The sequence below is a fragment of the Streptomyces triticisoli genome (assembly GCF_003270085.1).
In the GTDB taxonomy this organism is placed as follows: domain Bacteria; phylum Actinomycetota; class Actinomycetes; order Streptomycetales; family Streptomycetaceae; genus Streptomyces; species Streptomyces triticisoli.
The window spans coordinates 1-47,041 of sequence record NZ_QFDQ01000037.1; the positions used below are offsets into that span (position 1 = coordinate 1).

The 47,041-nt window shown below is 72.1% G+C and carries 37 protein-coding genes and 1 pseudogene; 26 read left to right on the top strand and 12 right to left on the bottom strand.

The window, feature by feature from the left end; all coding sequences use genetic code 11:
- Positions 1 to 47: 47 nt before the first annotated feature.
- The 4 genes from DEP02_RS07395 to DEP02_RS07410 all read right to left on the bottom strand — a co-directional run bounded on the left by DEP02_RS07395 (position 48) and on the right by DEP02_RS07410 (position 4,702).
- Positions 48 to 662, bottom strand: coding sequence for a DUF4126 domain-containing protein (locus tag DEP02_RS07395; RefSeq protein ID WP_112466540.1), 615 nt, complete (start codon positions 660 to 662; stop codon positions 48 to 50).
- A gap of 315 nt (positions 663 to 977) precedes the next feature.
- Positions 978 to 1,607 (bottom strand): TetR/AcrR family transcriptional regulator, encoded by a 630-nt coding sequence (locus DEP02_RS07400; RefSeq protein WP_112466541.1) that lies wholly within the window; start codon positions 1,605 to 1,607, stop codon positions 978 to 980.
- Positions 1,608 to 1,680: 73 nt separating this feature from the next.
- Complete coding sequence (locus tag DEP02_RS07405) at positions 1,681 to 3,765, bottom strand: YhgE/Pip domain-containing protein (protein ID WP_112466542.1); 2,085 nt, start codon at positions 3,763 to 3,765, stop codon at positions 1,681 to 1,683.
- Entirely contained in the window at positions 3,737 to 4,702 is a 966-nt protein-coding gene (locus DEP02_RS07410; protein ID WP_112466543.1) for an ATP-binding cassette domain-containing protein, read from the bottom strand. The genes DEP02_RS07405 and DEP02_RS07410 overlap by 29 nt, the downstream gene beginning before the upstream one ends.
- A 162-nt stretch (positions 4,703 to 4,864) precedes the next feature.
- On the opposite strand from DEP02_RS07410, the pseudogene DEP02_RS07415 reads away from it, so the two are divergent.
- The 3 genes and pseudogenes from DEP02_RS07415 to DEP02_RS07425 all read left to right on the top strand — a co-directional run bounded on the left by DEP02_RS07415 (position 4,865) and on the right by DEP02_RS07425 (position 7,256).
- A pseudogene (locus tag DEP02_RS07415) lies at positions 4,865 to 5,415 on the top strand (SAV_6107 family HEPN domain-containing protein).
- 341 nt (positions 5,416 to 5,756) lie between these two features.
- A complete protein-coding gene (locus DEP02_RS07420; protein WP_112466544.1) occupies positions 5,757 to 6,584 on the top strand; it encodes a class I SAM-dependent methyltransferase in 828 nt (275 codons plus the stop codon).
- Positions 6,585 to 6,863: 279 nt separating this feature from the next.
- Positions 6,864 to 7,256, top strand: coding sequence for an SCO2097 family morphological protein (locus DEP02_RS07425; protein ID WP_112466545.1), 393 nt, complete (start codon positions 6,864 to 6,866; stop codon positions 7,254 to 7,256).
- Between the two features lie 284 nt (positions 7,257 to 7,540).
- Here the strand turns inward: DEP02_RS07425 and DEP02_RS07430 are convergent, their stop codons facing one another.
- The 4 genes from DEP02_RS07430 to DEP02_RS07445 all read right to left on the bottom strand — a co-directional run bounded on the left by DEP02_RS07430 (position 7,541) and on the right by DEP02_RS07445 (position 13,458).
- Positions 7,541 to 9,922 carry a transglutaminase TgpA family protein gene (locus DEP02_RS07430; RefSeq protein ID WP_112466546.1) on the bottom strand — a complete coding sequence of 794 codons (2,382 nt, stop codon included), beginning with the start codon at positions 9,920 to 9,922 and terminating at the stop codon, positions 7,541 to 7,543.
- Between the two features lie 298 nt (positions 9,923 to 10,220).
- Positions 10,221 to 11,594, bottom strand: a complete 1,374-nt coding sequence (locus DEP02_RS07435; protein ID WP_112466547.1) for a DUF58 domain-containing protein — start codon at positions 11,592 to 11,594, stop codon at positions 10,221 to 10,223.
- The gene (locus DEP02_RS07440; RefSeq protein WP_112466548.1) at positions 11,594 to 12,631 is read right to left on the bottom strand and encodes an AAA family ATPase; all 1,038 of its coding nucleotides are present in this window, start codon (positions 12,629 to 12,631) and stop codon (positions 11,594 to 11,596) included. The genes DEP02_RS07435 and DEP02_RS07440 overlap by 1 nt, the downstream gene beginning before the upstream one ends.
- A 281-nt stretch (positions 12,632 to 12,912) precedes the next feature.
- Complete coding sequence (locus tag DEP02_RS07445; RefSeq protein ID WP_112466549.1) at positions 12,913 to 13,458, bottom strand: beta-class carbonic anhydrase; 546 nt, start codon at positions 13,456 to 13,458, stop codon at positions 12,913 to 12,915.
- Positions 13,459 to 13,882: 424 nt separating this feature from the next.
- Between DEP02_RS07445 and rsmH the strand changes: the two genes are divergently transcribed.
- From rsmH to DEP02_RS07525, 16 genes are all read left to right on the top strand, one after another.
- Complete coding sequence (gene rsmH / locus DEP02_RS07450; protein WP_112466550.1) at positions 13,883 to 14,887, top strand: 16S rRNA (cytosine(1402)-N(4))-methyltransferase RsmH; 1,005 nt, start codon at positions 13,883 to 13,885, stop codon at positions 14,885 to 14,887.
- A gap of 13 nt (positions 14,888 to 14,900) precedes the next feature.
- On the top strand, positions 14,901 to 15,419 hold the full coding sequence (gene ftsL, locus DEP02_RS07455; protein WP_112466551.1) for a cell division protein FtsL: 519 nt from the start codon (positions 14,901 to 14,903) through the stop codon (positions 15,417 to 15,419).
- A gap of 280 nt (positions 15,420 to 15,699) precedes the next feature.
- Positions 15,700 to 17,637, top strand: a complete 1,938-nt coding sequence (locus tag DEP02_RS07460; protein ID WP_269809351.1) for a peptidoglycan D,D-transpeptidase FtsI family protein — start codon at positions 15,700 to 15,702, stop codon at positions 17,635 to 17,637.
- A 95-nt stretch (positions 17,638 to 17,732) separates the two neighbouring features.
- Positions 17,733 to 19,388 carry a UDP-N-acetylmuramoyl-L-alanyl-D-glutamate--2,6-diaminopimelate ligase gene (locus DEP02_RS07465; RefSeq protein WP_198668333.1) on the top strand — a complete coding sequence of 552 codons (1,656 nt, stop codon included), beginning with the start codon at positions 17,733 to 17,735 and terminating at the stop codon, positions 19,386 to 19,388.
- Positions 19,389 to 19,415: 27 nt separating this feature from the next.
- Positions 19,416 to 20,831, top strand: a complete 1,416-nt coding sequence (locus DEP02_RS07470) for a UDP-N-acetylmuramoyl-tripeptide--D-alanyl-D-alanine ligase (RefSeq protein WP_112466553.1) — start codon at positions 19,416 to 19,418, stop codon at positions 20,829 to 20,831.
- The gene (gene mraY / locus DEP02_RS07475) at positions 20,831 to 21,901 is read left to right on the top strand and encodes a phospho-N-acetylmuramoyl-pentapeptide-transferase (RefSeq protein WP_112466573.1); all 1,071 of its coding nucleotides are present in this window, start codon (positions 20,831 to 20,833) and stop codon (positions 21,899 to 21,901) included. The genes DEP02_RS07470 and mraY overlap by 1 nt, the downstream gene beginning before the upstream one ends.
- Positions 21,883 to 23,361: a UDP-N-acetylmuramoyl-L-alanine--D-glutamate ligase gene (gene murD / locus DEP02_RS07480; protein ID WP_112466554.1), complete on the top strand. Its 1,479-nt coding sequence runs from the start codon at positions 21,883 to 21,885 to the stop codon at positions 23,359 to 23,361. Before mraY ends, murD begins: the two co-directional genes overlap by 19 nt.
- Positions 23,362 to 23,457: 96 nt before the next feature.
- Positions 23,458 to 24,840 carry a putative lipid II flippase FtsW gene (ftsW, locus tag DEP02_RS07485; RefSeq protein ID WP_112466555.1) on the top strand — a complete coding sequence of 461 codons (1,383 nt, stop codon included), beginning with the start codon at positions 23,458 to 23,460 and terminating at the stop codon, positions 24,838 to 24,840.
- A gap of 6 nt (positions 24,841 to 24,846) precedes the next feature.
- Entirely contained in the window at positions 24,847 to 25,935 is a 1,089-nt protein-coding gene (gene murG / locus DEP02_RS07490) for an undecaprenyldiphospho-muramoylpentapeptide beta-N-acetylglucosaminyltransferase (RefSeq protein WP_112466556.1), read from the top strand.
- Positions 25,936 to 25,963: 28 nt separating this feature from the next.
- Positions 25,964 to 26,758 carry a cell division protein FtsQ/DivIB gene (locus DEP02_RS07495; RefSeq protein WP_112466557.1) on the top strand — a complete coding sequence of 265 codons (795 nt, stop codon included), beginning with the start codon at positions 25,964 to 25,966 and terminating at the stop codon, positions 26,756 to 26,758.
- Between the two features lie 278 nt (positions 26,759 to 27,036).
- Complete coding sequence (gene ftsZ / locus DEP02_RS07500; RefSeq protein WP_112466558.1) at positions 27,037 to 28,257, top strand: cell division protein FtsZ; 1,221 nt, start codon at positions 27,037 to 27,039, stop codon at positions 28,255 to 28,257.
- Entirely contained in the window at positions 28,254 to 28,985 is a 732-nt protein-coding gene (pgeF, locus tag DEP02_RS07505; RefSeq protein ID WP_112466559.1) for a peptidoglycan editing factor PgeF, read from the top strand. Before ftsZ ends, pgeF begins: the two co-directional genes overlap by 4 nt.
- A gap of 17 nt (positions 28,986 to 29,002) precedes the next feature.
- On the top strand, positions 29,003 to 29,734 hold the full coding sequence (locus tag DEP02_RS07510) for a YggS family pyridoxal phosphate-dependent enzyme (protein ID WP_112466575.1): 732 nt from the start codon (positions 29,003 to 29,005) through the stop codon (positions 29,732 to 29,734).
- A gap of 128 nt (positions 29,735 to 29,862) precedes the next feature.
- Positions 29,863 to 30,504: a cell division protein SepF gene (locus DEP02_RS07515; RefSeq protein WP_112466574.1), complete on the top strand. Its 642-nt coding sequence runs from the start codon at positions 29,863 to 29,865 to the stop codon at positions 30,502 to 30,504.
- Between the two features lie 62 nt (positions 30,505 to 30,566).
- Positions 30,567 to 30,857, top strand: coding sequence for a YggT family protein (locus tag DEP02_RS07520; RefSeq protein ID WP_112466560.1), 291 nt, complete (start codon positions 30,567 to 30,569; stop codon positions 30,855 to 30,857).
- A gap of 52 nt (positions 30,858 to 30,909) precedes the next feature.
- Positions 30,910 to 32,088, top strand: a complete 1,179-nt coding sequence (locus DEP02_RS07525; protein WP_112466561.1) for a DivIVA domain-containing protein — start codon at positions 30,910 to 30,912, stop codon at positions 32,086 to 32,088.
- A 227-nt stretch (positions 32,089 to 32,315) separates the two neighbouring features.
- Here the strand turns inward: DEP02_RS07525 and ileS are convergent, their stop codons facing one another.
- On the bottom strand, positions 32,316 to 35,465 hold the full coding sequence (ileS, locus tag DEP02_RS07530; RefSeq protein ID WP_112466562.1) for an isoleucine--tRNA ligase: 3,150 nt from the start codon (positions 35,463 to 35,465) through the stop codon (positions 32,316 to 32,318).
- 575 nt (positions 35,466 to 36,040) lie between these two features.
- Here ileS and DEP02_RS07535 point away from each other — a divergent pair.
- The 6 genes from DEP02_RS07535 to DEP02_RS07565 all read left to right on the top strand — a co-directional run bounded on the left by DEP02_RS07535 (position 36,041) and on the right by DEP02_RS07565 (position 42,138).
- Positions 36,041 to 37,426 (top strand): TraR/DksA family transcriptional regulator, encoded by a 1,386-nt coding sequence (locus DEP02_RS07535; RefSeq protein WP_112466563.1) that lies wholly within the window; start codon positions 36,041 to 36,043, stop codon positions 37,424 to 37,426.
- A 61-nt stretch (positions 37,427 to 37,487) separates the two neighbouring features.
- Entirely contained in the window at positions 37,488 to 38,222 is a 735-nt protein-coding gene (gene lspA / locus DEP02_RS07545; RefSeq protein WP_198668334.1) for a signal peptidase II, read from the top strand.
- Positions 38,223 to 38,275: 53 nt separating this feature from the next.
- Positions 38,276 to 39,220: an RluA family pseudouridine synthase gene (locus DEP02_RS07550; RefSeq protein ID WP_112466564.1), complete on the top strand. Its 945-nt coding sequence runs from the start codon at positions 38,276 to 38,278 to the stop codon at positions 39,218 to 39,220.
- Complete coding sequence (locus tag DEP02_RS07555) at positions 39,217 to 39,693, top strand: GNAT family N-acetyltransferase (RefSeq protein ID WP_112466565.1); 477 nt, start codon at positions 39,217 to 39,219, stop codon at positions 39,691 to 39,693. Before DEP02_RS07550 ends, DEP02_RS07555 begins: the two co-directional genes overlap by 4 nt.
- 88 nt (positions 39,694 to 39,781) lie before the next feature.
- Positions 39,782 to 41,368, top strand: coding sequence for a Na+/H+ antiporter (locus tag DEP02_RS07560; protein WP_112466566.1), 1,587 nt, complete (start codon positions 39,782 to 39,784; stop codon positions 41,366 to 41,368).
- Between the two features lie 29 nt (positions 41,369 to 41,397).
- Positions 41,398 to 42,138: an SDR family NAD(P)-dependent oxidoreductase gene (locus tag DEP02_RS07565; RefSeq protein ID WP_112466567.1), complete on the top strand. Its 741-nt coding sequence runs from the start codon at positions 41,398 to 41,400 to the stop codon at positions 42,136 to 42,138.
- A gap of 129 nt (positions 42,139 to 42,267) precedes the next feature.
- On the opposite strand, the gene DEP02_RS07570 is transcribed toward DEP02_RS07565, so the two are convergent.
- The gene (locus tag DEP02_RS07570; protein ID WP_112466568.1) at positions 42,268 to 43,389 is read right to left on the bottom strand and encodes a mechanosensitive ion channel family protein; all 1,122 of its coding nucleotides are present in this window, start codon (positions 43,387 to 43,389) and stop codon (positions 42,268 to 42,270) included.
- Between the two features lie 119 nt (positions 43,390 to 43,508).
- On the opposite strand from DEP02_RS07570, the gene DEP02_RS07575 reads away from it, so the two are divergent.
- Positions 43,509 to 44,078: a dienelactone hydrolase family protein gene (locus DEP02_RS07575; RefSeq protein WP_112466569.1), complete on the top strand. Its 570-nt coding sequence runs from the start codon at positions 43,509 to 43,511 to the stop codon at positions 44,076 to 44,078.
- Between the two features lie 48 nt (positions 44,079 to 44,126).
- Here the strand turns inward: DEP02_RS07575 and DEP02_RS07580 are convergent, their stop codons facing one another.
- Entirely contained in the window at positions 44,127 to 45,788 is a 1,662-nt protein-coding gene (locus tag DEP02_RS07580; protein WP_112466570.1) for an alkaline phosphatase D family protein, read from the bottom strand.
- A 105-nt stretch (positions 45,789 to 45,893) separates the two neighbouring features.
- Positions 45,894 to 46,718, bottom strand: coding sequence for a thioredoxin domain-containing protein (locus DEP02_RS07585; protein WP_112466571.1), 825 nt, complete (start codon positions 46,716 to 46,718; stop codon positions 45,894 to 45,896).
- Positions 46,719 to 47,041 lie beyond the last annotated feature (323 nt).

Genomic DNA, 47,041 nt, shown 5'->3' on the forward strand with positions numbered 1-47,041 from the left:
GGAGGGGCCTCGCCCGACGGCCGCCCCGGCCCGGGGCGTGGCCGGGGTCAGCCCGGTGGGGCCTCCGCCCGGGCGGCCAGGCGGCGTTCCTCACGGCGGCGGGCCCGGCGGCGCAGGTAGCGGCGGATGCGGGAGACCAGGAAGGCGACGATGACGACGCCCGCGAGGAGGAGAACGGCGGCGATGACCGCCGCGGCCAGGGGGTGGAAGATCGCGAAGGTGACGAGGCCGGCCACTGAGAGGTCCTCGGCCAGGCTCACGAGCATGTTGCTCAGGGGCTCGGGGGAGGTGTTGACCGCCATCCGTGTCCCGGCCTTCACCAGGTGGCTGGCCAGTGCCGTGCCGCCGCCGACCAGGCCGGCCGTGATGTCCGACAGCGAGCCGCTCTGCCCGGCGAGCAGCGCGCCGATCCAGGCCCCGGCGACCGGGCGGATCACGGTGTGCGCGGTGTCCCACACCGAGTCCACGTACGGGATCTTGTCGGCGACCGCCTCGCACACGAACAGCACGCCCGCCGCGATCAGCACCTCCGGGCGTTGCAGGGCGGAGGGGACCTCGTCGCCCAGTCCCGTCGTGCCGAACACACCGAGCAGCAGCACCACCGCGTACGCGTTGATGCCGCTGGCCCAACCGCTTGTGAACACCAGGGGAAGTACGGACACGGAGGCGATCGTAGCCAGCGCACGCCCCGGCGTCGTGGGGGTGAGCGCGCAGAACTGAGTATCCGTACCTAGCCGGTGAGATGAGTACGCGCGCGGATGAGGCGGGAACCGCGTGAACGAGAGAGTGGAGGCACGGAAAGGGGCCCGGCGCCGGCACCGCCGACACGGGGCGGCGGAACGGCGCGGCCCTCGACCGCTCCTTCCGTCGGTCCGGACCGGCGGGAGCGAGGCACGGGGGACAGGGGGAGCACGAGAAAGCGCCGGTGCGGCGTGGCCCGCGGGGGACGTGGCCACGGCGCACCGGCGCTTCCGTCCTCAGGGGCGTCCGCTCACCCGTCCCTGCAGCAGTCTGGACAGCGCCGCGTGCACATCGTCCAGGGAGCGCTCCGGCTGGAAGGACTTCCAGTCCAGCGCGGCCACCAGCACCATGCCGACCAGCGCCGCCGCGGTGAGCGGCACGTCGAGCTCCTCGCTGAACTCACCGTTCGCCACACCCTCGCGCAGCACGCCCTCGACGACGGCGACCGCCTCCTGCCGCACCACCATGAGCGTGGACTGCCAGGCCCGGTTGGTGCGCCACAGCTCGGCCACGTACAGCTGGGTGAAGGACGGGTAGCGGTCGATGAAGAGCAGCCCGGCGCGCACCATCGCGTCCAGGGCGTCGACCCGGCTGCCGCCCTCCCGCGCGGTCCGCTCGGCCGCCTCCCTCAGGGAGGCCGTCAGCAGTCCCACCCCGTGCCGCAGCAACTCCTCGAAGAGGACGGACTTGCTGGCGAAGTTGTAGTAGACCGTGCCCTTGGCGACCCCCGCCCGCTCGGCGATCTCGTCCACGGTGGTGGCGGAGAACCCCTGCTCGGCGATGAGCGTGACGGCCGCCTCGTAGAGCTTCTGCCGGGTGGCCTCGCGGCGGGTACGGCCGCCCGGCGTGGCGCTGCTGCGTTTCATGGCCCCGATTGTCACAGGTACGAACTCCTCACAGCGGACGGAAGGGAGGCGGAAGGGGAGGTCGACGGCGGGGTCACAGACTCAGCTCCGGATGCAGCCGCTTCAGCGTCCACACCTGCCGGCGCCGGGCCGACAGCGCGGTCAGCGCGAGCGCGGCCGCCGTGAAGCCCGTCAGCACCGCACAGGCCAGCCACACCGGGCCGAGACCGCCGCCCGTGATCAGCCTGCGCAGGGCGTCGACGACGTAGCTCATCGGCAGGAAGGGGTGGATCGCGTTGAAGAAGTCCGGACTGGTCTGCACGGGGTACGTGCCGCCCGCGGACGTCAGCTGGAGCATCAGCAGGGCGAGGACCAGGATCCGGCCCGCCGGCCCGAAGCGGGCGTTCAGCCACTGCACGATCGCCCCGAAGCACACCGCCACCAGGAACAGGAAGGCGACCGTGCCTCCCGCGCGCGTCATCTCCAGGCCGACCGCCCAGTGCAGCACCGCCATCAGGGCCGCCGTCTGCAGCACGCCGACCGCCACCACCGGCAGCCAGCCGGCCAGCGCGATCCGCCAGGAGGAGGCGCCCGCGGCGAGCGCGCGCCGGTTCATCGGCGGGATCAGCATGTAGGCCACCATGGCGCCCACCCACAGCGACAGCGGGATGAAGTACGGGGCGAACCCGGTGCCGTAGTTCGGCGCGTGGTGCAGGCCCCGGGAGGCCAGCTGGACCGGGTCGGCCATGACGCCGGTGCGCCGGTCGCGATCCTCCTTGTCGTAGTCGGGAATCCGCTGGGCGCCCTCGTGCAGCCCGCCGGCGAGCTTGCCGGAGCCGTCGGCCAGCTTGTACATGCCGCCGTTGAGGTCGACGGCGCCCGCCTCGAGCCTGCCGACGCCCTCGTCGAGGCCGGTCGCGCCGGTCCTGGCCGTGCCGATCCCGGAGTGCAGCTTCTTCGCGCCCGCGGCGACCTTGCCGGCGCCCTCGTTCAGCTTGTTGATCTTCTTGACGGCGTCGTCGATGTCCTCGGACAGGTGCGGCGCGCGGTCGGCGAGCGCCTGGGCCCGCGTCCGGAGGGTGGCCAGGCGGGTGTCGAGCTTCTTCAGGTCGCCGTCGTTGTCCGCGATGAGAGTGTTGACGTCGTCGGCGATCCTCGCGACGTCGGCGGCGGTCTCCTTGGCCTGCTTCAGGTCCGCGCAGGCGGCGTCCGGCAGGGCGGGGTCGGCGCAGCGCCGGGCGTGGATGCCGTCCAGGTCGGCGGAGGCGGCGTGGGCGTCCTCGGCGGCGGCCGGGGCCCGCTCCACCAGGGTGCCGAGGTTGCGGCGGATCGCCTGGGCGGAGTCGGCGACCAACTGGGCGGAGTCGCCGATCGACTTCTCGTTGTCCTTCAGGAACGGGCCCACCGTGCCGTCGACCGCGTTGATCCTGTCGGCCAGCGTCCGCGTGCCGTCGGCGACCTGCCGTGCGCCGCTCTCCAGGTCGCTCGCCCCGGTGTTGAGCTTGGCCAGGCCCTTGGAGAGCTCGGACGAGCCCTCCTTGGCCTTGGTCAGACCGTCGGCGAGGTCCTTGGAGCCCCGCTCGGCCTTGCCGATGCCGCCTTTGAGCCGGTCGGCGCCGTCGGCGGCCTCGACCGTCTTTCCGTGGATGTCGGAGAAGGACACGAAGATCTTGTCCAGGTAGGACCGGGAGGCCTTGGTGGACGCGGCGGTGCGCACCTCGCTGAACACCGTCCGGGAGATCTGCCCGACGACGTAGTTGTTGGCGTCGTTCGTACGGACCTGGAGCGCGCTGGTCTCGGGGGAGTCGCCCGCACCGGAGGTGATCCGCCGGCTGAAGTCGGCCGGCAGGGTCAGCGACAGGTAGTACGTGCCGTCCTCGACGCCCCGGCGGGCCGCGGCGGCGCTCACCTCGTGCCAGTCGAAGACCTTGCTCTTCAGCAGCTCCTGGGTGAGGTCGTCGCCGGCCGTGATCCTGCGGTCGTCGGCGGTGGCGCCCCGGTCGTCGTTCACGAGGGCCACGGGGATGCGGTCGAGGCGGCCGTACGGATCCCAGAAGGACCACAGGTACAGGGCGCCGTACAGCAGCGGCAGCACCAGCAGGGCGACCAGGGCGGCGCGCGGCAGCATGCCGCGGCCGAAGCGCCTGAGCTCAAGAGCGGCCAGTTTCGGCGAGCGCATCGGCCGCCTCCTTCGCTTGGTCGTGCGGGGCGTCGGCGGTGGGCTCGGCGGTGGTTTCGCCGGCAGAGGGTTCGGCGGTGGTGGATTCACCGTCGGTCGGTCCGCCGGTGTCCGGTCGGTCGTCGGTCGGTCCGCCGGTGTCCGGTCGGTCGTCGGTCGGTCCGCCGGTGTCCGGTTCGTCGTCGGGTGTCGTCGTGGCGGCGGGCTCGGCGGAAGGGGTGACGGCGGGCTCGGTGGAGGGCCTGGTGGAGACGATCACCGCGCCCGCCGGTGCCTCGCTGCATACCGCGAGCACGGTCGTCCCGGACTCGCTGATCGACCGCAACTGCGCCCAGACGGCGTCCCGTTCGGCGCCCGGGAGCTTGAAGTCGGTGTCGTCGACGGCGAGCAGCCGCGGCCGGGACACGAGCGCCAGGGCGATCGACAGGCGCAGTTCCTCCGGGCGCTCCAGATCACGTACGGCGGTGCGGTCGCCCTTGGGCAGGGCCGCGAGATCGAGGCCGGCGGTGCCGAGTGCCGCGTCGATCAGCTGCTCCGCCTCGGCCCGGCGCTCGGCCCGGGGCCGCAGCAGGCCGCGCAGCGAGCCGCCGAACCGGCGCTGGAGCAGCGCCCGTTCGCGCAGGTGCTCGCCGACGGTCAGGGCCGGTTCGAGGTCGGTGACGCCCGCCACGTTGGCGAGCGCGGTGAAGCGGCGCAGGGCGGACATGTGCCGGGGCGGTTCGAACCCGCCCACGCGGGCCACCCCCTCCGTGGGCCGCATCCGCCCGGTGAGCGCGAGCAGCAGGCACGTACGGCCGGAACCGGACGGGCCCTCCACCGCGATCAGCGCACCGGGCTCCGCGTCGAGGCCGATGCCGCGGAACGCCCAGCCGCGAGGCCCGCGCAGACCGAAGTCGCGGGCGGTGACACCGAGGCCGTGTGCCGTGTGGTCGTGCACGGCTTGCCCTCCCCCTTGTTTTGAACTGACTGGTCAGTGCAAAAAAGTACCCCGAACCTGTGATCGAGGCAAAAGGCCAGGTCAGAACGGATTGTCAGTGCCATACCCCACGATGAGCACATACGGCACCTATGCCGTCACCCAGACGACAGGAGGTTCGTCATGGCCAACTCGTCCGCAGCCGCCGCGCGTCGGCGCCGCGCCACCGGCCCTGCCCCCTCACTGACCGGCCCCGCGAGCGACGTGCACCCCGTCCCGCGCCGGACCACGGCGCCGCCCGCCGCCCTCGACCTGCTCGCCCAGGCCCGCACGGGTCTGGAGGAGGCCACGGCCCTGCAGACCCCGAACGAGCGGTACGCGACGGCCCACCTCGCCGCCCTGCGCGCCGCCGCCGCCGTGCTCGCCGCGCGGGGGCGCCCGGAGCCCACCCCCCGACGGCGGGCACGCATCAGGAGCGCCTGGGAAGTGCTCCCCGAGATCGCGCCCGAACTCGCCGAGTGGAGTGCGCTGTTCGCCGCGGGCGCCGCGCGCCGCGCCCGGGCCGAGGCCGGCATCCGGGGCGCGGTCGGCCGGCGCGACGCCGACTCGTCGAGCGCGTACTCGTCCTCCAGCCGTCCCTGCCCCAGCCCCGCCAGGACACCGCCGCGGCGGACGGGCCGGGCGCCTCCCGCCGCGGCGCTCGAAGCCCGCACGGGCTGCCGGACGCGGGCTGACCGGGGCAGGGCGCGCCCGTACGGCGGTTGCCGCCACGGCGGGATCACGCCCGCGGTGACTGCGGAGCGAGCGGCAGGCGGGACGCAGGGGGCATCCGCCTTGCCGGGCTGCTGCCCCAGCCGGGTCCGCCCGGCCCCGGCAGGGCGGACCCGGGCGGTGCGGACACGGTGGGCGCCGCTCCCGCCGGGCGCACCCCGGCGGAGCCGAGCGGCAGGGCGGGGGCGGGAGGCAATAGGGTGGAAGGCGCCTGAAGCCCTCCGGTTCCCGTGCCCCGGGCGGGGAGGGCAGACCGATCGCTCCGCCGCGCAAGAGGCGGTGCCGCGCCGAGGAGTCAACTGCCGTGTCGGATCCGATGCGCCCGCCCGTCTCCCACCACCACCCCCAATCGACGTCGCTGCGCGCCGACCCCTCTCGTCCCCGCGCCTCTCTCCGTACCGCCGTGGTCTGGGAGGTCCTGCAGGACGCCCTGGACCGTCGGGCCAAGGCTGCGGGCCGGGAGTTCCTGGACGTCCTCGACACCGGCGGCGGCAGCGGCAAGTTCGCCGTGCCCGTGGCCCGCCTCGGCCACCGGGTCACCGTCGTCGACCCCAGCCCCAACGCCCTGTTCGCGCTGGAGCGCCGCGCCGCCGAGGCCGACGTGGCCGACCGGGTGCAGGGTGTGCAGGGCGACATCCACGGCCTGTTCGACGTGGTCGAGCGCGGCGGCTACGACGCCGTGCTGTGCCACGGCGTCCTGGAGTACGTCGACGACCCCACCGAGGGCGTGCGCAACGCGGCCGCCGCCCTGCGCACCGAGGGCGTCCTCAGCCTGCTCGCCGCCGGGCTCGGCGGCGCCGTACTCGCCCGCGCCCTGGCCGGCCACTTCAAGGAGGCCAGGCAAGCGCTCGGCGACCCCCACGGACGCTGGGGCGAGGGCGACCCGGTGCCGCGTCGCTTCACCGCCGAGCAGCTCACCGCCCTCGTGGAGGGCGCGGGGCTGACCGTCGCCTCGGTGCACGGCGTACGGGTCTTCGCCGACCTGGTGCCCGGCGTGCTCGTGGACACCGAGCCCGGAGCGCTGGACGCCCTGCTGAAGCTGGAGGAGGCGGCGGCCGAGCTGCCCGCGTTCCACTCGGTGGCCACGCAGCTGCACGTGCTCGGCGAGACCCGGAGCGCCGCCGGGACCTGAGCCGGCCCCCGGGAAGGACCGCTGGTCGCCGCTCCGCCGGGCATGGAGTGCGCCACAGGCCCCCCGGCCGACGGCTTCGCGCCGTATGATCGGAGGAGACCGCCCGGCATGACGGGTCGGCCGCCGGGGAATGACAGCCTCAGCGAGCCGGGTCCGGCATGGCGGGCTCCGGTTGGTCAATTGGCGCAGAGGGGCGGGTTTCACAGGGGCGATTCCCTGCCTATCCTGAAGGGACCCCCCCGGGTCGTCCCCCGGCGACTGCACAATGAGGAGGACTCCGTGCCGCTCTCGGAGCACGAGCAGCGCATGCTCGAGCAGATGGAGCGAGCGCTGTACGCAGAAGATCCCAAGTTCGCGTCGGCGCTCGAGGGAAGCGGGCTGCGTACGTACACCCGGCGGCGGGTCTACCAGGCAGTCGTGGGCTTCCTCGTGGGTATCGCGCTCCTCATGGCAGGAATGGTCGCCCAGCAGATCTGGGTCAGCGTGGTGGGCTTCCTGGTCATGCTGGGCTGCGCCGTGCTGGCCGTGACCGGCTGGCGCAAGGCCCCCAAGCCGGGCGAGCAGGCCGTCGGCGGCCCCCACGCCCGACACCAGGCCCGTCCGAAGCGCTCCATGATGGACCGCATCGAGCAGCGCTGGCAGCGCCGCCGCGACGAGCAGGGCGGCCGCTAGCCCGCCGATCACCCTTGATCGTGGTGAGGGGGTGACCACCGACGGTGGTCACCCCCTCACGTACGCCCGGAAAACCCCTCCGGCGCCGCTCCGGCCGCCTCAGAGCCCCGAGCACAATGGGCGCCCGGCTCGCGACGCTCCCCCAGTCCGGCGGCTGGGAGGTGCCCCCGGGCACGCTCCCCCAAGCTCTTCGAGCAGGGGGCACCCCCACCCCCAAGCTCTTCGAGCAGGGGGACCCCCCATGACGCCGCGAGCTGATCGGACTCCCCTTTTGTTCGGGGCTCTCAGCCCCGCTGACCCGACGGTCTCCGCAGGGACGGCCGGGCGGCGGTGAGGCGGGAGCGGAGCTCGGTCCACCGGGCCGAGGCCGACCAGGCCAGGCGCGCGGTCGAGCGGGGGGCGAGCGTGGCCCGCAGCCGGGCGCCGCGGGTCACCGTGCCCCGCAAGGCCCCGGTGACCTGACGGACGTCCTCGGCGAGCCCCGCCACCGGGCGTGGGCGCGGCGCGTACAGGACCTGTTCCACGGCGTCCGCCAGGCGGTGCACCGCGGCCGCGGCCGCCGGGTCGAGGTGCCCGAGGCGCACGATCCGGGCGGCGGCCTTGCGCGGAGTCTGCGACTCGTCCGGCAGGATCCCGAAGTCCCAGGCCGTGTCCGTCAGTTCCTGCCAGACCCCCAGGACGTGCGGCACCGCGTCCGCCTCGCCGCGCCCGTGCGCGCCCAGCCGGACGAAGCGCATCCGCCTGCGCCACAGCACCGGTGACAGCGGCAGGGCGAGGAGCACCAGTCCGCCGAGTGCCCACCCCAGGACCGCGTACCACTTCGGGCCGCCGCCGTCGGAGACCAGCACGGCCTGCGCGGACGGGCCCCCGCACTCCTGCAGCCGCCTCAGCTCCGGCGGGCAGCTCTGGTGCGCAGAGGGCGCGGCGGAGGGCGCCGTGCTCGCGTCCTGGGAGGACACCGCGGGGTCCGGCAGGCGGGTGTCCGGCGTCTCCGGCCGACTGTACGACGGCACGGTGCCGCGCGTCGGCGTCGGCTCGAAGCGGGTCCAGCCGACGCCCTCGAAGTACAGCTCGGGCCAGGCGTGCGCGTCCTTCAGGTTCACCGCCACCGTGCCGTCGCCCCGCGGGGAGCCGGGGGCGAAGCCCACCGCGATCCGGGCCGGTATGTCCAGCGTGCGGGCCATCGCGGCCATCGCGAAGGAGAAGTGCACGCAGAAGCCCTGCTTGTCCTTCAGGAACCGTGAGATGGCCTGCGGCCCACTGCCCGTGTCGACCTGGGTGTCGTACTGGAAGCCGCCGTCGACGGCGAACCAGTCCTGCAGCTCGACCGCCTGCTCGTAGTGGTTCGACGCGCCCTCGGTGATCCGGCGGGCGGTCCTCGCGACGTCCGCCGGCAGCGACTTGGGCACCTTGGTGTACTCGCGCTTCAGGGCCGGCGGCGGGGCCGGCGCGGTCGCGAGCTGCTCCGCCGTCGGCCTCACCTGGAGGCTCTTCACCTGGTAGGTCAGTCCGCGGGTGTTCTGCCCGTGGTCGCCGACGAGGGTCATGCCCACGGGTTCGTAGCGCCAACTGCCCTTGATGCGCACGCCGCTCGGCGGGTACGGCATCGGCAGCCAGCTCTGGCGGAACCCTTTGGACGTCGCGATGGTCGTGGTGATCCGCCCGCGTTTGACGTCGTCGGCCAGGCCGATGGGGGCGGGGAACGGGTCGGGCACGCCGACGATGTGCCGCTGGGACGGCTTCCAGGTGGTGCCGTCGAACTCGTCCAGGGACACGATCCGCAAGTACAGGTCCGAGAGGTCGGACGTGTCCGTGCGCAGGCTCATGATCGTGCGGTTCTCGTCGGCGTTCAGGCTGTCGCGCAGCGAAACCAGCGGGTTCACCGCTGAGATCGTGCCGCCTTTGCCGCCGCGCGCGCCGACTCCGGCGCCGGTGGCGTCCAGCAGCCCGCCCTGCATGGCCGGCAGGGCGAGCGGCGCCACCAGGGCGACGCCCAGGACGAGCGCGCCGATCCGGCGTCCGGTGCGCACCGGCGCGGTCGCGCCGGCTTCTCCGCCCCCCGGGCGCGACGCCCCGGCGAACACCCGCCCCCACTGCGAGATCCGGTCCCGGCCCTCGGCCAGCAGCAGCATCAGGTAGCCGGCGGCGGCGACCAGGAACCACAGCCAGGCTGTGCCGCCCTCGGACAGGCCCGCGGCCACGGAGTACAGGGCGAGCAGCGGCAGTCCCGCGGGGGCCGCGCTGCGGAACGTCACCGCGACGGTGTCCACGATCAGCCCGATCAGCAGCACGCCGCCGACGAGCATCAGCCGGATGCCGCCGGTCAGCGGCGCCGGGATGGCATACCGGCCGACGTCGTCCGCACCCTGTCGCAGCAGCTCGGCCAGGTGACGGAAGGCCTCCGGGCCGGGGACCAGTCCGGCGAAGGCCTGCGCCCGGGCGAAGACCAGGGTCAGCAGCATCAGCGTGACCAGGGCTTGCGCCGCCACGGTCAGCGGCCGCGCCAGCGGTACCCGCCGGGCCACCACGCCGACGCCCGACTGCACCGTCAGCAACAGCGTGACCTGTACGATCCACGTCGCGGACGAAACCAGCGGCAGCAACGCGCACGCCGCCATCAACGTGGCCGCCGAAGCGTACAACGCCAACCGCGCCCGCCCGCTCATACCCACCCCTCCCGCTCACCCGTGCGGCTCAACCCCACCGGCCCCCTGCCGAGCCGCCCACGCCACTCGCCCGGGACGCCCCGCCCCGCCCCTGCCGACCGCCCACCCGGTTCGTGGCCTCGCGCAGGGCGCGCGTGCGGGACGGTCCGGTCCGTCGTGCGGCGCGGGCCCGTGCCTGTCGGCCGCCTGCCCGGTCCGTGGTGTCGCTCAGGGTCCCCATGCGAGGTGCCCCTTCCTCGTGGAGGGCTGCCGGTCCGCTCACGCCACTGGCCCAGGACGGCCCGGACCCCCGTGGCGTTCATGACCACCCCTCGCCCGGGCCCGTGCCGCTCGTCGCGCGGATGGTCGTGCGTTCGCGGTCCGCCTGGCGCCACACCTCGTCCAGCGCCGCGCCCCGGGGCACGCCGACGGCCGTCCAGCCGGCCTCGCGCAGGAGGCGCAGGCGTTCCTCGGTGGGGTCGGCCGGGGCGGGGACGTCGGCCGGTTCGCGTGTCCAGGTGCGGCTGGACAGGACGAAGGCGACGGCCGCGCCGCTGCGCCGGCACATCTTGGCGGCCACCGTGGCCTGGACCTCGTCCAGATCGCCGAAGAAGGCGACCAGCAGCCCCTCCCTGCCGCCGCGCAGCACGTCGTAGGCGCGGGACAGGCCCGCCCCGTCCGAGTGGTCGATCACGGCGAGGGCGTCCATCATCAGTCCGGCCGCGTCCGCGGACTCCTGGCCGGCGCCCGCGAAACCCGCGGAGGCCTCGCCGGGCACCAGGCTGCCGGTGTCGGTCAGCAGCCGGACCGAGAGACCCCGCTCCAGCATGTGCACCAGGACGGAGGCCGCGCCGGACACCGCCCACTCGAAGGCCGAGTCGGGGCCGGCGCCCCGGTGGGCGAGCTTCCGGGTGTCGAGCAGCACAGTGCAGCGGGCACGCTGCGGCTGCTCCTCGCGGCGCACCATCAGCTCGCCGTAGCGCGCGGTGGAGCGCCAGTGAACGCGGCGCAGGTCGTCGCCGTAGCGGTACCCGCGCGGGATGATGTCGTCCTCGCCGGCCAGCGCCAGCGAGCGCTGCCGCCCGTCGCCGTACCCCTTGGCCTCGCCGCTCAGCCGCACCGGTGCCAGCGGCTCCACGCGCGGCACGACGGTGAGGGTGTCGTACGTCGAGAAGGACCGGGTCAGTTCGCACATCCCGAACGGGTCGGTCAGGCGCAGCTGCAGCGGGCCCAGCGGATAGCGGCCCCGCAGGTCGGAGCGGACCCGGTAGGACACCTCGCGGCGTCCGCCCGGCTCGACCCGGTCGAGCACGAAGCGGGGCCGCGGCCCGAGCACGTACGGCACCCGGTCCTGGAGCATCAGCAGACCCGTGGGCAGCCGGGAGACGTTGTCCATGAGCAGGTGCACACGGGCCTCGCTGCCGGCGGGCACGCGCGCGGGGGAGAGCCGGCGGCCGCCGGCCACCCGGTAGCGCGTGCGGTGGAGCACGGTCGCGCAGACCAGCGGCAGGGCGGCGAGCAGCAGCCCGACCCGCAGCAGGTCGGGCTGGCCGAGGACGTAGGCGCACAGGGCGGCGGCGACCCCGGCGGCCAGGAAGGAACGCCCCCGGGTGGTCAGGCCGGCCAGCGCGGTGCGCATGCCGCCCCGCTCCCCCCGGTCGTCCTCCGCGTGCGCGGCCCCCGTGTGGGACATCACAGCCTCCGCGGCGTCTGCCGGACGTACGCCGGCGTGCCGTGGCCCAGACCGAAGCCGCCGGACTGCTGGGGCCCGGCGGGCACCGGGGTGCTCCGCAGGATCTCCTGGACGACCTGCTCGGAGGTGCGGCGGTTGAGCTGGGCCTGGGCGGTGGGCAGCAGCCGGTGGGCCAGCACGGCCACGGCGAGCGCCTGTACGTCGTCCGGCAGCGCGTACTCCCGGCCGCTCAGGGCGGCGGACGCCTTCGCCGCGCGCAGCAGGTGCAGCGTCGCGCGCGGCGAGGCGCCGAGTCTGAGGTCCGGGTGGGTGCGGGTGGCGGCGACCAGGTCCACCGCGTACCGCCGCACCGTCTCGGCGACGTGCACGCCGCGCACCGTCTCGATCAGCTTGGTGATCTCATGCGCGTGCGCGACCGGCTGGAGGTCGTCCAGGGGGTTCACCCCGCCGTGCACGTCCAGCATCTGCAACTCGGCGTCCGGGTTCGGATAGCCGATGGACACCCGGACCATGAAGCGGTCGCGCTGGGCCTCGGGCAGCGGGTAGGTGCCCTCCATCTCGACCGGGTTCTGCGTGGCCACCACCATGAACGGGGTGGGCAGTTCGTAGGTCTGCCCGTCGATGGTGACCTGACGCTCCTCCATGGACTCCAGCAGCGCCGACTGGGTCTTGGGCGAGGCACGGTTGATCTCGTCGCCGATCACGATCTGAGCGAAGATGGCGCCCGGCTTGAACTCGAAGTCCCGGCGCTGCTGGTCCCAGATGGACACGCCGGTGATGTCCGACGGCAGCAGGTCGGGCGTGAACTGGATGCGCCGCACCGAACAGTCGATGGACCGCGCCAGCGTCTTGGCGAGCATCGTCTTGCCCACCCCGGGGACGTCCTCGATCAGAAGGTGCCCCTCGGCGAGCAGTACGGTCAGCGAAAGCCGTACGACCTCGGGCTTGCCCTCGATCACTCCTTCCACCGAACTGCGGATCCGCTCCACGGTGGAGGTCAGATCAGTGAGGCTCGCTCGCTCGTCATAGGTCGTCACCCGGCCCTCCTCGGCCCTTCCCCCAAGCCCTCTGCCGAGCAGGGGATACCCCAATTTCCCGGGCCGACGCTCTGCTGTGAGGTCCGGCCCGCCCCGAATCACGGCCACCACGCGGAAAGGTTCCGCGAGGTTCCGCGTGCGGCCACACCCCGCATTCTTGCCGCCGTTACCGATTCGTGTCACTCGCCTGTGGACAACTGGCCGCGGTAAGTCGGCTTTTACGACCTTTCGCAGGTGACGGCGGCATGATGCGCACCGGATGTCCGGCGCGCGTGCGAGGGTCAGGCGGGGTCGATCTCGCGCAGCAGGCCCGTCCTGACGTCGAAGACGAAGCCGCGCACGTCGTCGGTGTGCAGCAGGAACGGCGAGGTGCGCACGCGCTGCATGGACTGCCGCACGTCCTGGTCGGCGTCCCGGAAGGCTTCCACGGCCCAGGCCGGACGCTGCCCGACCTCCATCTCCAGTTCGTGCCGGAAGTCCTCGGTGATGGACTCCAGGCCACAGTTGGTGTGGTGGATCAGCACGATGCTGCGGGTGCCGAGGGCGCGCTGGCTGATGGTCAACGAGCGGATGACGTCGTCGGTGACCACGCCGCCCGCGTTGCGGATGGTGTGGCAGTCGCCGAGCTCCAGGCCGAGCGCGGCGTGCAGGTCGAGACGGGCGTCCATGCAGGCCACGACCGCGACGTGCAGCACGGGCCGGGCGTCCATCCCCGGGTCGATGAACGCGGCGGCATAGCGCTGGTTGGCCTCCGTGAGGCGGTCGGTGACCGTGCCTGTCCTTATGGCGCTCTCGGATCCGGGAGGAACTGATGCGGATGTCGTCATACTCATGACGTTACTGGCCGTGCCCGCTCCGGTCCTGTTATGAGAGCGGACAAAGAACCCCATCGCGGCTTGTTGTGAGCGACCCCACACAGACGGCAAATCCTGTCCGTACGGGTGAATCTTTTCGAATTCCAGTGTCACCGGCACTCTGTCGGGCGACGCGCAGGCCGGTTGATTGACCGCGAGACGGGGTGGACTAAAGTGGCGCGAAGCGGGAGGCGTGGCCCTCCCTGCTGAACTGCATTTCCCAAGGCCCCGGCCTGAGCACCGGCGGCCCGACACGTGCGCGGCGCGTACGTACGGCTCGGCCTCCTCCCGCTTCCGGCCGGCCGACGCTTCCGGCGCCGGCAGGCTTCTCGTACCTGAGCGGCGGGGGACCCGGCGGTGCGTGCGGGACGCGCCGGACCTGAGAGGGCCCCGAAAGATGAATGGGCGCGAAGCGCCTCCGCAGAAGAGTGGCGGCGGGCGACGGGAGGGCAACAGCCGACATGTTCCCGTGATGCTCCAGCGGTGCCTGGACCTGCTGGCGCCCGCACTTCAGGGGCCGGGAGCGGTGGTCGTCGACTGCACCCTCGGCCTCGGCGGGCACAGCGAGGCGTTGCTCACCCGCTTCCCCGAGGCACGGCTCGTGGCCCTGGACCGGGACAAGGAGGCGCTGCGGCTGTCCGGTGAGCGGCTGGCCCCCTTCGGCGAGCGGGCCACCCTGGTGCACGCCGTCTACGACGAGCTGCCCGGCGTGCTCGACCGGCTGGGCATCGCGCGCGTGCGGGGCGTCCTGTTCGACCTCGGCGTCTCCTCCATGCAGCTCGACGAGGCCGAACGCGGCTTCGCCTACGCCCAGGACGCCCCCCTGGACATGCGCATGGACCAGAGCACCGGCATCAGCGCCGCCGAGGTCCTCAACACCTACCCGGCCGGTGAACTGGTCCGCATCCTGCGGGTGTACGGCGAGGAGAAGCAGGCCAAGCGGATCGTGGCCGCGATCGTGCGCGAGCGTGAGAAGGCGCCGTTCACCAACAGTGCCCGGTTGGTGGAGCTCATCCGTGACGCGTTGCCACAGGCCGTCAAGCGCACCGGTGGCAACCCGGCCAAGCGCACGTTCCAGGCGCTGCGCATCGAGGTCAACGGCGAACTCGCCGTCCTGGAACGGGCGATCCCGGCCGCGGTGAAGACGCTCGCGGTCGGCGGTCGGATCGCCGTACTGTCGTACCACTCGCTCGAAGACCGTCTGGTCAAGCAGGTGTTGGCGGCCGGCGCCGCGTCGAGTGCGCCCCCCGGGCTCCCGGTCGTACCCGAGCGTTACCAGCCCCGGCTCAAGCTGCTCACGCGCGGTGCCGAACTTCCCACCGAGGAGGAGATCGCCGAGAACCGGCGGGCGGCACCGGCCCGGCTGCGCGGCGCCGAGCGCATCAGGGAGGACGTCGAGTGAGGCAGGGGGACAGTTGAGCAGGAAACCCGAACTGAGGGGGCGTGCCGCCCGGCTCGCCCGGCTCTTCCCGGCGAACCGCAGCCAGGCCGCCCGCACGCCCTTCGTCCTCCTCGTCGTGCTCCTGCTCGGTGGGGGCCTCATCGGGCTGCTGATGCTGAACTCCGCGCTCAGCGAAGGCGCGTTCCAGCGGGAGGGCCTGCGGAAGGACACCAAGAACCTCACCGACGAGGAACAGGCCCTGCAGCGGGACATCGACGCCTACTCCGCCCCGGACGCCCTCCAGCGCCGCGCCCGGGAACTCGGCATGGTCCCCGGCGGCGACCCCGCCTTCCTGGCCCCCGACGGCACGGTGAAGGGCGCCCCCTCACCCGCCCCCGAACAGTCCCCCTACACCGACGTACCGGCAGCGCTGCTCCCACCCGAGCCCCTCACCACCACGCCGTACCCCACGCCCGGCACCCCCACGGACACCACACCACCCACCACCGCGACCACGCTCCACCCCTCCACGTCCCCGACCTCCGGCAGGTGACGGAAGTGTCCGACAGGAAGACTCCGCGGTGTCGTGTGCGTGGTCCCGCCGGGGCCGCCTGCCCCATCCCCGGTGCCGGCCCGGTCGTGCTCCGGCGGGTGACGCCCTCGGGCCTGGGGCGGGTGGCGGAGGTGTCCGGCGGGCGGGCGCCGTGCTGCCGTGCGGCCGGTCCCGCCGGGGCCGTCTGCCTCGGTGTCCGTCCGGTTCGCCGCCTGGTCGCGGGCGCTGACTCGGCCGCCTCCCAGCCCTCCACGTCCCCGACTCCCGGCAGGTGACGGAAGTGTCCGACAGGAAGACCCCGCGTCGTCGTGTGCCCGGGCCTGCCAAGGCCGCCCGGGCGGGTGGTCGGCAGCGGGCCGGGGGCGGTGGGGCGGTTCGGCGGCCGGCGGACGGGCGGATCCGGCTGGGCAGTCCTCGGCCGCGGCTGCGACTGGTCGGGTTCGCGCTGACCCTGGTGCTGCTCGTCTTCGCCGTGCGGCTGCTGCAGGTGCAGGCCGTCGACGCGAGCGCGTACGCCGCCAAGGCCGACGAGAACCGGTACGTCGTGCACACGCTGGCCGCCGAGCGGGGCGGCATCACCGACCGCAACGGCGTCGCACTGGCGACCAGCGTGGACGCCGACGACATCACCGCCGACCCCACGATGTTCACCCGCGACCAGCTGGAGATCGGCGACGGGCCCGAGCAGGCGGCCGCCCTCCTCGCCCCGATCCTCGGCCAGGACCAGGCCGCGATCGCCAGGAAGCTCCGTACCCCGAACACCCGGTACGTGCTGCTCGCCCGCCGCCAGACCCCCCAGGTCTGGAAGCAGATCAAGGACCTGAAGACCGCGCTCGCGAAGAAGGCGCAGGCGGACCGGACCAAGACCACCGTCAATGTCCTGGCCGGTGTCTTCTCCGACCCCAGCAGCAAGCGCGTGTACCCCAACGGCGACCTCGCCGCCGGGATACTGGGCTGGGTCAACGCCGAGGGCAAGGGCGGCGGCGGCCTCGAGCAGCAGCTGAACGAGCAGCTGGCCGGCAAACCGGGCAAGACCCGCTACGCCCAGTCCGGCGGCCGCGAGGTGCCCACCGCCGGCTCCACCGAGACGCCCGCGGTGCCCGGCTCCGACGTGGAACTCACCATCGACCGCGACATCCAGTGGGCCGCCCAGAACGCCATCACCGAGCAGGTGGAGAAGTCCGGGGCGGACCGCGGCTACGTCATCGTGCAGGACACCCGCACCGGCGAGATCCTCGCGATGGCCAACTCGCCCGGCTTCGACCCGGGCGACCTGTCCCACGCCGACCCCGCCGCCCTCGGCAACGCCGCCGTCCAGGACGCCTTCGAGCCCGGCTCCACCGCCAAGGTCATGTCCGTGGCCGCCGTACTGGAGGAGAAGGCGGCCACACCGCTCACCCACGTCGTCGTACCCAACCGGCTGCACCGCGGCGACCGGCTCTTCCAGGACGACATCGACCACGAGACCTGGTACCTCACGCTGAACGGCGTGCTCGCCAAGTCCAGCAACATCGGCACCATCCTGGCCACCGGCCAGCTCGGGAAGACCCAGCCGGAGGCCAACAAGGTCCTCCACTCCTACCTGCGCAAGTTCGGCATCGGCGAACCGACCGGGCTCGGCTTCCCCGGCGAGACCAGGGGCATCCTCGCCCCGGCCGACAAGTGGTCCACCTCGCAGCAGTACACGATCCCTTTCGGCCAGGGCGTCTCCATCAACGCTCTGCAGGCCGCGTCCGTCTACTCGACCATCGCCAACGGCGGGGTCCGCGTCCAGCCGACCCTGGTGCGCGGCACCAAGGACGCCGACGGTCGCTTCACACCGGCCCCCGAGCCCGCGAAGACGCGGGTCGTGAGCGAGAGGACGGCCAGGGAACTCGCGCAGATGCTGGAGTCCGTGGTGGACGACGAGCAGGGCACCGGCGTCAAGGCGCGCATCCCCGGCTACCGCGTCGCGGGCAAGACCGGTACGGCCAACCGCGTGGATCCGGACACCGGCAGATACCGCGGCTACACGTCCTCCTTCGCCGGCTTCGCCCCCGCCGACAACCCCCGTGTCACCGTCTATTGCGCGATCCAGAACGCCACCAAGGGCAGCTACTTCGGCGGCCAGATCTGCGGCCCGATCTACCAGCAGGTCATGGCGTTCGCGCTGAAGACGCTCCAGGTGCCGCCGACCGGGGCCAAGCCCGCGAACCTGCCCGTCGAATTCAAGCCGTGACCGGCCCCCACCGCTCCCGCACACCCTCCACGCGCGCTCTTCACGCCCTTCATCACCCGAATCATCACCCGAACGGAACAACCAGGAACCAGCCCGTGACAACGATCACCCCAGGCCCCGGCGACAGCCCCCCGTCCCGGCCCTCACTTCGCTCCGAGGCAGGTACGCCGGGTACGCTCACGGCCGTGCCACACGCTGATCAGTCCCAGACCACCGAGAAGGGCGCTTCCGTGACGTATCCGGGACCGCCGAGACCGGCCCGGGTCTCCGCCACCCCCCTCGCGGAGCTCGCCGGTCAGCTGGGGGTCACCGCCCCGGACGGCCCGGCCGAGATCACGGGCATCACCCATGACTCGCGCGCAGTGCGCCCCGGCGACCTGTACGCCGCCCTGCCCGGCGCCCGCGCGCACGGCGCCGACTTCGTCACCCAGGCGGCGAGCCTGGGCGCGTCCGCCGTGCTCACCGACCCGTCCGGCGCCGAGCGCGCCGCCGCCACCGGCCTGCCGGTCCTGGCCGTGGACGACCCGCGCGGGCGGATGGGCGAGCTGGCGGCCACGATCTACGGCCGGCCGGGCCGCGACCTGCTCCAGATCGGCATCACCGGCACCTCCGGCAAGACCACCACCGCCTACCTCGTCGAGGGCGGCCTGAAGACCGTGAAGTCCACCGGACTGATCGGCACGGTCGAGATGCGCATCGGCGAGGAACGCGTCAAGTCCGAGCGCACCACCCCCGAAGCCACCGACCTCCAGGCCCTGTTCGCGGTCATGCGCGAGCGCGGTGTCGAGGCGGTCGCCATGGAGGTCTCCAGCCACGCCCTGGTGCTCGGCCGGGTCGACGGCTGCGTCTTCGACGTCGCCGTCTTCACCAACCTCAGCCCGGAGCACATGGAGTTCCACTCCGACATGGAGGACTACTTCCGGGCCAAGGCACAGCTGTTCACCCCCGAGCGCAGCCGGCTCGGCGTGATCAATCACGACGACGAGTACGGGCGCCGGCTCGCCAAGGAGGCCGGCGTCCCGGTCGTCACCTTCTCGGCCGAGGGCCACCCGGACGCCGACTGGCGCGCCGAGGACGTCCAGGTCGGCCCGGTCGACTCCACGTTCACCGTGATCGGCCCCGAGGGCCGGCGGATCGCCGCCCGCTCGCCGCTGCCGGGCCCCTTCAACGTGGCCAACACCCTCGCCGCCGTCGTCGCCCTGGCCGCCGCGGGCCTGGACGCGCAGGCCGCCGCCGACGGCGTCGCCGCCGTACCGGGCGTGCCGGGCCGCCTGGAGCGCGTGGACGCCGGGCAGCCGTACCTCGCGGTCGTCGACTACGCGCACAAGACGGACGCCGTCGAGTCGGTCCTCAGGGCCCTGCGCAAGGTCACCAAAGGCCGGGTGCACCTCGTGCTCGGCTGCGGCGGGGACCGCGACCGGACCAAGCGCGCGCCGATGGGCGCCGCCGCGGCCCGGCTCGCCGACACCGCCGTACTGACCTCCGACAACCCCCGCTCCGAGGACCCCCTCGCCATCCTCGCCACCATGCTCGAGGGCGCCGCCTCGGTACCCGCGCACGAGCGCGGCGAGGTGCTCCTGTTCGAGGACCGGGCCGCCGCCATCGCCGCCGCCGTCGGCCGGGCCCGGTCCGGCGACACCGTGCTGGTCGCGGGCAAGGGCCACGAGCAGGGCCAGGACATCGCCGGAGTGGTCCGTCCCTTCGACGACCGCCAGGTGCTTCGCGAAGCCATCCAGAACACCCAGGGATGAACATCCAGAAGACCAGGGGATGAACTTGTGATCGCCCTCTCCCTCGCCGAGATCGCAGAAGTCGTCGGCGGGCAGACGCACGACATACCGGATCCATCCGTGGAAGTCACCGGACCCGTCGTCCGGGACTCCCGCGAGGCGGTGCCCGGCAGCCTCTTCGTCGCCTTCGTCGGCGAGCGCGTGGACGGCCACGACTTCGCCGCCGCCGTCGTCGAGGCGGGCGCGGCCGCCGTACTGGCCTCCCGGCCCGTCGGCGTGCCCGCGATCGTGGTCGAGGACGTGCAGACCGCCCTCGGCGCCCTCGCCCGCCATGTGGTGCGTCGGCTCGGCGCGACCCTCGTGGCGCTGACCGGTTCCGCCGGCAAGACCAGCACCAAGGACCTCATCGCCCAGGTGCTCCGGCGCAAGGCGCCGACCGTGTTCACGCCCGGCTCGCTCAACAACGAGATCGGGCTGCCGCTGACCGCGCTGAGCGCCACCGAGGAGACGAGGTTCCTCGTGCTGGAGATGGGCGCCCGCGGCATCGGCCACATCCGCCACCTCACCGAGCTGACCCCGCCGAAGGTGGGAGTCGTGCTCAACGTCGGCAGCGCCCACATCGGCGAGTTCGGCGGCCGCGAGCAGATCGCCCGGGCGAAGGGCGAGCTGGTGGAGAGCCTGCCCCCCGCCGAGGAGGGCGGCGCCGCGATCCTCAACGCCGACGACCCCTTGGTACGGGCCATGGCCTCCCGTACGAAGGCGAAGGTGATCCTTTTCGGAGAGTCCGGCGAAGCGGACGTACGCGCCGAGAACGTGAGACTCACGGACAGCGGACAGCCCGCCTTCAGGCTTCACACACCCTCCGGTGCATGTGATGTGACCATGCGCCTGTACGGTGAGCACCACGTGTCGAACGCGCTCGCCGCGGCCGCCGTCGCCCATGAGTTGGGCATGTCCGCGGAAGAGATCGCCACCGCGCTCTCCGAGGCGGGCTCCCTCTCCCGCTGGCGGATGGAGGTCACCGAGCGCCCGGACGGCGTGACCGTCGTCAACGACGCCTACAACGCCAACCCGGAGTCCATGCGGGCCGCCCTGCGCGCGCTCGTGGCGATGGGCCGGGGACGGCGGACCTGGGCGGTGCTCGGCAAGATGGCCGAGCTCGGGGACGAGGCGCTCGCCGAGCACGACGCGGTCGGACGGCTCGCCGTCCGGCTCAACGTCAGCAAGCTCGTCGCGGTCGGGGGCAGGGAAGCGTCCTGGCTGCAACTGGGCGCATACAACGAGGGTTCGTGGGGTGAGGAGTCGGTGCACGTGTCCGACGCACAGGCGGCGATCGACCTGTTGCGCAGCGAGTTGCGTCCGGGGGACGTCGTGCTCGTGAAGGCGTCCCGTTCGGTCGGTCTGGAGGGCGTCGCCCAGGCGCTGCTCGAGACCGGCACCGAGGGTGAGGTTGCCGCCCGATGATGAAGCAGATCCTGTTCGCGGGTGTCATTGGCCTCTTCCTGACCCTGATCGGCACCCCGCTGCTGATCAAGCTCCTGGCCCGCAAGGGCTACGGCCAGTACATCCGCGACGACGGCCCGCGCGAGCACGCCAGCAAGCGCGGTACGCCGACCATGGGCGGCATCGCCTTCATCCTGGCGACGGTCGCCGCCTACTTCCTGTCCAAGGTGATCACCGGCTACCCCCCGACCTACTCGGGTCTGCTGGTGCTGGGCCTGATGGTCGGCATGGGCCTGGTCGGCTTCCTCGACGACTACATCAAGATCGTCAAGCGCCGTTCGCTGGGTCTGCGCGCCAAGGCGAAGATGGCCGGCCAGCTGATCGTCGGCATCGCCTTCGCGGTGCTCGCGCTGCAGTTCGCGGACAACCGCGGCAACACCCCCGCCTCCACGAAGCTGTCGTTCATCACCGACTTCGGCTGGACCATCGGCCCGGTGCTGTTCGTGGTCTGGGCGCTGTTCATGATCCTCGCGATGTCGAACGGCGTGAACCTCACCGACGGTCTGGACGGTCTGGCCACCGGCGCCTCCGTGCTCGTCTTCGGCGCCTACACGTTCATCGGCGTCTGGCAGTTCCAGGAGTCCTGCGCCAACGCGCAGACTCTGACCAACCCTGGCGCCTGCTACGAGGTGCGCGATCCGCTCGACCTCGCGGTCGTGTCCTCCGCGCTGATGGGCGCCTGCCTCGGCTTCCTGTGGTGGAACACCTCGCCCGCCAAGGTCTTCATGGGCGACACCGGCTCGCTCGCGCTCGGCGGTGTGCTCGCGGGCCTGGCGATCTGCTCGCGCACCGAACTGCTGCTCGCGCTGCTGGGCGGCCTGTTCGTCCTCATCACCATGTCGGTGGTCATCCAGGTCGGCTCCTTCCGGCTCACCGGCAAGCGCGTCTTCAGAATGGCGCCACTCCAGCACCACTTCGAACTCAAGGGCTGGTCCGAAGTGCTCATCGTGGTCCGTTTCTGGATCATTCAGGGCATCTGTGTCATTGTCGGACTCGGTATCTTCTACGCGGGATGGGCAGCGGACAAGTGACCGACTGGCAGGGGAAGAACGTCACCGTCGCCGGACTGGGCGTCTCCGGGGTCCCGGCGGCCAAGGTCCTGCACGGCCTCGGCGCGAAGGTCACCGTCGTGAACGACGGCGACGACGAGCGGGCCCGGGCGCAGGCGGCCGAGCTGGAGGCGCTGGGCGTCACCGTGCGCCTCGGTGACGGCGACTCCCTGCCCGACGGCACCGAGCTGATCGTCACCGCGCCCGGCTGGAAGCCGGACAAGCCGCTGTTCCTCGCCGCCGAGCGGGCCGGCGTCCCCGTCTGGGGCGACGTCGAACTCGCCTGGCGGCTGCGCGGCCCCGACGCCCCGCCGTGGCTCGCCGTCACCGGCACCAACGGCAAGACCACGACCGTGCAGATGCTCGCCTCCATCCTGAAGGCGGCGGGCCTGCGCACGGCGGCCGTCGGCAACATCGGCGTCTCGCTCCTCGACGCGGTCCTCGACGAGGAGCGGTGCGGCGACCTCGATGTACTCGCCGTCGAACTCTCCAGCTACCAGCTGCACTGGGTGCCCTCCCTGCGCGCCCACTCCGCCGCCGTCCTCAACCTCGCCCCGGACCACCTCGACTGGCACGGCTCCATGGAGGCCTACGCCGCCGACAAGGGCCGTATCTACGAGGGCAACCGCGTCGCCTGCGTCTACAACGCCGCCGACAGGGCCACCGAGGACCTGGTGCGCGAGGCGGACGTCGAGGAGGGCTGCCGGGCCATCGGCTTCACCCTCGGCACGCCCGGCCCCTCCCAACTCGGTGTGGTGGACGGCATCCTGGTCGACCGCGCCTTCGTCGAGAACCGGCAGCACAACGCCCAGGAACTGGCCGAGGTCTCCGACATCAGCCCACCCGTCGCCCACCACCACCCTTCCAAGGAAGGCGCTTCGCGCCCCCATTTTGTTGCCCCGCACAACATCGCCAACGCCCTTGCCGCGGCGGCCCTCGCCCGCGCCTACGGCGTGCCGGCGAAGGCGGTCCGGGACGGCCTGCGGGCCTTCACCCCCGACGCCCACCGCATCGCGCACGTGGCCGACGTGGACGGCGTGGCCTACATCGACGACTCCAAGGCCACCAACACCCACGCGGCGGAAGCCTCGTTGGCGTCGTATGAGTCGATCGTATGGATCGCGGGCGGTCTGGCGAAGGGCGCGACCTTCGACGAGCTGGTCACGGGAGCGGCGAAGCGGCTGCGAGGCGCCGTCCTCATCGGTGCCGACCGCGCCCTGATCCGCGACGCCCTCGCGCGACACGCCCCGGAAGTACCCGTCGTCGACCTCGACCGGACCGACACTGGGGCGATGCTCCAGGCCGTCCAGGAGGCGCGGCGGCTCGCACGGCCCGGCGACACGGTACTGCTGGCCCCGGCCTGCGCCTCCATGGACATGTTCGCCAACTACAACAGGCGCGGCGAGGCGTTCGCGGAGGCCGTGTCCGAACTCGGCGCCTGACCCCGGCCGCCTGCGCTGCCGGGCGACCTCGGGAGGGAGGCGTGGGACCCGTGAGCCGAGCCGGACTTGCGCGGCCGACGTACAGCGGAGGCTCAGATGCCCGGTAGCCCCGGCAGCCGTACCGGCCGCCCGCCCGCGCAGCGGACCGTCGAGCGGCCCGTCGCAGCACGGCCGGCGCGCGAGAACTCCCTGCGGAACCTGATCGTCCGCGCGCGCAGGGCCTGGGACCGGCCACTCACCGCCTACTACCTGATTCTCGGCGGCAGTCTGCTGATCACCGTGCTGGGTCTGGTGATGGTCTACTCGGCCTCCCAGATCACCGCGCTGCAGATGGCGCTGCCGGGCTCGTACTTCTTCCGCAAGCAGCTGCTCGCCGCCGCGATCGGCACCGGGCTGCTGCTGGCCGCCGCCCGGATGCCGGTCAAGCTGCACCGGGCGCTGGCCTACCCGATCCTGGCCGGCGCGGTGTCCCTGATGGCACTGGTGCAGGTGCCGGGGATAGGGATGGCGGTCAACGGCAACCAGAACTGGATCTCGCTGGGCGGCTCCTTCCAGATCCAGCCCAGCGAGATCGGCAAGCTGGCCCTGGTGCTGTGGGGCGCCGACCTGATCGCGCGCAAGGAGGACAAGCGGCTGCTGAGCCAGTGGAAGCACATGCTGGTGCCGCTCGTCCCGGTCGCCTTCATGCTGCTCGGCCTGATCATGCTGGGCGGTGACATGGGTACGGCGATCATCCTCACCGCGATCCTGTTCGGCCTGCTGTGGCTGGCGGGCGCGCCCACCCGGCTGTTCGTGGGCGTGCTGTCGTTCGCCGCCGTGATCGGCGCCATCCTGATCCGGACCAGCCCCAATCGGCTCGACCGGTTCGCCTGCGTCGGCTCCACCGACGTGGACAAGTGCTGGCAGGCGGTGCACGGCATCTACGCCCTCGCCTCCGGCGGGCTGTTCGGTTCCGGGCTCGGTGCCAGCGTGGAGAAATGGGGCCAACTCCCCGAGGCCCACACCGACTTCATCTTCGCCGTCACCGGCGAGGAACTGGGCCTGGCGGGCACGCTGTCCGTGCTCGCCCTGTTCGCGGCTCTAGGCTATGCGGGCATCCGCGTGGCCGGACGCACGGAGGACCCCTTCGTGAGGTACGCCGCGGGAGGCGTGACCACCTGGATCACCGCTCAGGCAGTGATCAACATCGGTGCGGTGCTCGGTCTGCTGCCGATCGCCGGCGTCCCGCTCCCGCTGTTCTCCTACGGAGGTTCCGCCCTGCTGCCGACCATGTTCGCCATCGGGCTGCTGATCGCCTTCGCACGCGACGAGCCCGCTGCGCGGGCGGCGCTTGCCATGCGGCAGCCTCGCTTTGGTAGAAAGCGGGCAGGAGGCTTGGCGTCCGGCCGGAAACCCGACCGCGCATCCGGTCGCGAGCCTCGGAGATGGAACACGATGCGACGGCGTGCCTCGGCGGCGCGTCCGTCCGGAGAGCGGTGAATTTCGGTGCATGTCGTACTCGCCGGCGGAGGTACCGCGGGCCACATCGAGCCCGCGCTCGCCCTCGCGGACGCCCTGCGCAGGCAGGACCCGACCGTGGGGATCACGGCCCTGGGCACGGAGCGCGGCCTGGAGACCCGGCTCGTGCCCGAGCGGGGCTACGAGCTCGCGCTGATCCCGGCGGTGCCGCTGCCGCGCAAGCCCACCCCCGAGCTGATCACCGTCCCGGGCCGGCTGCGCGGCACGATCAAGGCGGCCGAGCAGGTCCTGGAGCGCACCAAGGCCGACGCCGTGGTCGGCTTCGGCGGCTATGTCGCCCTGCCCGCCTACCTGGCCGCCAAGCGGCTCGGCGTGCCCATCGTCATCCACGAGGCCAACGCCCGCCCGGGCCTGGCCAACAAGATCGGCTCGCGCTACGCCGCCCAGGTCGCCGTCTCCACCCCCGACAGCAAGCTGCGGGACGCCCGCTACATCGGCATCCCGCTGCGCCGTTCCATCGCCACCCTGGACCGGGCGGCCGTGCGCCCCGAGGCCCGCGCGGCGTTCGGGCTCGACCCCAACCTGCCCACGCTGCTGGTCTCCGGCGGCTCGCAGGGCGCCCGCCGGCTCAACGAGGTCGTCCAGCAGGTCGCGCCCCGGCTCCAGCAGGCGGGCATCCAGATCCTGCACGCGGTCGGACCGAAGAACGAACTGCCGCAGGTGCAGCAGATGCCGGGAATGCCCCCCTACATCCCGGTAAGTTACCTTGATCGTATGGACCTCGCGTACGCCGCGGCCGATGTGATGCTCTGCCGCGCCGGCGCGATGACCGTCGCCGAACTCTCCGCCGTCGGGCTCCCGGCCGTCTACGTCCCGCTGCCCATCGGCAACGGCGAACAGCGGCTGAACGCCCAGCCGGTGGTCAAGGCCGGCGGCGGACTGCTGGTCGACGACGCGGAACTCACCCCGGAGTGGGTGCAGCAGAACGTCCTGCCCGTGCTCGCCGATCCGCACCGGCTGTACCAGATGTCCCGCGCCGCCAGTGAGTTCGGCCGCCGGGACGCCGACGAGCTGCTCGTCGGCATGGTGTACGAGGCGATCGCCTCGCGCCGTTAGGACCGTATGCACGAAAGGGCTTGAGAGCGTGGCCGGACCGACTGCCGCCGAACGCGGTGAACGCCAACAGGAGTCGGCCGGCCCGCCTCCGAGCCGCCGGCTCGGGCGGATGCGCCCTCGTACGATCGTCATTCTTTCGCTGACCGTGCTGCTCCTCAACGCCGGTTCGCTGTGGATGCTGTACGGCTCCGAGCGGACGCACGTGAAGCGCGTGTCCGTCTCCGGGGCACGGGTCCTGACGCCGGAGGAGGTGCGCGCCGTCGCGAAGGTGCGGCTGGGAAGCCCGTTGGTTTCCGTCGACACCGACAGGGTCGCGGCCCGGCTGCGCCGTGAATTGCCTCGAATTGACTCGGTCGACGTCGAGCGTTCATGGCCCGACGGAATCGAGCTGAAAGTGGTCGAGCGCACTCCGGTCATGGTGGAGGAAAAGGGCGGAAAGTTCGTCGAAGTGGACCGTGACGGTGTCCGGTTCGCCACGGTTTCCCAGGCGCCGAAAGGCGTACCCGTCCTGGAATTGTCGCTTTCCCGGTCGAGCTCGGCGGCGGCGAGCCTGCGGCGGTTCGGCGAGAGCCGGCTCGTGCGCGAGGCGGTCACGGTCGCCGGGCAGATTCCCGCCGCGGTCGCACGTGAGACGCGGGTCGTCAAGGTCCGCACCTATGACGACATCTCGCTGGAGTTGAGCGATGGGCGCACCGTCGCCTGGGGCAGCAGCGCGAACGGCCGCCTGAAGGTCCGCGCGCTCACCGCGCTGATGAAAGCGGCGCCGGAAGCGCGCCACTTCGACGTCAGGGTTCCCACCGCCCCGGCATCAACAGGGAGTTGACGGGCATCCGTGCAGGCCAGCACCCTGGTTGGGCAGCGCTGTGCCTGATCACATAGGGTGAAAAGAAAAACGGGAGGTTCGGCGTGTTCGTTGAACGGGCGCCACTTGTCGACTTAGTGTCCTGTTCCGAAGACTTCAGGGAACAGACACACTGGTAACCCTAAACTTCAGGGTTAGGGTTCGGGTCGGCGTTCGGACCGTCCCATTCGGCATCAGTCGTCGGTTCGCGGCAAGGCCGCGAGGCGGCGACACGTAACTCGAGGCGAGAGGCCTTCGACGTGGCAGCACCGCAGAACTACCTCGCAGTCATCAAGGTCATCGGTGTCGGCGGCGGTGGTGTCAATGCCATCAACCGGATGATCGAGGTCGGTCTCAAGGGCGTCGAGTTCATCGCCATCAACACCGACGCGCAGGCACTGTTGATGAGCGACGCCGACGTCAAGCTCGACGTCGGCCGCGAACTCACCCGCGGACTCGGCGCCGGAGCCAACCCGGCCGTCGGCCGCAAGGCCGCCGAGGACCACCGCGAGGAGATCGAGGAGGTCCTCAAGGGGGCCGACATGGTCTTCGTGACGGCCGGTGAAGGCGGCGGCACCGGCACCGGCGGCGCGCCCGTCGTGGCCAACATCGCACGCTCGCTCGGTGCCCTCACCATCGGCGTGGTCACGCGCCCGTTCACCTTCGAGGGACGGCGCCGCGCCAACCAGGCCGAGGACGGCATCGCGGAGCTCCGCGAAGAGGTCGACACCCTCATCGTCATCCCCAACGACCGGCTGCTGTCCATCTCGGACCGCCAGGTCAGCGTGCTCGACGCGTTCAAGTCCGCGGACCAGGTGCTGCTGTCCGGTGTGCAGGGCATCACCGACCTGATCACCACCCCCGGCCTGATCAACCTGGACTTCGCCGATGTGAAGTCGGTCATGTCCGAGGCCGGTTCGGCCCTGATGGGCATCGGCTCCGCCCGCGGCGACGACCGTGCGGTGGCCGCCGCCGAGATGGCGATCTCCTCGCCGCTGCTGGAGGCCTCCATCGACGGCGCCCGGGGCGTGCTGCTGTCCATCTCCGGCGGCAGCGACCTCGGCCTGTTCGAGATCAACGAGGCCGCCCAGCTGGTCAGCGAGGCCGCGCACCCCGAGGCCAACATCATCTTCGGCGCGGTCATCGACGACGCCCTCGGCGACGAGGTCCGGGTCACCGTGATCGCGGCCGGGTTCGACGGCGGCCAGCCGCCGGCCCGCCGGGACAACGTCCTCGGCTCGGCCTCCTCCTCTTCCCCGGCCCCGGCCCGCCGCGAGGAGCCGGCCCCGGTACGGCAGCCGGAGAGCCGCCCGACCTTCGGCTCGCTGGGCAGCGTGACGCCGAAGGAGAACCCGGAGCCCGTCGCCCCGGAGCCGGTGCACGACCTGCCGCCCGCCGCCCCGCCGGTCACGCCGTCGCCGCGGCCCACCTACACGGACAGCGCGGCCGAGGAACTGGACGTACCGGACTTCCTCAAGTGATAGGACAGCACGGCACCGTGAACGGCGCGCACTTCGCCTTCACCGACCGGTGGGGCGGGGTGAGCGCCGTTCCGTACGAGGAGCTCAACCTCGGCGGCGCGGTGGGCGACGAGCCCGACGCCGTACGCACCAACCGGGAACTGGCCGCGGGGTCCCTCGGACTCGACCCGGCCCGGGTGGTCTGGATGAACCAGGTGCACGGCGCGGACGTGGCGGTGGTGGACGGTCCGTGGCCGGCCACCGCCGGCATCCCGTCCGTCGACGCGATCGTGACCGGGCAGCGGGGTCTCGCCCTCGCCGTGCTGACCGCCGACTGCGTGCCGGTGCTGCTGGCCGACCCGGTGGCCGGGGTGGTCGCCGCGGTCCATGCCGGACGGCCCGGCATGGTGGCCGGGGTGGTCCCCGCCGCCGTACGCGCCATGGCCGGACACGGCGCCGAACCGGCCCGGATCGTCGCCCGCACCGGACCCTCCGTGTGCGGTCGCTGCTACGAGGTGCCCGAGGCGATGCGCGCGGAGGTGGCCGCCGTCGAGCCGGCGGCGCACGCCGAGACGAGTTGGGGCACTCCGGCCGTCGACGTGAGCGCCGGGGTGCACGCGCAACTGGAACGCCTCGGGGTGCACGACCGGCAGCAGTCGCCGGTGTGCACCCGGGAATCGGGGGACCACTTCTCGTACCGCCGCGACCGCACCACCGGTCGGCTCGCGGGCTATGTATGGCTGGACTGATGGGGCACGACGGACGCATGACGGACCACAGGGACGACCGTAGGGACGAACTCGCCGCGAATCTGGCGAAGGTGGAGCGGCGCATCGCCGCGGCGTGCGCTGCCGCGGGCCGGCCGCGCGAGGAGGTGACCCTCGTCGTGGTCACCAAGACCTACCCGGCCGCGGACGTGCGGATCCTGTCGGAACTCGGTGTGCGTCATGTGGCCGAGAACCGGGACCAGGAGGCGGCGCCCAAGGCCGCCGAGTGTGCGGATCTGCCGCTCACTTGGCATTTTGTTGGTCAACTTCAGACCAACAAGGTGCGATCCGTGGTCGGTTATGCCGATATCGTGCAGTCCGTCGATCGTTCCCGGCTGATCACGGCGCTGTCGAGGGAGGCCGTACGGGCGGGGCGCGAGCTGGGCTGCCTCATCCAGGTCGCGCTGGACGCGGGAGAGGGCGGACGGGGGGAGCGGGGAGGCGTGGCGCCGGGCGGAGTCGAGGAGTTGGCCGACCTCGTCGCCCGGTCCGAGGGGCTGCGGCTCGACGGGCTGATGACCGTCGCCCCGCTGACCGGCGAGTACGCCGGCCGTCAACAGGCGGCGTTCGAGCGGCTCATGGATTTGTCGACCGACCTGCGCGGTGCCCATCCGGCTGCCACCATGGTCTCGGCAGGGATGAGCGGGGACCTCGAGCAGGCCGTGGCGGCCGGGGCGACACATGTACGCGTCGGTACCGCGGTACTCGGAGTCCGCCCCAGGCTCGGGTAACGTCGCCAAGAAGTCGGACCACAGCAGAAAATATGGTCAATACCGCCGAAATAAGGCGCAACGACCTCGTGGATCGCGGGCACTTGGCGGTCGTCAGCGGATCCACCACAGAGCGGAGGACTCAGAGCATGGCCGGCGCGATGCGCAAGATGGCGGTCTACCTCGGCCTCGTGGAGGACGATGGGTACGACGGCCGGGGATTCGACCCCGATGACGACTTCGAGCCCGAGCTGGACCCGGAGCCCGAGCGGGACCGCCGACGGCACGAGCCGTCGCACCAGTCACATGGAACACACCAGCCTCAAAGGGATGAACCGGTGCGAGTGGTGCAGCCTCCGGCGCCGCGCGAACCGCTGTCCCCCTCCGCTTCGCTCCCGGCGGAATCCGGGCGTCCGGCGCGCATCGCGCCCGTGGCATCCATCACACAAGAACGCGCGAGCCTGGAGAAGAACGCACCGGTGATCATGCCCAAGGTCGTGTCGGAACGTGAGCCGTACCGGATCACCACACTTCACCCCCGGACGTACAACGAGGCCCGTACCATCGGAGAACACTTCCGTGAGGGCACTCCGGTGATCATGAATCTGACTGAGATGGATGACACAGACGCGAAGCGACTTGTCGACTTTGCGGCTGGTTTGGTGTTTGGTCTTCACGGCAGTATCGAGCGGGTGACGCAGAAGGTGTTCCTCTTGTCGCCTGCTAACGTCGATGTCACGGCGGAGGACAAGGCCCGCATCGCAGAGGGCGGGTTCTTCAACCAGAGCTGAGACGCACTACCGCAACACTGGCAAGAACTGGTACGGAAACAGGGGAGAGGGAAGCACCGATCATGGGTGTGTTTCTGGATGTGATCCACATCGCGTTGATGGTGTTCCTCATCGTGCTCATCTTCCGGCTGGTCATGGACTATGTGTTCCAGTTCGCCCGCTCGTGGCAACCCGGCAAGGCGATGGTGGTCGTTCTGGAGGCCACCTACACTGTCACCGATCCACCACTGAAGCTTCTGCGGCGGTTCATCCCGCCGTTGCGTCTCGGGGGCGTGGCGCTAGACCTGTCCTTCTTCGTTCTGATGATCATCGTCTATATCCTCATCTCCGTCGTGGGGGGCCTGCCGAGGTGACTGTGGACGATACGGTCTTGCCGACTGCCGATGACTACGTTGAGGTGAAGAGATGCCGTTGACCCCCGAGGACGTGCGGAACAAGCAGTTCACGACCGTCCGCCTCCGTGAAGGCTATGACGAGGACGAGGTCGATGCCTTCCTCGACGAGGTCGAGGCCGAGCTGACCCGCCTGCTCCGCGAGAACGAGGACCTGCGCGCCAAACTGGCCGCGGCCACGCGTGCCGCTGCCCAGAACCAGCAGAACATGCGCAAGCCTCCGGAGGACCAGCAGCATCCGCAGCACCCGCAGCAGCAGGGCATGCGAGGGCCGGGCGCTCCGGTGCCCGCCGGGATATCGGGCCCACCGCAGCAGCAGATGGGCGGCCCCATGGGCGGTCCGCCCCAGCTGCCGAGCGGTGCCCCGCAGCTGCCCGCCGGCCCGGGCGGTCAGGGTCCCCAGGGCCCCGGCCCGATGGGTCAGGGTCCCGGCCCGATGGGTCAGGGTCCCGGTCCGATGGGTGGCCCGGGCCCGATGCAGGGTCAGGGTCCCGGTCCGATGGGTGGCCCCGGTCCGATGCAGGGCATGGGTCCCGGTCCGATGGGCGGCCCCGGTCCCATGGGCGGTCCCGGCCCGATGGGTCAGGGCCCCGGTGGCGACAGCGCCGCGCGCGTTCTGTCGCTGGCTCAGCAGACCGCCGACCAGGCGATCGCCGAGGCGCGTTCCGAGGCCAACAAGATCGTGGGCGAGGCCCGTTCGCGGGCTGAGGGGCTGGAGCGTGACGCCCGGGCCAAGGCCGACGCGCTGGAGCGGGACGCGCAGGAGAAGCACCGTGTGGCGATGGGCTCCCTGGAGTCCGCTCGCGCCACGCTGGAGCGCAAGGTCGAGGACCTGCGGGGCTTCGAGCGCGAGTACCGTACGCGGCTGAAGTCGTACCTGGAGTCCCAGCTGCGTCAGCTGGAGACCCAGTCCGACGACTCGCTGGCCCCGCCGCGGACTCCGGCGGCCGCGTCGCTGCCGCCGTCCCCGACGCCCTCCATGGCCCCGGCCGGCGCGAGCGCCCCGTCCTACGGCGGCAACCAGCCGATGGGCGGCGGGCCGAGCCCGTCCGGGCCGTCCTACGCCGGGCAGCAGCAGATGACTCCGGCGATGACCCAGCCGATGGCGCCGGTGCGTCCGCAGGGGCCGTCGCCGATGGGGCAGGCGCCCTCGCCGATGCGGGGTTTCCTGATCGACGAGGACGACAACTGAGCGGCCCGTAACGGGTTCTGTGTGACGAGGTAGGCATCGGCAGCCTGTGCGAACGGCCCCGGAGGATTTCCCTCCGGGGCCGTTCCTGTGTGTCTCGTGTGCTGGGGCTCTCGCCCCGGACCCCCACCGGGGACCGTGTCCGGCTGCGGGCGGCCGGTGGCCGGCCGTGCAGTTCCCCGCGCCCCTCGGGGCCCCCTCCAGGGGCCCCCTGCGGGGCCCCTGGAGGGCTACGCCTTGCGGAGTCGGAACGTGAGCGACAGACCCTCGTCGGCGACGGCGTCGCCGTACGTGTCGTCCGCCTCGCCCTGGGCGAAGTCCGTCGCCAGGACCTCCTCGGAGATGAGACCGGCGTGTTCGGTCAGCGCGGCGATCGTCGCCGGGTCCGTCGCGGCCCAGCGCAGCGCGATGCGGTCGGCCACGTCGAGGCCGCTGTTCTTGCGGGCCTCCTGGATGAGGCGGATCGCGTCCCGGGCCAGGCCCGCACGCCGCAGTTCCTCCGTGATCTCCAGGTCCAGAGCCACCGTCGCACCCGCGTCGGACGCCACCGACCAGCCCTCGCGCGGAGTCTCCGTGACGATCACCTCGTCCGGGGCGAGGGTGATGGTCTCGCCGTCCACCTCCACCGACGCCGTACCCTCCCGCAGGGCCAGCGACAGCGCCGCCGCGTCCGCGTTCGCGATGGCCTTGGCCACCTCCTGGACCCGCTTGCCGAACCGCTTGCCCAGCGCCCGGAAGTTGGCCTTCGCGGTGGTGTCCACCAGGGACCCGCCGACCTCGCTGAGCGACGCCAGGGAGGAGACGTTCAGCTCCTCCGTGATCTGCGCGTGCAGCTCCCGGTCCAGGGACTCGAAGCCCGCCGCCGCGACCAGCGCGCGCGAGAGCGGCTGGCGCGTCTTGACGCCCGACTCCGCGCGCGTGGCACGGCCCAGCTCCACCAGCCGCCGGACCAGCACCATCTGCCGCGACAGCTCCGGGTCGATCGCCGACAGGTCCGCCTCCGGCCAGCCGGCCAGGTGCACCGACTCCGGCGCGCCCGGGGTCACCGGCACGACCAGGTCCTGCCAGACCCGCTCGGTGATGAAGGGGGTGATCGGCGCCATCAGCTTCGTCACCGTCTCCAGCACCTCGTGCAGCGTGCGCAGCGCGGCCTTCTCGCCCTGCCAGAAGCGGCGGCGCGAACGGCGGACGTACCAGTTCGACAGGTCGTCGACGAACGCCGACAGCAGCTTGCCCGCGCGCTGGGTGTCGTACCCCTCCAGCGCCTGCGTGACCTGGTCGGTCAGCGCGTGCAGCTCACTGAGCAGCCAGCGGTCCAGCAGCGGCCGGTCGGCCGGGGCCGGGTCGGCCTCGCTGGGCGCCCAGGCGGACGTACGGGCGTACAGCGCCTGGAAGGCGACCGTGTTCCAGTACGTCAGGAGCGTCTTGCGGACGACCTCCTGGATGGTGCCGTGGCCCACACGGCGGGCCGCCCACGGCGAGCCGCCGGCCGCCATGAACCAGCGCACCGCGTCCGCGCCGTGCTGGTCCATGAGCGGGATCGGCTGGAGGATGTTGCCCAGGTGCTTGGACATCTTCCGGCCGTCCTCGGCGAGGATGTGGCCCAGGCACACGACGTTCTCGTACGAGGACCGGTCGAAGACCAGCGTGCCGACCGCCATCAGCGTGTAGAACCAGCCGCGGGTCTGGTCGATGGCCTCGCAGATGAACTGCGCCGGGTAACGGGCCTCGAACAGCTCCTTGTTCCTGTACGGGTAGCCCCACTGCGCGAACGGCATCGAACCCGAGTCGTACCAGGCGTCGATGACCTCCGGCACGCGCGTGGCCGTCTCGCCGCACTGCGGGCACGGGAAGGTGACCGCGTCGATGAACGGGCGGTGCGGGTCCAGCTCCGACTGGTCCGTGCCGGTCAGTCCGGTCAGCTCCGCGCGCGAGCCGACGCAGGTGAGGTGTCCGTCCTCGCAGCGCCAGATCGGCAGCGGAGTGCCCCAGTAGCGGTTGCGGGACAGAGCCCAGTCGATGTTGTTGTTGAGCCAGTCGCCGTACCGGCCGTGCTTGACGCTCGAAGGGAACCAGTTGGTCTTCTCGTTCTCCTCCAGCAGCCGGTCCTTGATCGCGGTGGTGCGGATGTACCAGGACGGCTGCGCGTAGTACAGCAGCGCGGTGTGGCAGCGCCAGCAGTGCGGGTAGCTGTGCTCGTACGGCAGGTGCTGGAAGAGCAGGCCGCGGTCGGCGAGGTCCTGGGTGAGTTTTTCGTCGGCCTTCTTGAAGAAGACGCCGCCGATCAGGGGGAGGTCCTCCTCGAAGGTGCCGTCCGGGCGGACCGGGTTGACCACCGGCAGCCCGTAGGAGCGGCAGACCCTGAGGTCGTCCTCACCGAAGGCGGGGGACTGGTGGACCAGGCCCGTACCGTCCTCGGTGGTGACGTACTCGGCGTTGACCACGTAGTGGGCCGGCTCCGAGAACTCGACCAGTTCGAAGGGGCGTTGGTACGTCCAGCGCTCCATCTCGGCGCCGGTGAAGGTCTCGCCCGTGGTCTCCCAGCCCTCGCCGAGCGCCTTGCCGACGAGCGGTTCGGCGACGACCAGCCTCTCTGTGTGGTCCGGGCCCTTCGTCGCGACGACGTAGGTCACCTCGGGGTGCGCGGCCACCGCGGTGTTGGACACCAGCGTCCAGGGCGTGGTCGTCCACACCAGGAGCGCGGCCCGGCCGGCCAGCGGACCGGAGGTGAGCGGGAAACGGACGTAGACGGACGGGTCGACGACCGTCTCGTAGCCCTGGGCCAGCTCGTGGTCGGACAGGCCCGTGCCGCAGCGCGGGCACCAGGGGGCGACGCGGTGGTCCTGCACCAGCAGGCCCTTGTTGAAGATCTCCTTCAGGGACCACCAGACGGACTCGATGTACTCGGGCTCCATGGTGACGTACGCCTCGTCGAGGTCGACCCAGTAGCCCATGCGGGTCGTCAGCTCGGAGAAGGCGTCGGTGTGGCGGAGCACGGACTCGCGGCACTTGGCGTTGAACTCGGCGATGCCGTACGCCTCGATGTCCTGCTTGCCGTTGAAGCCGAGCTCCTTCTCGACCGCCAGCTCCACCGGGAGGCCGTGGCAGTCCCAGCCGGCCTTGCGGGCGACGTGGTAACCGCGCATGGTGCGGAAGCGGGGGAAGACGTCCTTGAAGACGCGCGCCTCGATGTGGTGGGCGCCCGGCATGCCGTTGGCGGTGGGCGGGCCCTCGTAGAACACCCACTCGGGGCGGCCCTCGGACTGCTCCAGGCTCTTGGCGAAGATCTTCTGCTCGCGCCAGAAGTCGAGCACGGCGTGCTCGAGCGCGGGCAGGTCGACCTGGGCGGGCACCTGGCGGTACTGCGGCTGCGTACTCAACGAGCTTCCTCCAACGGATGTGCTGCCTTCCGTCGGAGGGACGAGAGCCTTTGCTGCCTCACGCCGTGTGCGGCGCGCTCCCGCGGTACCACCCTCCTTGGCCCTCCGGCGCGCCGTACGCTCCGGTGAGCCCCCTCATTGGGATCGCGATGCCGGTTCTACTGGCCCTCGGGCTGTTCCCGGGGTGTTCTTCCGGCGGCTCCGGGGTGATCTTCACGCCGCGCTCGCCCCCGGGCTCACACCGTCCCCGGGTCGCTCTGGGCTGCGTACGCCGCTACTCGTCCCCATCCATGCTTCTCGCTCCGCCCAGTGTACGGCGCCCGGGGGACAGCGGCCGACCGGTTTTCCCGGACGGGTGCTGACCCGAATGGCGCGGCGGGGCCGTTCGGATCGCAGGACGCGCGGCTGATCGGATTACCCGGCGAAGAGCTGGGCACAACGCATGCATGCCGGTCCCGCGGCACACGCGAGGCAGGCGAATCGGGCGGCGTGCCCCGTTGCCGCGGGACTCGAGTCGATTTATCGTCCCAGCACGATTCGCGAATAAGATCACAATATGTGAAGGGGCCGCGGCCATGGTGGCGAAGAAGACCGCCGAGCAGTCGGCGTCCGGCAGGTCCCGGAACACCGGTGCCACCGGCGGTGCGGCCAGGAAGACCACTCGGGCGGCGGCCCGGGCCACGGCCGCAGAGGAGGCAGCGGCCATGAAGAAACCGCCCACACCCGGGCCGACCAGGGCCACGCAGGCACCTCCCGCGGAGGGTGCGCAGAGGACGGCTGCGAAGAAGACGGCTGCGAAGAAGGCCACGGCGGGGAAGCCCCCGCCGGAGGAGACCGAGCCGAGGGCGCCGGCCCCGGAGGAGCCGGCGCCGGCGGCGAAGAGGCCTGCCGCCGGGGAACCCCGGACCAAGGGCACCGCCGCGAAGAAGCCCGCCGTGCGGGAGGCGGACACCAGGAGGTCTGCCGCCGAACAGGCGGACGCCCGGGAGACCACCGGCAAGGAGACCACCGGCGGGAGGACCGCCCACAGGAAGACGGCCCCCGGACCCACGGCGGAGAAGAAGGCGCCGCCCGCCGGGAAGGCACACGCGCGCGAGGCGGACGGCGGGGGCGCCACGACCAAGGAGGCCACCGGCGGGAAGTCCCGCGCGGGGAAGGCGGCTGCCGAGGAGGTGGCTGTCGAGGGGGCGGGGGCCGCGAGGGCGGTCGGTGAGGGTGCCGTGGCCGACGGGGGCGTCGGCGGGAAGGCCCGCGCCGGGAAGGCGGCCGCCCGGGAGACGGGTGTCGCGGGGGCCGGCGGCGAGGAGACCGGTGCCGCCGGCGGGAAGGCGGCTGCCGAGGAGGTGGGGGCCGGCGCCGGGACGGGCGACGGTGGTGCCGCCGGGGAGGCCCGGGGTGTTTCCGGGGGCGGTGCGGGCAGGAAGAGGACGGCCAAGAAGGTGGGCGCGGCGCGGGCCGCGAAGCAGACGGGAGCCACGACGGTGGTTGCGAAGAAGACTCCTGGCACGGCCGCGGCGGCGAAGACCGCCGTCCCCAAGGCACGCGCCGCCGCGGCGGTGGAGCCGGGCGACCTCCCGGTGCGCCCGGGCGAGGACCCCTGGACCCCGGAGGAGGCCGCCGAGGCGCGCACGGAGCTGCAGTCCGAGATGGAGCGGCTGCGCACCGAGATCAGCTCCTCCGAGGAGTCCCTCGTGGGCCTGATGCGGGACTCCGGCGACGGCGCGGGGGACGACCAGGCCGACACCGGCACCAAGAACATCACGCGCGAGCACGAGATGGCGCTGGCCGCCAACGCGCGCGAGATGCTCACCCAGAGCGAGCGTGCCCTGCAACGGCTCGACGCCGGCACCTACGGCCTGTGCGAGAACTGCGGCAACCCCATCGGGAAGGCCCGCATGCAGGCCTTCCCGCGGGCCACCCTGTGCGTGGAGTGCAAGCAGAAGCAGGAACGCCGGTACTGATCGAGATCCGCGGCGTGCCGTAGTCTCGTCCTCAGTCAGGTACCTAGGTCGAGGGACTCACGTGGCAGAGGCGGAGCGCATCATCGGTACGCCGGACACCCCGCACGCGGCAGGGGCCGGGCAGGAGCGACCGGGCGGGAACACCGTGCCCGGCCGGCGGTCCGGGGCCGACGGGGCACAGGCCCCGGCCGGCGGCCCCGGCACCGACGGCACGGAGGCGGGCGGGGCGGCGGCCAGGGCGGCCGGGACGCCCGGCACATCCTCCCGCGTGGACGAACCGCAGGACGGCGCCGCGCGGGACGAGCCCCGCGGCCCGCGCCGGATCGCGGTGCTGTTCACGGTCGCCGCCGTCGCCTACGTCCTCGACCTGGTCAGCAAGATGATCGTGGTCGCCAAGCTGGAGCACCGCCCGCCGATCCGCGTCATCGGCGACTGGCTGCAACTGGAGGCCATCCGCAACGCGGGCGCGGCCTTCGGCTTCGGCGAGGCCTTCACCGTGATCTTCACGGTCATCGCGGCCGTCGTGATCGTGGTGATCGCCCGCCTCGTCCGCAAGCTCCACAGCGTGCCGTGGGCCATCGCGCTCGGCCTGCTGCTCGGTGGTGCGCTCGGCAACCTCACCGACCGGATCTTCCGCGCGCCCGGCGTCTTCGAGGGCGCGGTCGTCGACTTCATCTCGCCCAAGCACTTCGCCGTCTTCAACCTCGCCGACTCGGCGATCGTCTGCGGCGGCATCCTGATCGTGCTGCTCTCCTTCCGGGGCCTGGACCCGGACGGCACCGTCCACAAGGACTGAGGTCACGGCACGCGCGTGCGGGGCTGTCGGACCCGTCCGGCATACTCGACGGGGTGAGCACGATTCCCGAGATCCGTACCCTGCCCGTGCCCGACGGCCTGGAGGGCGAGCGCGTCGACGCCGCCATCTCCCGCATGTTCGGCTTCTCCCGTACGAAGGCGGCGGAGCTGGCCGCCGCGGGCAAGGTGCTGGTCGACGGCGCGGCGGCCGGCAAGTCCGAGCGGGTGCGCGGCGGGGCCTGGCTCGAGGTCGAGATGCCGCAGGCACCCGTGCCCGTGCGGGTCGTCGCCGAGCCGGTCGAGGGCATGGAGATCGTGCACGACGACGAGGACGTCGTCGTGATCGTCAAGCCGGTCGGCGTCGCCGCGCACCCCAGCCCCGGCTGGACCGGGCCGACGGTCATCGGCGGCCTCGCCGCCGCCGGCTACCGCATCTCGACCTCCGGCGCCGCCGAGCGCCAGGGTGTCGTGCACCGCCTGGACGTCGGCACCTCCGGTGTGATGGTGGTCGCCAAGTCCGAGTACGCGTACACGTCGCTCAAGCGCCAGTTCAAGGAGCGCACGGTCGACAAGGGCTACCACACCCTCGTCCAGGGCCACCCGGACCCGACCAGCGGCACCATCGACGCCCCCATCGGCCGGCACCCGAACCACGACTACAAGTGGGCCGTCACCGCCGACGGCAAGCCCTCCGTCACCCACTACGACCTGATCGAGGCCTTCCGCGCGGCCTCCCTGCTCGACGTCAAGCTGGAGACCGGCCGCACCCACCAGATCCGCGTCCACATGGCCGCCCACCGCCACCCCTGCGTCGGCGACCTGACCTACGGCGCCGACCCCACGCTCGCCAAGCGGCTCGGACTCACCCGCCAGTGGCTGCACGCCGTACGGCTCGGCTTCGAGCACCCCGGCGACGGCCAGTGGGTGGAGTTCACCAGCGACTACCCCGAGGACCTGCAGAAGGCTCTGGACCAGGTCCGCGAGGAGACCTACGCGTGAGCACGCCGTACGAGGTGCGCGTCGCCGAGGACCCCGCCGACCGGGAGGCGTGCTTCACGGTGCGCAAGGAGGTCTTCGTCGTCGAACAGGGCGTCCCGCAGGACATCGAGTACGACGCCCACGACGCCCACGACGCCGTGGCCGTGCACGTGCTGGCGGTCCGCGAGGACGGCACACCGCTCGGCACCGGGCGGCTGCTGTACGGCGAGGCGGCCGCCGCCAGGACCGGCGGGGAGGGGGCGGTCGGCTCCCTGGGGCGGCTCGCCGTCATCCGGGACGCGCGCGGGCTGGGTGTCGGCGCGGCCCTGGTGCGCGCCCTGGAGGACGCGGCACGCGCGCGTGGCCTCACGGCGGTGGACCTGCACGCGCAGACCCACGCGCTCGGCTTCTACGAGCGGTTGGGGTACACGGCGTACGGGCCGGAGTTCCCCGACGCGGGCATCCCGCACCGGGCGATGCGGCGCGCGGTGTAGCCCACGGTCCGGAAGAGACCGGTGAGCAGGGCGGCGTGGCAGGCTGGAAGCCTGCCGTGCGAACGTCCGACCCGCGGGAGCGCTGAGCGTGGATCAGTTGGCCCTGCTGTTCATCGTGTTGCTCGGGGCTGTGATCACCGTCCCGCTCGGGGAGCGGCTCGGGCTGCCCGCGCCGGTCCTGATGACGTTGCTCGGGATCGGCCTCACGCTGCTCGACTTCGTGCCCAATGTCGACATCCCGCCCGGCCTGATCCTGCCCCTCCTGCTGCCGCCGCTGCTCTACGCCGCCGTACGGCGCACGTCCTGGCGGCAGTTCGCGGCGAACAAACGGCCGATCTTCCTGCTGGCCGTGGCGCTGGTGTTCGTCACCACCTTCTGTGTCGCCGCCGTCTCGCACAGCATCGTGCCGGGGCTCTCCGTCGCCGCCGCGGTGGCCCTCGGCGCGCTGGTCGCGCCGCCCGACCCGGTCGCGGCGACCGCCGTGGCCGGGCAGCTGGGGCTGCCGCGCCGCCTGGTGTCGATCCTGGAGGGTGAGGGCCTGTTCAACGACGTCACGGCCATCGTCCTCTACCACGTGGCGATCGCCGCCGCCGTCAGCGGGGAGTTCTCGGCCTGGAGGGCCGGGCTCGACCTGGTGCTGTCCGCGGTGGTGGCGGTGGCCGTGGGCCTGGCGATCGGCTGGGCCGCGAACAGGCTGCTGGGCCTGCTGGGGGACGCGACGCTGCAGATCGGGCTGACGCTGCTGGTGCCGTTCGCCTCCTACGTGCTGGCCGAGGAGCTGCACGGCTCCGGTGTCCTGTCCGTGCTCACCACCGCGCTGTTCCTGTCCGAGTACGCCGCCGACGCCGACGACGTGCTGACCCGGCTGGCCGGGCACACGGTCTGGGAGGTCGTGGAGACGCTCGTCACCGGGATCGCGTTCGGGCTGGTCGGCCTGGAGCTGCACAACGCGCTGCGCACGGCGTCGGGCCGGTGGGGCGAGCTGCTCGGCTGGGCGGGCGTGGTCGTGGGCGTGCTGGTGGCCGTACGGCTGCTGTGGCTGCTGCCGGCGACCTGGCTCACCAGACGGCTGCACGCGCGGCGGGACCGCGAGGAGGACATCCCCATGACCTGGCGGGAGACCGTCGTCATGTGGTGGTCCGGGATGCGCGGCGTGGCCTCGGTGGCGCTCGTGCTGGCCATTCCGCTGAAGACGGACAGCGGCGCGCCGTTCCCCGACCGGGACGAGATCATTTTCATCGCCTTCGGGGTGATCATCGCGACGCTCGTGCTCCAGGGGCTCACGCTGCCGTGGCTGGTCAGGCGGCTGGGGGTGCGGGCCGACGCCGAGCGGGAGAAGGCGTTCGAGGAGGAGCTGGCGGGACGCGCGGCGAGGGCGGCCAGACGGCGGCTGCGGGAGATCGAGGCGGTCGAGGACCTGCCGGAGGAGATGTCGGAGCAGCTGCTGCGGCGGGCCTTCGACATCGGGCTGCGGATCAGCCCCCAGATGGGGGAGGAGGAGCGCCGGGCGGGGCACGACAAGCGCGTACGGCGGCTGAAGCGGACGCGGCAGATCCACAACGAGATGCTGAGCGCGGCGCGGCACGAGGTGCTGGCCGCGCGCAGTGAGCCGGGAGCCGACCCGGAGATCGTGGACCGGGTGCTGCGCCATCTGGACGTACGCAGCCTGCGGTGATCCGCGGCCCGCGTGGGTACGCTCGGATCATGAGTCGCAACGTCGTCATCAGCGGGGGCGGCACGGGGATCGGACTCGCCGCGGCGCGGGCCTTCGCGGACGGCGGGGACCGGGTCCTGCTGCTCGGGCGGCGGGAGGAGGTGCTGCGCGGGGCGCGGGTGCCGGGCGCGCTGACGTACGCCGCCGATGTGAGCAACGTGGCGGGCGTGCGGGGAGTCGCCCGGTTCGTGGCCGACGAGCTCGGAGCGGTGGACGTGCTGATCCACAGCGCGGGAGGGTCGGGGCGGCTGGAGCCGCGGGTGGAGCGGGAGGATCCGCTCGACCTCGTCGCCGACAACTGGCTGGTCAACTTCCGGATCAACACCCTGACCGCCGTGCTGCTCACCGAGGCCCTGAAGGACCGGCTCGCCGAGCCGGGCGGCCGGGTGCTGTTCCTCAGCTCCATCGCCGCGTACCGGGGCTCGGGCAGCGGCGCCTACGCCGCCTCCAAGGCCGCCCTGCACCCGTACGCCCACGACTTGGCCCGCCAGTTGGGCCCGCGCGGGATCACGGTGAACCTGGTCGCGCCGGGGTACGTCGAGGACACCGACTTCTTCGGCGACGGGCTGGACGACGACCGCCGCGCCCGGCTCATCGCCGAAACCTCCACCGGCCGCCCCGGCACCCCCGGCGACATCGCCGCCACCCTCCACTGGCTGGCCTCCCCGTCCGCCGCCCACATCACCTCCCAGATCATCCAGGTCAACGGCGGCGCGGAACGGGGCCACTGAGCCCTGCCGGGCGGGAGGGCCGGATCCTCCGCCTCCGCCTGCCGGCGGAGGGCGCCGCGGCCCCGCGGGTTCGGTGGGGCGGCTGCGCGGGGGCGGGCAGTGCGCCCGCCCGGTGCCGGCCTCCGCCGGTCAGCCGCGGCCCGTTCCCGACTTGTCGAAGGGGGGCCACACGGCGCCGTCGCGGGACGGGGAATGGCGGTCGGGGCGGCCCGGGGGCGGCACCGCGGCGGCCGTGCTGACGCGGGGGAGGGCGTAGGGGTGCTGCTCGCCGAGCCAGCGGAGGAGCTGTTCGCGGACCGTGACCCGGACCGTCCAGATGTCGTCGGCGTCCTTCGCCGTCACCAGCGCCCGCACCTCGATCGTGCTCGGCGTCGTGTCCGTGATCAGCAGGTTGTAGGCGCGGCCGTCCCAGGCCGGGCACGCGCGCAGGATGTCGCGCAGCTTCTCGCGCATCGCGTCCATGGGCGCCGAGTGGTCCAGGTGGAAGTAGACCGTGCCGGTCATCTGCGGGGTGCCGCGCGACCAGTTCTCGAACGGGTTGGACGTGAAGTACGACACCGGCATGGTGATCCGGCGCTCGTCCCAGGTCCGTACCGTCAGGAAGGTCAGCGTGATCTCCTCGACCGTGCCCCACTCCCCGTCCACGACCACGGTGTCGCCGAGCCGCACCATGTCGCCGAAGGCGATCTGCAGCCCGGCGAACATGTTGCTCAGGGTGGACTGCGCGGCGACACCGGCGACGATGCCGAGGATGCCGGCCGAGGCCAGCAGCGAGGCACCGGCCGCGCGCATCGCCGGGAAGGTCAGCAGCATCGAGGCCGCGGCCACCACGATGACGATCGCGGAGACCACGCGCATGATCAGCTCGACCTGCGTGCGCACCCGGCGCACCCGCGCCGGGTCCCGGTGGGCGCGGGCGCTGGCGTAGCGCGAGTACGACGTCTCCACGACGGCCCCCGCGATCCGGATCACCAGCCACGCCGCCGACCCGATCAGTACCAGGGTCAGCGTCCGGCCGATGCCGACCCGGTGCTCCTCCAGCAGTTCGGCCTGGTCGTAGGACCCCCTCAACAGGGCGGCGCACAGCACGAGTTGATACGGGACGCGGGCGCGGCGCAGCAGACCCCACAGCGGTGTGTCGTGGTGTCGTTCGTCGGCCTTGCGCAACAGCAGGTCGGTGGCCCAGCCGATGACCAGGGTGAGGGCGACCGCGCCGCCGACCACGATCAGCGGTCGGAGTATGTTCTCCATGCCTGAGCACCTAACCGCCGGCGCGCGGGCATGAACATGTGACTTCCGTCCCTTCCTGGATACGGCCCTGGATACGGTCGCGGTCCGGCGTTGTCGTACCCGGCTGGCACCATGGCCTCATGAACATCGTGCTCTTCCACTCGACCTACGGCCTCGGACCCGCGGTGCGGCAGGCCGCCGACCGGCTGCGCGCCGCCGGGCACGAGGTGTGGACGCCGGATCTCTTCGAGGGCCGTACGTTCGACTCGGTCGAGGAGGGCATGGCCTTCAAGGAGGAGGTCGGCAAGGACGAGCTGCTCAAGCGGGCCGTGCTGGCCGCGGCGCCCTACTCGGAGCGGGGTCTGGTCTACGCCGGCTTCTCGCTGGGCGCCTCCGTCGCGCAGACCCTCGCCCTCGGCGACGACAAGGCCCGCGGCCTGCTGCTCCTGCACGGCACCTCGGACATCGCGCCGGACGCGAGCGCCGACGAGCTGCCCGTCCAGCTGCACGTGGCCGAGCCCGACCCCTTCGAGACCGACGACTGGCTGACCGCCTGGTATCTGCGGATGGGCCGGATCGGCGCCGACGTGGAGGTCTACCGGTATGCGGGCGCGGGCCACCTCTACACCGACCCCGGACTGCCGGACTACGACGAGGAGGCCGCCGAGGCCACCTGGCGGGTGGCGCTCGGCTTCCTCGACAGCCTGTAGCCGGCAGCTTGTGGCCGGCAGCTTGTGGCCGAGAACCTGTGGCCGGGGCTACACCGGGTCGTAGGTCCGCTCGACCTTCTGTGTGCCGCTGCGCGTGCGGTAGGAACGGGCCCACGCTGCGGTCGCGTTCGGGCTGGTGCGGTCGGACAGCACGTAGTAGTCCATCTGCGCCCGGTCGGCGGTGATGTCCAGTACGCCGTAGCCGTGGCGGTCGGTGTCGACCCAGTGCACGTGCCGGTTGGCGGCGCGGATCACCGGCGCGGCGACCGCCGAGACCGTGCCCTCGGGGGCCCTGACGATGTCGTCGAGGTTGTCGGAGGTCACCGAGGTGACCACGAACTCGGTGGCGGCCGAAGCCGACAGCGGGTACGTCCCGGCGTCCACGGGTACGTCGTTGGCCCACGCCATGTGGATGTCACCGGTGAGGAAGACGGTGTTGCGGATGGCGTGCGAGCGCAGGTGGGCCAGCAGCTCCCGGCGGTCGTCGGTGTAGCCGTCCCACTGGTCGGTGTTGATTGCCAGGCCCTCCTGCGGCAGGCCCAGCAGCTTGGCCAGCGGCCTCAGCAGGTGCGCGGGGAGCGAGCCGGCGACGAACGGGGAGACCATCACCGAGTTGCCGATCAGCCGCCAGGTGGTGTCGGACGCCTTCAGACCGCCCTTGAGCCAGTTGAGTTGGGCGCGGCCCGTGAGCGTACGGTCCGGGTCGTCGACCGAGCCGCTGCCCGTGGTGGCCTGCTGCGAGCGGAAGGAGCGTAGGTCCAGCAGGGACAGATCGGCCAGCCTGCCGAAGCGCAGCCGTCGATAGGTGGTGCCCTCGATCGCCGGGCGCACCGGCATCCACTCGAAGTAGGCCTGCCTGGCCGCCGCCTGGCGGGCACTCCAGGCACCCTCGGCGCCCTCGGTGTGGTTGACCGCGCCGCCGGACCAGGCGTTGTCCGCGAACTCGTGGTCGTCCCAGATCGCGACGACCGGCGCACTGTGGTGCAGCGCCTGCAGATCGGGGTCGGTCTTGTACGTCGCGTGCCGGGTGCGGTAGTCGGCGAGGGTGAGGATCTCGTGGGCGGGCGCGTGCGGCCGTACGACTGTGCCGCGGGTTCCGTACGCGCCGGACCCGTACTCGTAGATGTAGTCCCCGAGGTGCAGCCAGGCGTCCAGGTCGCCGCGGGCCGCGAGGTGGCGGTAGGCGGCGAAGTGGCCGGCCTCCCAGTTGGCGCAGGAGACCACGCCGAAGCGCAGGCCCGCGACGGCGGCGTCGTGGGCGGGTGCGGTGCGGGTGCGGGCGACGGGGGAGTCGGCGCCGCCGGCCGAGAAGCGGAACCAGTAGTCGGTGGCCGGTCTCAGACCCCGGATGTCGGCCTTGACGGTGTGGTCGGAGGCGGCGGTCGCGGTGGTCGCCCCCTCGGCGACGACGTTCGTGAACGCCTTGTCGGTGGCCACCACCCAGCTCACCCCGGTGTCCGGACCGAGCCCGGAGCCGGGTGTCGCCTCGGGCACGGGGGTCACCCGGGTCCACAGCAGGATGCCGTCCGGCAGAGGGTCGCCGGAGGCGACGCCGTGCAGGAAGGCGGGTGCCCCGGTGGCGGCCCGCGCGGGCAGCGCGGCGGCGAACGGCCCCGCCAGGACAGCAGTGGCCGCCGCGGCCTTGACGACCGTACGGCGGCGCGGAGCAAGGGAGTTGAGGCTCTCGGAGGATCTGTGTCGACTGGTCACGGCCGATCAGATTACTGACCGGTACATGCGAAGAGCGGGCGAACGGCAAAAGTTCGCCCGCTCTTCGGCGCGGATTACGCCGCGGAAGTCACGCCGCTGGAGGGGTCAGCCCTTCAGCGCCTTGTCGATCGCGGCGGTGAAGTCGTCGACCACCATCGGGGCGCTCCGGCCGTCGCCGCCCGTGACCTTCTTGCCGTCCATCACGAGGGTCGGAGTGCCCTGGAAGTCGTACTTCTCGCCGTCCTCGTTGAACTTGTCGTTCATGACCAGCGCCCACTTGTCGAAGGTGCCGTTCTTGACGTCGTTCTGGAACGCCTTGTTGTTCTTGAGGGCGTCGACGGTGTCCGCCACCTTGATCAGGTAGGCGTCGTCCTTGAACTTGTCGTCGGTCTCCTCGGGGTGGAACTTGGCCGAGTAGAGCGCCGCCTTGTACTCGAGGAAGGCCTCGGGGCTCACGTTCAGCGCGGCACCCATCGAGCTCAGGGCCTTGCGGGAACCCTCACCCTGGAGGTTGTTGTCGAGGAAGGTGGCCCCGACGAACTGCAGCTTGTACTTGCCCTCGTCGAGGTCCTTCTTGATGGTCGGGCCCAGGGCCTGCTCGAAGTGGGCGCAGACGGGGCAGCGCGGGTCCTCGTACACGGCGAGGGTCTTCTTGGCGGTGTCCTTGCCGATGACGACCGTCGTGCCGTCCTTGCCCGTGGTGTTGGCCGGTGCGACGACCTTCTGGTCCTGAGCGGCCTCCCAGCGGGTGGGCTTGTTGCCCTGGACGATGGCGTAGCCGATGCCGCCGGCCGCCGCCACGACGGCCAGGGCCGAGCAGGCGACGATGATCTGCCGCTTGATCTTGGCCCGCTTGGCCTGGCGCTCGCGTTCGGCGCGCAGCCGCTCCCGGGCCGCCGTCTTCGCCGCCTGGCTGTTCCGCTTGCTCATGATGGTGTTCTCCTGGGGGACGCGCAGCTGTCCTGCGCGGGATACGGGTGAGGGACTGCCGGGCTCGGAAGGCCGCTGTCGTTCAGACGACGGCGGCCAAGGCCGGACACGGCGGTCCGCGCCGCCCCAGTGAGTGCACGAGGAGGCGGGTGCGCAGGGCGATGTGGTGCGCCGCGGGGTGCGCCGGACGGCGGGCCGTACGGGGCCGGCGGACCGCGACCGCCGCCACCGCGACCAGCAGCGGCCGCCCTGTCCGGTTCCGGCTCGGCGAGCGACAGCATCCCGGACATGGACGCGCTGCCGAAGCCGCTGCGCACGGTCAT

Excerpts from the sequence above, each read along its gene's own strand:
- DEP02_RS07565 (WP_112466567.1), top strand. The coding sequence starts at position 41,398 with ATGAGTCGCAACGTCGTCATCAGCGGGGGCGGCACGGGGATCGGACTC.
- DEP02_RS07400 (WP_112466541.1), bottom strand. The coding sequence starts at position 1,607 with ATGAAACGCAGCAGCGCCACGCCGGGCGGCCGTACCCGCCGCGAGGCC.
- DEP02_RS07435 (WP_112466547.1), bottom strand. The coding sequence starts at position 11,594 with ATGTCCCACACGGGGGCCGCGCACGCGGAGGACGACCGGGGGGAGCGG.
- DEP02_RS07520 (WP_112466560.1), top strand. The coding sequence starts at position 30,567 with ATGGGTGTGTTTCTGGATGTGATCCACATCGCGTTGATGGTGTTCCTC.
- rsmH (WP_112466550.1), top strand. The coding sequence starts at position 13,883 with ATGAATGGGCGCGAAGCGCCTCCGCAGAAGAGTGGCGGCGGGCGACGG.
- DEP02_RS07535 (WP_112466563.1), top strand. The coding sequence starts at position 36,041 with ATGGTGGCGAAGAAGACCGCCGAGCAGTCGGCGTCCGGCAGGTCCCGG.
- DEP02_RS07575 (WP_112466569.1), top strand. The coding sequence starts at position 43,509 with ATGAACATCGTGCTCTTCCACTCGACCTACGGCCTCGGACCCGCGGTG.
- mraY (WP_112466573.1), top strand. The coding sequence starts at position 20,831 with ATGAAGCAGATCCTGTTCGCGGGTGTCATTGGCCTCTTCCTGACCCTG.
- DEP02_RS07405 (WP_112466542.1), bottom strand. The coding sequence starts at position 3,765 with ATGCGCTCGCCGAAACTGGCCGCTCTTGAGCTCAGGCGCTTCGGCCGC.
- ftsW (WP_112466555.1), top strand. The coding sequence starts at position 23,458 with ATGCCCGGTAGCCCCGGCAGCCGTACCGGCCGCCCGCCCGCGCAGCGG.
- DEP02_RS07430 (WP_112466546.1), bottom strand. The coding sequence starts at position 9,922 with ATGAGCGGGCGGGCGCGGTTGGCGTTGTACGCTTCGGCGGCCACGTTG.
- DEP02_RS07445 (WP_112466549.1), bottom strand. The coding sequence starts at position 13,458 with ATGACGACATCCGCATCAGTTCCTCCCGGATCCGAGAGCGCCATAAGG.
- DEP02_RS07585 (WP_112466571.1), bottom strand. The coding sequence starts at position 46,718 with ATGAGCAAGCGGAACAGCCAGGCGGCGAAGACGGCGGCCCGGGAGCGG.
- DEP02_RS07515 (WP_112466574.1), top strand. The coding sequence starts at position 29,863 with ATGGCCGGCGCGATGCGCAAGATGGCGGTCTACCTCGGCCTCGTGGAG.
- DEP02_RS07510 (WP_112466575.1), top strand. The coding sequence starts at position 29,003 with ATGACGGACCACAGGGACGACCGTAGGGACGAACTCGCCGCGAATCTG.
- DEP02_RS07570 (WP_112466568.1), bottom strand. The coding sequence starts at position 43,389 with ATGGAGAACATACTCCGACCGCTGATCGTGGTCGGCGGCGCGGTCGCC.
- murD (WP_112466554.1), top strand. The coding sequence starts at position 21,883 with ATGGGCAGCGGACAAGTGACCGACTGGCAGGGGAAGAACGTCACCGTC.
- DEP02_RS07525 (WP_112466561.1), top strand. The coding sequence starts at position 30,910 with ATGCCGTTGACCCCCGAGGACGTGCGGAACAAGCAGTTCACGACCGTC.